This is a genomic window from Vibrio harveyi NBRC 15634 = ATCC 14126 = KCTC 12724 (assembly GCF_001591145.1).
In the GTDB taxonomy this organism is placed as follows: Bacteria; Pseudomonadota; Gammaproteobacteria; order Enterobacterales; family Vibrionaceae; genus Vibrio; species Vibrio harveyi.
On record NZ_BCUF01000008.1, the window covers coordinates 57,672 to 115,342 of the forward strand.

Here is a 57,671-nt window from a genome sequence, read left to right on the forward strand (position 1 = left end):
CGTTCTCTTACACTATCAATAAATTCTGCTTCTTGTTGATTATCGAGCTGCATACTTAACGAGAAGAGATCTGGAGCGGCTTTCGAAACAAGACGTTGATAATGTTCACGCATTTGGTCTCGATTCGCTTGCAATGCTTCCAACGTAATGCTGTCTTTATTCAGTGCCTCCAATTGTTTTAAGTGATCGATATATAAAGGTAATTCTTCTTTCTTGTGCCAATCGGCTAATAATAAGATTCGCTCCTCTACCAGAGCTTCTTGTTCACCATCTAAAGACACATAGTCATCTAAATATTCGATCACTACCCAATCAATATTGCTGTATAAAAACTTCTTTGCACAACCAGCAAGCGCCAAAATAGATAACAAGATACATCCATATCGAACCGCTTTATTAGATAAACTTTTTAATTTCATCACCGATCCATATTCCCTTTTCCATTGATTAAGTTCTATACTCAATCTAAATCACTTATTATTGCGGCAAACTTACGTCAGTCTGGCAAAGTGACATTGCCACCCTAGTAGTATATAGAGTTTGAAATTAACTTTTTTATCACAACTATCCGCAAAAAAGTGAGTTAGTGCGCAATTATTAGCCAAAACTCGAACGATATAGCGTTCCTTAAAGTGGCATATAAATTGCTTCAATAACATCAGGATAGTTTATGGAGGCGTAGCATGGCTGCTGCTGAGCAACTTGATACGAGTGTAGAATACGAAATTCGCTACTTTGAACAGGGGAAAATGCACAGTATGAGAGTCGTCGCGGAAGATAAGAAAGCGGCGCATCGTTACTATTTGGAGTGTGGCAAACACAATAGTGATTTGTACTCCATTCGCCCAGACCAATAAAAAACCGCCCTTGTTTGGGCGGTTTTTTCTATTTGGCGTTTCTAGAATGGGCGTCTAAAGTGTTACTTAATTTCGCCGAATCGCTCTAGATAAAGCACTGTTGCTGCAGTACGTGAAGGTACTTTCAACTTTTTCAGCAAACTCTTCATGTGCACTTTAACGGTCGATTCAGAGATAAACAGGCGATCGGCAATCTGCTTGTTGCGAAAACCGCGCGCCACCTCTTGGAGGATTTGCGTTTCACGGTCAGTCAATGAGTCAAATACGTCTTCTTGACCTTCACGCTCATTTAGGTATTTCGCTACCGCTTGGCTGTAGGCTTTGTCCCCTTCGTGTGCTTGTTTTAGCAGTTCAACCAATTCATCTGGCTCTGTGTCTTTTAACAAGTAACCATCTGCGCCGCTACGCACGATAGCTTCGATGTCTGCCGGACTGTCCGATACGGTGAGAATAACAATGCGAGCTTCACAACCGTCAGCACGCAAAGCTTTTAGCGTATCTAGACCAGACATGCCTTTCATATTCAGATCAAGAAGTACCAAATCCAGCTCAAGTTCATGAGCTTTCGCAACCGCATCCGCACCGCTACTTGCCTCTGCGACGACTTCAAATTCTGGCTCAAAACTGAGTAACTGATGAATACCACGTCTCATGAGTGGGTGATCATCCACCAGCATTACTTTACACACTGTCAATGTTTACTTCCTTACTATGTTGGAATTCTAGTCTTACGATACAGCCGCTATTAGCTGCGGCTTCAATTTGCAACTCAGCGTGCAATCTGGCTGCTCGCTCTTGCATGATACTCATACCGTAATGATTTAATTTTTCGTCTTGCTGCTCAAAGCCTATACCATCATCGGTAACAGTCACTGTGACTTTCCCATCAGAATCAAGACATTGAATCTTAATATTGTTCGCTTGAGCATGTTTGATCGCATTTATTGTCGCTTCTCTGATCAACTGTAGTAGATGGACCTGCTGGTGTGCATCTAATTCAGTTGAAGAAAGCTCATTATCAAGCGAGATTTTCGCCGCAGTTTGATCATCAAGCGTCGAAACCATTTCTTGAAGCGCTTGACCAAAGCTACCCTCTTTTATTGTTAGGCGGAATGTAGTCAAAAGCTCACGAAGTTGGGTATATGCTGCTGACAGCCCAGTATCGAGTTCAGCAATGACTTGATTTGTCTGCTCTATCGCTTTGTCATCAGGAATATTCTTCACACTTCGTTTGAGTAGCGATACTTGGATCTTCAAATAAGACAATGCTTGGGCTAGTGAATCGTGTAACTCACGAGCGATAGTGGCACGTTCTTCCATCAAAAGCAGCTGCTCAGCTTGTCTCTGCGCTCGGTTGTAATATACCGCACGAGATAAAATTTGAACAAAGTTATCAATAAGAGACTCATTAGGACACGGCAAACCCGCTTTCCAATGCAAATACCCAAGGTGAACACCGTCCAGCGTTAATATCTTCGTGTGACATTCGCTATCACATTCGTGACGGCACTCTTCCCCCTCTGAGAGTATCCAATTTGGTTCCCCAATTTGATCAATTTCGAGCTTAACTGCACGAATTCCTTCCAAACTTGCAATATGTTGTAAAATCGCTTGGAAATTCTCCTGATGGATACGTGAAGCCGTCAGCTCTTTCGACGAATCATACAACACTCTCAGCGATTGGGTAGCATGTTGTAGCTTACGTGTTTTCTCGTCGACAGCTTGCTCCAACCCTCGATATAGCTTACCAAGATCGTTCGCCATCCTATTGAAAGTTCGGGTCAAAATACCCATTTCGTTGTCACTCGATACATTGAGTGACACATTAAACGAACGATTCTGAATTTGTTCACTTGCAAACACAAGAGCGCGTAAAGGTCTGACAACTTCTAGTCTCACAAAGTGCACGACAAACATGCTGACACACAGTATGCCGCCAAGCCCTAAGCCACCAATCCACGCTAAGTTGATCAGTTTTTGTTCTGAGTAGTTCTGCAGTTTAAATACAAAAGCATCAATTTGTTGAACAAAACCAGCCACTAAGATCAGATATTTGTCTCTATCTTGGCTCTTTAGTACCGATTTCAGCTCGTGCCAGCGCAGAATCAACCGATAGTAGTCTTTTGTAATATCTTCTGGTACTGACCAATGCTGTAGTGCCAGCATTGAATGGGAGTAAATTGACTGCTCAAATAAGTCAATATGTGAAGAATAGTCAACAGATTCACTTTGAATATCATGGGCTAAACGATAACTTTGCATTCGCATCGAACCCGCTACGTTGACCGCCTCCGCATCATTAAGGCTTGATGCAAGAGTGAATATAGCAAAGCCAGTCGTCGCCACCGATAGGAGTAAAATCAACATCATGGCAGACGCAATAGTGCGTGTTACTGACTTTTTCACATTTTTAAACAACTCTGAACTCCGCTCGTTTGATAACCACGTTTGTCTTTATACAACGCGCATTATCTTTCAACTTTATCAATATGTGATCACCTGCGCCGGAATTTATTGATCCAAAACAATATTGCATCCTAATTACCTCCTAAGAGGTATTTATACATATATGTCAAAAACTACAATTTCGTGTACTTAAATGACAGTTTATTAATGAAATTGTGGACTATGCTTAGTTTGGGTTTCAATTTTTGAGGTGACTAAGTGGTAGACCTTTCTAGACGAAGACTTTTTGCACGCAAAGCGCAACCGGATAATTCGGTACGTCTTCCTTGGTTAGCAAAGCCAACTCAATTCACAGATGACTGCACTCGCTGTGGCAAATGCATCGAGGCATGTGAAACCAAGATTATAACCAAAAGCGACGGCGGTTTTCCTGCAGTCGATTTTTCTATTGATGAATGCACATTTTGTTACCAATGCGCCGAGGCTTGCCCAGAGCCACTATTTTTAGCAGAAGCGGAGCAACCTTGGCAGGCAAAAGCGAGCATCACCGATAGCTGTTTAGCAAAACAAAATGTCGAATGCCGAAGCTGTGGGGACATGTGCGACCCGATGGCGATTAAGTTCAAGTTAGAACTTGGCAAAGTAGCACAACCAAATTTAGACCTTGATGAGTGTAACGGCTGCGGCGCCTGTGTTTCAGTGTGCCCTACTTCATCCATCAATGTGAGCAATATAACAGCCTAGCCGTTAGTGGTCGGCGCGATAGGCGATAAAACGAGAGAGATGTATGTCACTAAACGAAGTGCACATTTCGAGTCTGGTAGTCCATGTTCTGCCTGAACATTTGGCTGAAGTTAAAACCCAGATTGAAGCGTACGAAAACGCAGAAATCTACGGTGACAGCCCAGAAGGCAAAATCGTGGTGGTGCTAGAAACTGAGAATCAAGGTTTCATCACCGACACTATCGATGCGATTAATAATTTACCGAATGTCTTGAGCACAGTATTGGTTTATCACCAAATCGAAACTGGGCTTGAAGAAACGGAAGAAAAAGACACTGGAACACAACATTCCCAAATCGAGGGTGAAGTATGAAAATGACAAGACGTGCGTTTGTGAAAGCAAACGCGGCTGCATCAGCTGCTGCTGTCGCAGGTATCACACTACCAGCTTCTGCAACCAATCTGATTGCAAGCTCTGACCAAACTAAGATCACATGGGACAAAGCACCTTGTCGTTTCTGTGGTACAGGCTGTTCTGTTCTTGTTGGTACTCAAAACGGCAAAGTCGTGGCGACTCAAGGTGACCCTGAAGCGCCGGTAAACAAAGGTCTGAACTGTATCAAAGGCTACTTCCTTTCCAAGATCATGTACGGTCAAGACCGTCTGACTCAGCCTCTTCTACGTATGAAAGATGGCAAATACAGCAAAGACGGTGACTTCGCTCCTGTATCTTGGGACACCGCTTTCGATATCATGGCTGAGAAATGGAAAGCTTCTCTAGAGAAGAAAGGTCCAACAAGCATCGGTATGTTCGGTTCTGGTCAATGGACAGTAATGGAAGGTTATGCCGCAGCCAAAATGATGAAAGCAGGCTTCCGTTCAAACAATATCGATCCGAACGCGCGTCACTGTATGGCATCTGCAGTAGTAGGCTTCATGCGTGCATTTGGTATCGATGAACCAATGGGTTGTTACGACGACTTCGAGAACGCTGACTCATTCGTTCTTTGGGGTTCAAACATGGCAGAAATGCACCCAGTTCTGTGGACACGTATTACTGACCGCCGCCTAAGCCACCCTCATGTAAAAGTGAACGTGCTTTCTACTTACTACCACCGTTCATTTGAGTTGGCAGACCACGGCTACATTTTTAATCCTCAGTCTGACCTTGCAATTGCTAACTTTATCGCAAACTACATCATTCAAAACGATGCAGTGAACTGGGACTTCGTGAACAAGCACACGAACTTTACCAAAACAGACACTGACATCGGTTACGGCCTCCGTGACGATGACCCGCTACAAAAAGCCGCTAAGAACCCGAACTCTGGCAAGCTGACGTCTATCTCTTTCGAAGAGTACAAGAAGACTGTTGCGCCTTACACCGTAGAGAAAGCATCTGAAATCTCAGGCGTAGAAAAAGAGAAACTAATCGAGCTTGCTAAGCAGTACGCGGATCCAAACACGAAAGTGATGTCGCTATGGACAATGGGTATGAACCAACATACTCGTGGCGTATGGATGAACAACTTGGTTTACAACATCCACCTACTAACCGGTAAGATTGCTACTCCGGGCAACAGTCCATTCTCACTAACGGGTCAACCATCAGCATGTGGTACCGCTCGTGAAGTTGGTACGTTTGCTCACCGTCTACCTGCAGACATGGTGGTTGCTAACCCTAAACACCGTAAAATCGCTGAAGAGATCTGGAAACTGCCAGAAGGCACCATCCCACCGAAACCAGGTTTCCACGCGGTACTGCAAGACCGCATGTTGCATGATGGCGTTCTGAACTGTTATTGGGTTCAATGTAACAACAACATGCAAGCTGGTCCAAACATCAACACAGAGCGTCTTCCAGGTTACCGTAATCCAGAAAACTTCATTGTTGTGTCTGACCCATACCCAACAGCAACAGCGCAAGCCGCTGACCTTATCCTTCCTACTGCAATGTGGATCGAGAAAGAAGGCGCTTACGGTAACGCAGAGCGTCGTACACAGGCTTGGTACCAACAAGTAGAGACCATCGGTGATGCAAAATCTGACCTTTGGCAGGTAATGGAATTCTCTAAACGCTTTAAGATGGAAGAAGTGTGGCCAGAAGAGCTTCTTGCAAAAGCACCAGAGTACCGTGGTAAAACCATGTACGACATGCTGTTCAAGAACGGTCAAGTTGACCAGTTCCCTATCGAAGAAGCTCGTGAACTAAACGATGATTCGCACCACTTCGGCTACTACGTTCAGAAAGGTCTGTTCGAAGAGTACGCAACATTTGGTCGCGGTCACGGTCACGACTTAGCACCTTACGATGTCTACCACACTGTACGTGGTCTACGTTGGCCGGTTGTTGATGGCAAAGAAACACAATGGCGCTTTAAAGAAGGTTCTGACCCATACGCTAAAGCAGGTTCAGGTTGGGACTTCTACGGTAATGCTGATGGTAAAGCGAAGATCATTTCCGCGCCTTACGAAGCGCCACCAGAAGTACCAAATGAAGAGTTCGACCTATGGCTATGTACAGGTCGTGTTCTTGAGCACTGGCACACAGGTACTATGACTCGTCGTGTACCAGAGCTTTACAAAGCTGTACCAGACGCTGTGGTTTACATGCACCCTGCGGATGCGAAAAAACGTAATGTACGTCGCGGTGAAGAAGTTCTAATTGCAAACAAACGTGGCGAAGTACGCGTTCGTGTTGAAACCCGTGGTCGTAACCGTCCACCTGAAGGCTTGGTATTCGTACCGTTCTTTGATGCCCGTATTTTGATTAACAAGCTGATTCTTGATGCGACTGACCCTCTGTCAAAACAGACAGACTTTAAGAAGTGTCCAGTCAAAATCACGAAAATTGCTTAACCGTCAAATAACGAATGCAAAGGCCGTCGACTCGGCGGCCTAAAAAGAATTTAAGCCATAAGGCGGAGATGAAATGATGAAAAAATACCTTATCGCACTTTTATCTGTAGGTGCTTTATTGACAGGCGTTGCACAAGCGGAACTGGACAATCCAGGTGGCACAGGCGGTCTAGACTCGCTACGCGGTACTGCGCAACTTGAAGACACTCGCCCTGCAGATGATTTTAAAGACTTTCCCAAAGACCAGATCGTTGCAGACAGCTTTGTATATCAGCCGCCACTGATCCCTCATAGCATCCGTAACTACGAAGTGTCTTTGAACGCAAACAAATGTCTAGCATGTCACAGCTGGAAAAATGCTAAAGACGCAGGCGCTACCAAGATCAGTGTAACGCACTACGTTAACCGTGAAGACGCGGTACTAGCAGACATGTCACCACGTCGTTACTTCTGTTTGCAATGTCACGTTCCACAAACGGATGCTAAACCATTAGTGGAAAACGAGTTTAAGGCAGTCGATTCGCTTCAGTAATTGAAACGCGAGTACTAAGAGGTTACTTATGAAAATACTTAAAGCGTTTTGGAAGAGACTGTCGAGCCCGAGTAAAGCTGCCGCTGGTGTGGTTTTATTCCTTGGCTTCGCTGGTGGTCTTCTGTTTTGGGGCGCATTCAACACAGGTATGGAAGCGACCAACACAGAAGAATTCTGTTCTGGCTGTCACGCTCCTATCGTCGCTGAAATTCAAGAAACGATTCACTACTCGAACCGTTCTGGTGTTCGTGCAATCTGTTCTGATTGTCACGTACCACACGAATGGACCGATAAGATCGTTCGTAAAGTTCAAGCGTCTAAAGAGTTGTTTGCTCACTTCGTAACGAAGACGATCGATACGCCGGAGAAATTCCAAGCTCGTCGTGAACACTTAGCAGAACGTGAGTGGGCGCGTATGAAGAAGAATGATTCTCTTGAATGTCGTAACTGTCACCAGTTTGATTACATGGACTACTCGCAGCAGGGTAAACGAGCGGCAGCTCAACACTCTACCGCTCTGGCTTCAGGCGATAAAACTTGTGTAGACTGTCATAAAGGTATCGCACACAAACTGCCTGACATGCACGGTGTTGAAGGCTGGCAATAAGGAGAAACATAGACAATGAGTAATCTTGAATCCTTTATCTGGCACTTCCTTGGATACAGCGCAATGCCAGTCATTATTCTTTCCGGCTTTGTCGGAGTAGCAGCAATCTCTCTATGGCTACTCTCACTAGGTAAGGATAAAGAGGTGTAATTCACCTCGAACCAGTCAACTTTTTTGCCTATTTTGTTGACGGAAAACGCCGAGCATTTGCTTGGCGTTTTTTCTTTCTACGTTTCCAACCAAAGCACCAAACCCAATACTCTCTGACGGCTTATGGTGGTTCTCACACTTGCTTGTTGTGATGATTCTTTGCTCCTTGCGAAGCAAAGCTTCAGACAGAAAAAAGGCGACCATTCAGATCGCCAAATAATACTGCTTGCGAGGAGCAGTCTAGGACTCGTTGATAGGCAAAACTTGTCGAACATACTGACCAGGAGCATCTTCAATAACCGGATTTTGCTCAGAACCAACTGGGAAAGGCTCAACTTGCTCTTTCGGGTTAAACTGCATCAACCATTGGTGCCAATGCGTCCACCAAGAACCTTCTTGATGATTCGCGTTGTTGAACCATTCGTCCGCCGAGTCATCAAGATTGTCGTTCAACCAATATCCATATTTGTTTTTCGCTGGGTGATTCACGATACCAGCAATATGCCCTGACTCACCTAAAACAAAGGTCTTATTACCACCTGTATTCAGAGCACCACGATACGTTCCTTGCCACAGTGCAATATGGTCTTCTTTGGTCGATACAAAATAACTTGGGATCTTAATCTTGTTGAGATCAATCCAAACACCGCCAATTTTTACACCCTTGTCTTGTACCAGCTTATTCTCCAAATAGAGTTCTCGCAGTAAGAAATTATGGCAAGCGGCGCTCACATTAGTGCTGTCACTGTTCCAATACAGTAGGTCAAAATCAACAGGGCTATTACCTTTGAGGTAATTATCGACGTAATAGTTCCAGTACAAACTGTTTTCACGCAGCAGACTGAATGTCACGCTTAACGAGCGACCATCCATGTAACCCTTGGCGTTGTTTTGCGTTTCTATAGCACTGATGATTGTGTCATTGATGTATGCCCCAACCTCCCCCGGCTGAGAGAAGTCCAACAAGGTCGTAAAGAAGGTCGCAGACTTAATACGCTTCTTCATACGTTTCGCTGCATAGTAAGCTACGGTGCTGGCGAGAACCGTACCACCGATACAGTAGCCAGCTGCGTTGATTTGCTCTTGACCAGTAATATCCTCAATCGCAGTAACCGCTTTCGCTACGCCTTCGGTTACGTAGTCCCCAAACTCAACCTGCGCTTGTTCTTTACCCGGATTGCGCCAAGACATCATAAATACGCTATGACCTTGCTCTAATAACCAACGAACCATTGAGTTTTTCGCCGTTAGGTCAAGGATGTAGTACTTATTGATGAACGGTGGAACGATTAATAGCGGTGTCGCATTCACTTTTTCCGTCAAGGGACGGTACTGAATCAGCTCAAACAATTCGTTTTGGAACACAACATCGCCCGCAGTCGTCGCTACATCATCCCCAACGCGAAACGCATTGTTGTTGGTCATGCGTACTTTGAGAATGTCGGCACTCGACTCAACATCTTCTTTTAACTTCTCTAAACCCGTCAGTAGGTTTTCACCATTTTGCTCAAGAGTGAGTTTAAGCAGTTCTGGGTTGGTCGCGATGAAATTAGATGGAGAAAGTGCGTTGATAGCCTGACGAGAGAAGAAGGTAATACGCTCTTTCGTCTTCTCATCAAGACCTTCGATGGAATCGAGCGTGTCTAGATAGGTTTTACTAAACAACAAATATGATTGCTTGATGAAGCTGTACATGGCCTCTTGCTGCCAAGCATCATTTGAGAAACGCTTGTCGCCCTTCTCTGCTTCGATAAGTTGCGTTTGATTACCTGCTAGAGCCACATTCTGCCAAATTTGAAGCTGCTGCTCCCACCACTCTGCTTGCAACTTCAAAATTGCAGCGGGTTGGTTTGCCGCTTGTTCGAACAGTTTAGCAGTATCTTCAAAGTTCACTTCTTGCATGGCCTTGTTCAAAGGAGAATTCACGACTGCCTTGTTCACTTCGAAATCATGCCACCACTGTTGATTGGTTTCCTGAAGCTTTACAAGATAGTCCGAAAAGAAGTGTTGAAACATAGTCTTACTCCTATATTCGGAAAAAACAACGCCGCCCAAAAAGCGGGCGGCGCAAGCGGACGTATTACGCTGGAGTAACAGTCTTTAGGTTTTCCGAAGTCATTTTCTCAACGTCTTCTTTGAACTCTTTTGCGATAGATTGCAGCTTGTTGCTGTCGTCCATCATTTGCTGAGAAAGTTTAGTAAGAACGGTAAGTTGTTGGCTGTTGAAAGCCGTTAGAGAAGTCACGTCTTTGATTTCTGACGCTGCTTTCATTTGGTTTAGACCCACTTCGCTGTAAGTACGGATCGCGTTCAGTTGAAGCTCAGTAAGCACTTCTACGTTCTTTGTTACTAGCTTGTTGAACTTCAAGTATGGTTCTAGATTCTTTTCAGTTTGATCGCTAAAAGTTTTGAAGAAATCAGTGTACATGGTTTATCTCCTAGAGAAAGAATTAAAAATGTCCGTTTAAATAACTACTTAACTGCTTTTACAATCACAGCCGTGCCCATACCGCCGCCCACACAAAGTGAAGCAACCCCGTACTGACCGTCTTGTTTGTGAAGTTCATGAACCAACGTAACCAAAATTCGGTTACCTGATGCACCAAGTGGGTGACCCAATGCGATAGCACCACCATTAAAATTGGCTTTATCTTGAATCGAGCTTACTGGTACTTGGTTGGTTTCAGCCAGTTTATGAATCACGCCTAATGCCTGAGCAGCAAAGGCTTCGTTTAATTCATAAACATCGATATCGCTGGTTTTCAGCTCGGCTTTTTGTAGTGCCTTGTTCACTGACTCAACAGGACCAAGCCCCATAATTTGAGGGTCTAAACCAGATTGTGCGTAGCTCACTACCTCGGCAATTGGTGTTAAACCATGCGCTTGAACTGCAGTTTCTGAGGCCAAAATGATGGCACTTGCACCGTCATTAATGCCCGATGCATTACCTGCTGTCACTGTACCTTCTCGGTCGAACGCAGGGCGCAGCTTGCTCAAACCTTCAAGTGTGGCATTGGCTTTCGGGTATTCATCGGTGTCAAACACGACCGTTTCTCGACGCTGCTTAACTTCAACAGGAACAATTTCATCTTTGAATTTACCTGCCTCGATAGCCGCGACAGCTTTTTGCTGACTCGAAAGTGCGTATTCGTCTTGCTGTTGGCGAGACAACCCTACCTCTTTTGCAACGTTTTCAGCCGTCACTCCCATGTGGTACTGGTTGTAAACATCCGTTAAGCCATCTGAGATAAGGAGATCTTTCAGCTCCATGTGACCCATTTTGTTGCCATCTCGCACGCTGCTAGGCACGATGAATGGGATTTGTGACATGACCTCAACGCCGGCAGCCATCACGACTTCTGCATCACCGCTGCGAATATGCGAAACGCCATCCATGACGGTTTTCATACCACTGCCGCATACCATGTTTACGCCGTATGCAGGGACTGACTCCGGGATACCTGCAAACAGTGCAGCTTGGCGTCCAACACCCATACCTTGACCGGCTGCAACAACGTTACCAACAATAACTTCATCGACCTTATTCGCTGCCAAAGAAGCTGCCTCAAGCGCACCTTTTATTGCTACTGCAGCTAGATTTCCTGCTGAGGTGTTTTTTAAGCTTCCACCAAACGCACCAATTGGCGTACGCTTTGCTGCAACGATAAATACTTTTTCCATCACTCTACTCCTTAGCTCATGTATAGGCCGCCGTTCACCGACAATGTTTCACCGGTGATGTATGCGCCGGCATCACTCACTAGGAAGCTTACTGATGCTGCAATTTCTTCTGGCGTTGCTAAACGCTTCATTGGGATTTGGTTGGTGATAGATTCAAGCACTTCCGGTTTCATCTGCTCTACCATTGGGGTGCCGGTGTATCCCGGAGCGATAACATTCACAGTCACGCCAGAACGAGCACCTTCATATGCCAGAGCTTTTGAAAAACCAATCATGCCAGCCTTAGCCGCTGAGTAGTTTGCTTGTCCAAACTGTCCTTTCAAACCATTAACGGAAGAGATGTTAATGATGCGACCACCACCTTTTTCACACATAGTCGCGAACAAAGGTTGAGTCACATTGAACAAGCTATTTAGATTGGTGTTAATGACGTCATTCCAAGCTTGTGCAGTCATCTTTTTAAACACGCCATCACGTGTGATACCTGCATTGTTGATGACAACATCTATAGTCCCTTCTTCCTCAAGCAAAAGTGCCAGTTTTTCAGCACACTGCGTGGTGTTTGTCACATCTAATTCAAATAAGCGTACCTGATCTTTGGTAAACCCTTTTTCATTAAACCATTCCAAAGCACACTCATAATTACCTGTAAAATAAGTAGCAATTACTCGATAACCATCATTTACTAATTGAGAGGAAATAGCAGAACCAATTCCGCCTTTTGATCCAGTGATCAAAGCGACTTTCTTCATTGAAGACTCCATTCTTAACGGCATTAAAAAAGCGAATTAAGACACTGGCGAAATGTTTCGCCAACTGACGTGTTAATTTATTCTTTTGGCAACAATTCCTCTGCTGCCTTTTATTTTAAGTTAACCTAGAAATATGACATTTCAAATAAAAAACTCATTCATTTGCATAAGATTGATTTAGATCTCATTCGGAATGAAATGTTATAAAAAAGTTAAGCACACATAAACTGCTGTTTTAAAAGAAGAAATACTAAAGACAATTTGATTATTAATTTTGTAAATCACTTTGCATTCAGTAAGTTATACGAATTTCTATCTATGTTGCATTTGCAAATGGTTTAAGATCATCTTTCATTTAGAAACTAATAGATCGCAATTAAATTATCGAGTCAATAGTTAACAAAGCTCAACTAATAATTATGAAATATATCATTAGCTTACATCCTACTTTGAGTATTTAATCTAAGTAAAACATGGTCAAAATGACATAAATACCAATTAAAAAATAATATAACTGGTAATTAAACCAACTAATTTCTACAACTAAGTTATCTCATATTAACTTATAAATGATTTTATTTGGTGCAACAGCGCACTAATATGTCGCACACATTTAATTGTTATTTAAATTTTATTAAACAGTTGAATGTTAACCCTATACCTCCAACCTCTACTGTTTTTAGATGTGGCATTGAATGCCAGTTTGCACTATCTTTGATACCTCTTTATTTACTTACACACTCATCAATATTCATGAATACCGCCTTGTTAACCATGTTCATCCCTACCTTCTTCTTTGTGTCCATTACACCTGGGATGTGTATGACGCTTGCCTTAACGTTAGGTATGAGTATCGGATATCGTCGCACCCTTTGGATGATGATTGGCGAACTGTTTGGTGTTGCTTTAGTCTCAGTCTCTGCGGTGCTCGGCATCGCAGCCATCATGCTCACTTACCCTTGGCTCTTTACCGTACTAAAATTGATTGGCGGCGGTTATCTGCTTTATTTAGGGGTTGAGATGTGGCGCTCACGAGGCAAACTTGCCATTAATGTTGATAGCATTGATGTTCCTACTAGCGGTAACTGGGATTTGGTTTTGCAAGGCTTTGTCACCGCAATTGCAAACCCGAAAGGCTGGGCGTTCATGATTTCACTTTTGCCGCCTTTTATTGATCAAACTGCGGCTCTTGCTCCTCAGCTCATCGTGCTTGTTTCTATTATTTTGATGTTCGAGTTCATTTGTATGTCTCTTTACGCAACGGGTGGTAAAGGATTGAAGCGATTGCTAGGTCAATCCAAAAATGTACGCTTAATGAACCGAATCGCTGGCACTTTGATGATGGGAGTGGGTATTTGGCTCTTAATGAGTTAGAAAAAGCAGTATTGATGAAACAGGTCTAGTGACGAAAAACAAGTTATGAAGAACATTTTAAGCAGGCTCAAACAATCCTTTGGTGAGGTGTTGGATTTTCAAGCCCGAGTATGGGTAGTGAACGTCTATGCTGGCGAACATAAAGGTGAGTCTTACGTGGTCAATGAGGACAGCTTTTCTGAACCGTTACAATGGATGAAAAAGAAGGGCTATAAAGGACCAATGCTCACCAAAGTCGAGTCAATGAAGCGATCTCAGATCATCGAATTTGATTTAGGTTCAGTCAAGCATCGACTAATGCGCGTGAAGTAGCGTCCGATTCTATTTCTTTTCCCTTTTCCCTTTTCCCTTTTCCCTTTTCCCTTTTCCACAGATAAAAAAGCGCCACTCAGAAGAGTGGCGCAAGCACTTTTACCTTAAACACCAAGTATTATGGTGCAGTGTCGATCTCTACTGGTAGGTAGTGTTTTGGTTCTAGCTTCAACCATTCAGGAAGCACCGTACCAATCGAGATTGATGACCACGTACCAGACAGTACGCCAATGAACATTGCGGTAGAGAAACCTGCCAATGCAGAACCGCCCATAATCCACAACGCACCAACAGTGATTAAAGTAGTACCTGATGTCACCATAGTACGTGAGAATGTCGCCAATACCGCTTCATCGTTGATCTGTTCTGTTTTCCAATTTTGCTTCGCAACAAGCAGTTCACGAATACGGTCAGCGATGATGATCGAGTCATTAAGCGAGTAACCAAGAATCGCCAAAATCGCTGCAAACACCGTCAGGTTGAACTCCATTTGTGTAATCGCAAAGAAGCCCAATACTAAGATAACATCGTGCGCCAACGCGAATAGAGAGCCACTTGCCAGACGCCATTCAAAGCGGAAACACAAGTAACCAAGAATCGTCAGTACCGATACTAATAATGCTAAGCCACCTTGGTCGAACAGGTCCTGACCCACTTGAGCACCCACGATGCTGTTACTTACTACATCTACTTGATGTGAAATAGGCTTAAGTACATCTGCAACATTAGGTAATGTATGACCTTCTGCCGGTGCTGAGTAACGAATAACCCAACGACCATCTTCGCCTGAACGGGTTACAGATGTTGATTCACCAAGCTTTGGTTGCAGCGCATTAAGCAAATCATGGTTAGTCAATTGTTTATCGACTTTCACTTCAGTAACCATACCACCAGTGAAATCGAGACCTAGGTTTAGCCCTTTCATACCCAGAGCAACCAGAGCAATAATCGTCAACACAACCGATACAGCTGTCGTGAAGTAACGAATCTTACGGATATTTTGTTTTAGCATTTCGACCATGATTAAACCCTCACATCACGACGGGCATCGCGGCCCCAAATTAAATTGATCATTGCACGAGAAGCAAATACGCCTGTAAACATACTGGTCATCAGACCCAGACCTAGCGTCAGCGCAAAGCCTTGGATTGGACCGTTACCAATCGCGTATAGAATCACGGCAGTGATCATGGTTGTGATGTTGGCATCAAGGATAGTAGCGAACGCGCTGTCGAAGCCTAAGTCGATAGCTTGTGCAAAACTACGACCTTCACGCATCTTGTCCTTAATACGTTCGAAAATAATTACGTTGGTATCCACCGCCATACCGACAGTCAATACCAAGCCTGCGATACCAGGAAGTGTTAGCACGGCGCCAGGAAGTAGTGCGATTAGACCAAGTAAGCAAAGCATGTTTGCACACAAAGCCACGTTCGCAACCCAACCAAGACGACGGTACCAAAGTGCCATAAATGTCAGTGTTAGACCCATACCAAGAGCAAGAGCAGCGAAACCGTTTTGGATGTTTTCTGCACCTAGAGAAGCACCGATTGTGCGTTCTTCAACAATCGTTACCGGAGCGGTCAATGAACCCGCACGTAGAAGCAAGGCAAGTTGCTGTGCTTCATCCATGCTACCCGCACCAGTAATACGGAATTGGCTACCCAATTGAGACTGGATAGTTGCAACACTAATAACGCGCTCGCTACGCTCTGTCATACCACGTTCGTTAGTTTTGTACTCACGGTAGACTGTCGCCATTGGCTTGCCGATATGCGTTGCAGAGAAGTCACTCATCTTCTTACCACCAGCGTGGTCTAGAGAGATGTTTACTTCTGACATGCCCATTTTATCAACGCCCGCGCGCGCATTTACAATATGTTCACCCGTTAGTACTGGACGCTTAGCAAGAATCACTGTACGACCATCGTTGTCTTTCAGGACAAGGTCTTGGCTGCTACGTGCTTGACCTGCGTCTTTCACTTCGTAGAACGCAAGACTTGCTGTTGCGCCAATGACGTTTTTCGCTTGTGCAGGGTCTTGAACACCTGGTAGCTCGATACGAATGCTCTCTTTACCTTGGCGTTGTACCAACGCTTCAGTAATACCAAGCTCTTCGATACGACCACGCATGATCTTCAAGTTTTGTTGCAGTGTCGTTGTTTGGAATTCTTGGATGTTTTGTTCGCTTGGTTGAAGTTCAAAGCCACGATCTGCGCTTGTCATTGTCCAACCAGGGTAGTTTTGACGAATGAATTGGCTCGCCGCTTTTAAGCCCGCTTCGTTTTCACTATTTACTGCGATGTGGTTATGCGCTTCAGCACGAACTTGAACGCCACGTACACGTTGCTCACGCAGGCTCGCTTTGATCTCATCAACCAATGCGTCGCGCTGTTCTTCAAACGCTTTATTAACATCTACATTCAATAGGAATTGAACGCCGCCACGAAGGTCAAGACCAAGCTTGATTGGGCTGAAACCCATCTCGTTTAACCATTCTGGGGCAACAGACACGTATGAGAACGTGATGCTGTCATCTTTGCCTAGCTGATCGTTAAGCAATACACGAGCCTTACTTTGCGCATCTTCACCATCAAAAACAATGGTGGTCTTACCGTCTTTTTCAATGATTTTAGAGGCTGGAATATGGTGCGTTTTTAACAGCTGGTCGAGCTGAACCACTGACATCGCACTGTTGTTTTGGTCAGCAAACGTCACCTGAATAGAAGGCTGCTCACCAAACCAAGTTGGGATGGCGCTAAGGGTTAAGATAATAACCGTCGTAATTAAAACGACGTATTTCCATGCCGAATAGTGATTCAGCACTTTTCTGTTCTTTTGTGGTTTTGGTGTTTTCTTCATGTAAACATCATCCCTTCACTGCTCAGTGAAGTTTTATTTAGTTAGATTCAAGACACGACAAAACGCTCACCTGAACAACATACAGGTATGGAATGCCCAGAGCTTCACTTACTCTGTTGAAGAATTGCCGTGTTAAGAATGCACAAAATGTGCAGAGTGATGGTGTTTAAGCAGAAAACTGACTATTGAGGGCGACGTACATCGCATTGGTTTCTTTCCAACCAGAAAGGCGGTGGTCGCTAACAAAGTGATTAAATGTCGATTGGCTTTGACGCCAGCTGATATCCATAAGGCTATAGGCATAGCCAGCATCAGCATAAAACGGGGCATTTAAATCGCCGATGAAATCAATGTGTTCATCGTCAATGTTCTCACGAAGGTGCGTTGTCCAACGTTGAGAATTAAAGATGGCAAACGAATCTTGGAAAGCATGACCTTCAGATACTGGAGATTGGGTGCTTTCCTCAGAGAGTTCTGAGAAATCAACTGGAGAGTTCGATGCAGAGTTGCTCGCCGTAAATGGCTGCAACTTAGAAAAGTGAGGTAAGTAGGATTTCTGTTCTGCTTGTGCAGCCGACGCCTGCATTGGCGATAAAGCCATTGCAAGAAGCAGCAAAAACAGTTTTCTAACGTAAATCCAAGGCATGGTAGCTCACTTAAAACAAAACGAGCCGAGTTCTTCAACTCAGCTCGGTGATAGTATTCCTATTGCTTATACTTAACAACTAAAAAGTTATAAATCTCTGTTTCCAACCGTGGAACGCAGTTGCCAGCAAGCCTTAAGCGGTATTCATCGATAAAATATTTCACCTTTATCGACATCCAAATAGATTTTGTTTTCTTGTTCCAAGCCACCACAGTAGATGAAGTAAACATTGCGGGTTTTGTAAGTGACAGAACGCACCCACCCACCTAATTCTTCAAAATCACTTGGGTCGCAAGTCTCATCATCGAGCAGTTGCTGCGTTTTGTTACGAAACATATCGAGATGCGTTTTTAAATCGTCTGATTTTTGCAAATACCCATCAAGGATCTCGAAGCGCTCTTGCTCTTTGATGACAGGTTCTGAGTCTGATAATCCTTTTGAGTCTACCCACTCAGCGGTCTCTTCCCCACCCTCTTCATACACAATGTAATCCGTCAAGCGGAACCAGCCATTAGATTTCTCCAAAACCGATACCTTCTCACCTTTATACAGCGCATCAATAATCAACGCCTGATGATCTGGCTTATTGTAAACATCGATCCGGCGCTCAATCACATAGTACTCGGTGACCTCAGGTGCGGGCGCCTCAAGATCCATAATCGGTTTGGGTTTTTCTGCAGGTTCGGCTGGTTTCTCTGGCTCTTTTTCCTGTTCAGCGACAGGGTCGTCTTGCTGCATAAAGAAGAAGTAATACCCTGCGCCCGCTCCCCCTAACAAGAGCAAGACAACTATTAAGATCAAGGCTTTCTTCATATTCCGTTCCTTTTTCATTCCTTACGCAGTAAGCACCGTCACACTAACTATACTGATAGAGAGTGCATAACGGACGCAAAAACTAATCAACGAGAAAGCTAATTAGTGTGAAAACAATGATGAATAAGTTCAAATGGATATTGCTACTGCTACCACTTCCTGCTTACGCAAGCATTCAGTGTGACCACGCATCATGGAATGACAATCTTACCCAATTCAACCGTTTAGAGTCCAATTACAATAGATACGTTGAGACATTCAATACGCTTCTCACTGAACACAAACAAAGACAACTGCTCTCTCAGACCTTCTCCCTACGTGAACTAACCTTGTTGTGGCAGGCACAAACTAACCAACGAGCTTTTCAAAGTCAGCTTAGGGCGTCGATTCAATATCGCGAAGAGCTCACCACTAAAGCGCGAGAGTTAGAGAAACTCAGCATTGAGTCAAATTGGATGGCAAACGGATGGCAAAAACTCGCAAGTAAATGTGAAATTTCTGATGCCACAGCCAACCAAATTAGCGCCGAATGGTATCAAACAAACGCTTCCCAACTCGCTAAAGATTATACGCAACTGGCAACACAATACCTTGGTTTAGCGCAGCTGTACGATAAAGAAGCCAATGCATTAAAATACGTGCAAAATGAATCTGACTAAGTCTGTTCATATTGGGATTGTTCCCTTTATTGAAATTGAGCAATTAATAGGCAAACAGGTCAATTTATAGAGAGGTACGTCACAATAACGCTTTACTTACGAGCAGATTTTGGGTAATTTACCCATTAACAAAATTTAATATAAAGTCACATTTGGCTGGAGATGATGCTAAACCAATGGTTATCAATCGATTAAGTAACAGGGATTGTCCTAATGCTACCAAAGCCAAGTTTTTGTCAGTAGTTAGGCATGTTAAAGAGTTCGGTTCAATCAGTGATTTGGACCTATGTAAAATCTTCGGAGAAACAATTTGGAGTGATGGGAGGGAATACCATTCAGCTGCTTTCTCTTTTAGGGTTGATAGACACACAGGTAACTGTGAGATCTCAAAATACAAATACCAATAAGGCTTAAAAGACTATTCGAACGGAGACAGGAAACTGTCTCCGTTTTTTATTGTCGGTTATTTTGGCATCACGATAGTAAAATCATGATCGGAATAACCTTCAATTAAGTAACTTCTCTCACTCAGCAACTTGCAATAACGCAGTACACCATCTTTGTTGTGAGACTCTAACATCCGCATGCTGGGTAACTTAGCCTCATCCAACAGATTAAACACACAAGCAATACTCGCAGTCTGATACATTTTCTCAATCATCTCGATTGTATGATTTGGGTTGGCAGATTGGTAATTGAGCGAGCCAGATGCAAATACATAGTGCGCTTTCGGCAAAATCAAGTTAGAGAAATCGCCCCGGATAAACTGCGTATCAGTAATGAAATGACGCTTGCGAGATTCCGCGATAAACCGCTTTTGTTGATCAATGCCGATATAATGACTGGGGCGATTGCCTTTTTGTTCTATATACGCCAATAAATCCCCATATCCACAACCAATATCAAGAATACTTTTGCCATTAAGGTCTAAATCCCGACATAAGGCTTCAAAGCGTGTGACTTGGCTGAAAGAGTCTTGCCACCCCAGCGTCCTGGCTCTGTCTTCGCCAAATTGTTTGTGTCTTTTTCGGTGATAATGTGCGATGCGTAATCTGTCGAGCCACTTCATGATTGCTTTGTTTGTTGGGTTTGTGAATAACCGTATTTATGAGTATACCCAGTAACTTCAAGATGCAGAATTCTGAGCATTGTCATTGATTCGAGGTCAAGGAAAACAACGCCGCGTCTACAAGACAAATCGTTCTCGAAGAACCTAGCATCTCGAGGTTACTTAGGTATAAATCGGTAAGTTACCATTTCCTTTCACTTGGCGAATCGCTAAGTGCGTATGAATATCTTTGACGTTTTCAAGGATCTGGAGTTTTCGCGTAAAAGCTTCATAGCCAGTGAGATCTCTACTCACCACTTCTAATAGATAATCGTACGCCCCAGAAACAACATGGCAGGAGATCACTTCTTCCATTTCGCTTACCGCTTGCTCAAATTCATCTATTGAACTGGCTTGGTGATTATTAAGGCTTACTTCAACGAATACCGTCATTGCAATTCCCGCTTGTTCGCGAGAAACCATTGCGCGGTAACCACTGATCACGCCTTCTTGTTCCAAGCGTTTAATTCTTCGCGCACAAGGGGAAGCGGAAAGCCCCACTCTATCTGCCAGTTCGCTTGTTGTCATTGTGGCGTCTTGCTGGATCAAATCCAATAACTGTCGGTCAATTTTATCCATCTTGCCTTCCTTGCCAGATTTCGCCATGATTTTTTAATTCCATGCCGAAATTCACTAAGTTCTAACTGTATTAAGTCATATTTTGCCACCATTGAGCGTCACTTTCATTCGATAATTAACACATTATTTACAAATAAACGGAACCTCCCATGGCATTAGGATACGCCGCAATCATCACAACGCTCTTTCTTTGGTCTGGTTTCTTTCTATCGCTACGTGGAGGCGCAATTTCAGCCCTTCAACCTGCCGATATTGCCTTAACTCGCTTTTTCATTCCGGCGTTGGTGTTACTTCCTTTCGTCCTCAAATCCATGGATAAAGTACGCGCAGTACCGAACAAATATCTTATCGGTATCGTCATCGGAAGCGGACTCCCATACTTGCTCGTTGCTGGCACCGCTATGCACTTTGCCCCAGTCGCCCATGGCAGTGCTCTGATACCTGGCACTTTGCCTCTGTTTGTCTCTGCGATTGCGGTCATTTGTTACCAGCAACCTCTTAGCCAACATCGTATGGTCGGTTTGTCTGCTGTCTTACTTGGGATTATGGTGTTCCTGCTGTCCAATCTCGGTGAAGAATACAACTGGGCACAATTAAAAGGGCACTTACTGTTTCTAGTCGGCAGCTTAATGTGGGCGGTATTTACCATCAGTGCTCGCGTTGCAAATTTAAGTGCTTATGTTTGCGCTGGGTTTGTTTCAGTCATTTCGTTTGCATTGCTGATTGTCGCTGTAGGTTTCGGTTGGTTGGATAGTTATTTAGCCATCACACCTATCACTGATTGGCCATGGAAAGAGCTTGTTGGTCATCTCGTATTACAAGGTATCGGAGCAGGTCTATTAGCATCTTTCACTTTTCTTTACGCAATCAGAACCATTGGAGCGGAAGCCAGCGCCGCATTCGGATCTCTCACACCAGTATTGGCAACCTTACTCGCAATGCCAGTGTTTAATGAGCAGCCTGATACCCTTACATGGTGTGCTTTAATATTGGTGACTTGCGGTAGTATCGTGGCGAGTAATATCCTGATGAAACAAGACCCTAGTCAGAAATATCAGCCACCTGTTCACAGATAACAATAAAATTGCATAACTTTTTACAGGCACCTATTGAAAGCCAAAATAGCGTTTTGATAACCTGTTGCGATAATAAATTAAACGTCAGATGTTATGCCTTCAACTCATACAAAAGATGAACTGCATAAATTCCTAAAAACAGGGATGCGAATCTCGGTAAATTTCGAGTTCGGTCAGGAAGAAAAGTGCATTTACGCTGCTACTTATTTAGGGCTTAAAGAAAACGCTTATATCATTCTCGACATACCCGCTCGGTTATTAGAAGAGCAAGCGCTAAGAAAACTCACCAATGTGGACGTTGTTATCCGTGGTGTGTCAGATACAGATCTGGGGCATGTGATTGCTTTTAAGACCAGTGTGCTGATGAACTTGGTCCGACCGTCTCCGTTATTGTTTGTACGGATTCCTGCCACCTTCGCGACGAAGCCTGTACGTGAGCATGAGCGTTATAAATTGCAATTAGACTGTGCAATAGACCACACTGGCAATAAATATGATGGCAGTTTGGTCGACTTCTCTCTTTCTGGCTGTGGAATTTCGACGTTGGTTGAACCCGAGTTTGAAATCGGTGAACGAATTACGATTGAATCCCCTTTAAGTGGCTATATCGACGAAGAAAACCACTGCTCAGTTGCCAATATTAAGAAGCTACCAAAAGGTTGGATTATAGGCGTGAAATTTGAGGTACCGCTTGATATGTCCGAAGAATTGAAGAATGAGTTACTAGAGCATTCTTTTTCAGCCAGCACGATTTAGGCTGCATAAGGTTCTCAACCGTAAAGAACTAAAAAGGGAGCATCATGCTCCCTTTGCTATTTCTGCATTACGTCCGTTCTAGCAAAAATCTTTGCTTAAAATCGACAAACGCTTCATGTAATGCGTTTTCTTTGATTGGCTTGAGCAAGACATAATTCGCCCCTGCCGCCATAAATGCATCACTAGTTTCTTTAGCTGTATCAGCCGTACAGGCATAAATAGGCGTACCAAGTCGCAAGTTCTGACGAATCTCATGAGTTGTTTCAATACCACCAAGATGCGGTAATTGATTGTCCATCAAGATAAGGTCATAAGTATTGTCCGCGAGAAACTCCATCGCCTCTAATCCATCTTTTGCCCAATCAACCTGCATTTTGTACTTCTTGCAGAACGCCTGGAGAATAAAGGCATTGGTGTGATTGTCCTCCACCAGCAACACTTTCAAACTCTCATCAAACAAAGCTTCAGGCTTAACGCGTTGGCTGACTTCTAACGGTCGGAATACACGCTCACGGTCTTTTACCGGCAATGTCACAACGAAAGTTGTGCCCATCCCTTTACTACTACGAACCTGAACATCGCCTTCCAACATATCGACAAGATTCTTAACGATGGTTAAGCCTAAACCACTACCACCGTATTCTCGTGTTGTTGTTGCTTCTTCTTGTACAAACGGTTCGAACATTTGGTCTAACTTGTCCGACTCAATCCCGATCCCCGTATCAGTAATTTCAACAACCAATACACTGTTCTCTGCACCATAAAATTGCTCAAGCTCGGCATGGATCCGGATAGAACCCGACGGAGTAAACTTGGCGGAGTTACTAACAAGGTTAAACAGAATTTGGTTGAGTCGAACTTGATCCGTAAAGATTTCGACATTCGGATCCAGTTTGTTTTCGATAACCAGCTCAACCCCTTTATTTGTACAGATTGGACGATAGATATTTTCCAATGTGCGAATCGTATCGGAGAATGAGAACGGGTGCTTCTGGATATTAAACTTACCTTGCTCTATCTTGGAGAAATCCAAAATATCATTCAGTACGGCAAGTAAGTGCTCACCACTGTGGCACAGAACATCAATTTGGTTCTTCTGCTCTTGAGTTTCTACCGTGTCTTTAAGTAATTGCGCAACACCTAAGATACCGTTAATTGGAGTACGGATCTCATGACTCATCTTCGCAAGGAAATCAGCTCTAGCTTGTGCAGACTTCTCTGCTTCTCTACGTGCGATATTACTTTGCTTTTCCGCTTCAATCAGAGTTGTAATGTCTTGCCCTTGCACAATGATGCCACTGATATCACCGTCGACACGAATTGGTGATAGGTTCCAACGGTAAATCTTATTCCCAATTGGAACGTTGACGCCTGTTAACGTCGCACCTTGCGCTGCCATCTTCAGGTGAGGTGTCAATTTATCTTTGAAGCCTTGGAAGACAGGATGCATGGTTTCATTGTCATCTTCGATAACGAGCTCTTTGCGTGCTGCAGGGTTCATTTGGATAAGAACACTTTCCTCAGACCACACCATAATCGGTGATAACGCGAAGTTAAACAGGTCTCGGAATGACTTCTTCTGCGCCTCTAGTTCCTCAAAAGTACTTTCAAGAGTAGAGCCAATATGATCGAACTCTTCGATATCCGAACCATCAAAGCGCTCAAAGCCCTTTTCCTCACGCGCGGAACGAGTGTAGGACATCAGAGACTCCAACTGCGCCGCTACCTTACTCTCGATCCATTCTTTAGTGAGCAACGCAATCATGATCATACCGATGATAGAAGCCAACATTGCTAGGATATGTTGGATCTGCAACGTAACAACGCTTTGGTTATCCTGCACAGTAAGCAAGCATAACTCTGTCGTCACGGCATTCACTTCTATTGGAGTTTGAATCACTAGAAGTTTGTCGAGCCTTCTTTCTGAACCTTTGCGCTGCAAAATATCCGCAACATTGTATGGCTCGTCACCAATTAAGGGGTTAGCTAAAGGGACGTTATTCGCCACAAGGACCACATTGTCGACATTACTTTCGCTTTTTAGCTTCTCCATCAAAGCGAAGTTGTTATCAAGCACTACAACATTAAAAGAGAAGCCAAGCACTTCACCTGTCGCAGGATCCAACACTGGCACGCGACGCGTCAGCATATGTCTAGAACCAATAGAGGTCATCACATTAATGTAATACCAGTTATTACTAAAGGTGACGCGGTTCGCCAAACTGTCGAGGATAAGATCATTCACACCATAGAAATGTGCATTACCATCATCCCAAATGATGCCCTTATGATCGGTCAGAAAGCGAAACTCTGGCGTGTGCGATGGGTCACTTTGATCGATACTGAGAAAGAAAAAGTTAAGTGCATCAGTGTCGCGATTGGTGTAAAAGTCACGAATCACTTCACTTTTTGAGTTGCTGTCATGATGTATTTGAATCGCCGCAAAGTGACTATCAAATATATTGTGGATCAATGCAGAGGTTTGTTGCTTCGTTCTGTCGACTTCTTGCCAAATGATCTGTTTCGAGAAGTAATAGCTCTGAATAAAAATCCCTAGAATGATCGGAGCAAGAACAAGAATGATGATCTTTGTTATGAGCGTCGCCAGTGAGCGACGCTTCTTTATGTTTGATCGAGTTATTGTCATCAATTATCTGAATATCTAAATGCACGCTTCTTCAGCGTTTCGATTCTTTCCGGTGAATCGGCTTTGGTAACAATTTCAAAATCACCGGAATATACGGTTGGGACAGGTTTTCCTTCCAAATCCCACTTAATGGCTTCTGCCATGGCAATACCAGTATCATCATTCATACGCATGACAGTGATATCTAAGTCGCCTTTCTGAATAGCGTCAAGCTCTGCTGAACCACCGCCCCAACCGTTGATCATAACGTCACTTCGCCCTAAATCAGCTAACGCCTCAACAGCGCCTAACGCAACATCAGTCGAGCACGCATAAATAAAATCAACATCTGGGTGCTTTTCTAAACTTGCTTTTGCAGCATCATATCCCGACTGCTTTGTTGCTTTAGTGTAGTACGCTGATTGTAGTTCAAAGTTATTATCACGGTTAACCTGATGAATAAACGTGTCACCTCTCACATCACTAATGTACCCTTCCGAGAAATAGAGCACGCTGTAATAGGTGTGCTTCGGAAAGTACTTTCCGAATTCTGTCGCTAATTCACGACTGCCTTCCGCGTGATCAAATCCGACATATAAAAACGGTTGATGTTTATCCCATTCACGCACTGGTGTCGTGATATTTTGTAAGATCAATTTGGTGTTTGTTGAATCAAGAACGTGTTCAACAAATTTGCGGTGTCTGGTTGTATCTAACGTAAAAATCAAATAATCGGATTTGCTCTTCAGCGCTTCCATTAACGACAAGCTTTGCTGCTTAATATCCGCATTAGGGCGTGTGAAAACTTGGTTGATCTGATAGTTGATATTTAGCTTGTCCAAGCGCTTTTCAAATGCCGCAATGTTTCTTACCCAGTAATCAGATACTTGCTGCCCCGGATAAACCACGGATATTTTAAGCGGACGCTTTTTGTTTTTAGAGAATGGTACAGGACGTTCACGAACGGCTTCTGCTAAAGCATTAGTGAGTTTTCGCTGCTGCGGGAATTCATCCAAGAACTCTTGATAACCCCAGTAGCCATTAAGCACTTGCGTTGCATGTGAAACAGGAGAGAAACCGACCATAGAAATCAGGGAAAATAGTAACGCTTTTTTCATCTGTTGCTCTTTTAGTTTTTTATGGAGCATGGAACTGCTCTATTTTATTACCTAGCCGAGTCATCCTTTACCCTATAATTCTGATATCCATAAATTGCCCGCTTCTATATAAATTTTTTTGATATTAAGCCTAGCAGGGCATCAATGTATTATGTGTTACTGTCGCCTGAAATGATACCCATAATAGACAAAAATAAACCGCCATTTGAAGGCGGTTTGCTCTCTAATACGCATAGTGTTAATTCAAATTGCCCAACATTGAACTAGCAGCACATATTTGTACTTTTTAATTGATTAGAAGTTGTACAGCTCAATATTGGTCGAAAATGTCACTTGCGAAAATCATTGATTAATTGGAACACTTCACTCGTGTTTGAAATGCAAGGACATGTTTTTCATCGATACAAATTTCAGCATCTTCGCTGACTAAGAGCTCTTTCTTAGCTTTAGTCAGTTGCTTGATAAAGTATTCCGCTTTCATCGCGACGCTTTTGCTTTCAAAAGAAGAGAACCATTCCAAGGTTAATGGTCCCTTCCCTTTCAGTGCTTTTGCACCTTTCCCGCTCTGATGCTGTTTGAAGCGTCGATCCACATCATTCGTTACACCACAATACAGCGCATTGCGGTTATTACGGATTAGATAGACGCTCCAATTTTGCTCGGCAGTCTCACTCATGAAAGCAGAGATTCAACCTGTTCTTTTAATGCGGTCAGCTCTGCACGAAGTTCTGCCACTTCTTGTTCTAACTGGCTAATGCGCTCAGAACTGGCTGATGATGGCGCCGCACTTGCCACAGCCAACTCACTGATGTCTACCTCACCACAAAATAGATGCATGTAACGTGATTCACGCTTGCCCGCCTCGCGAGGCAGTTTAACCACAAGAGGTCCTTTCTCTTCGCTTGCAAGGTGCTCAAGAACGTTTTCAACTTCCTTTACATCATTAAATGTTGCTAGACGATTAGTGCGCGTGCGAATTTCGCCAGGGGTTTGAGCACCACGAAGCAGCATGCAACATACGATGCCTTTCTCTTGCTCGGTAAGTTGTAGGTCGCCAAACTCGGTATTACAGAATCGGTGTTGGTATTTGCTGACACGGCTATTGAAACCACTTTCATCACTGACAAGACGACGCTCGATGAGTGCATCAACCGCGTCTAGTACGTCTGCTTCAGACAATGACATGACAGGTTCGCGGTTGCTTTTTTGATTACATGCGTTCGTCAGCGCGTTAAGGCTTAGGGGGTATTGGTCGGGGGTGGTGACTTCTTTTTCGATTAAGCAGCCAATTACTCGTGCTTCAATTGCCGTTAGCTCAACTTTCATAATGCATTTCCTTATTATTGTTGCATTTGAATTTGGGTATCAGGCTAAAGCATAGCGCATGGACCTGACACCCTTTGCGAATCGGGTTAGGTCTTAATGCTCTGATAGAATCGACACTTTGGTCATTTTTCCATTCTCGTCAATCATCATTATCTTCGAACGATTGAGTTCGACTTCAGTGATTTCGAGTTGCGTTCTAGCAGCCACATACGCTGCTTTGAGTTTGGTAGCCAAAGAATCGTCTTGGTTATCGACCTCTTGGCTTTCGACTTGCTCCGCAATAGTCCCAGAGTTCATTTCGAGCTTCATATTTTTGTATTGAATGAAGTTGATGATATAGCGAAGGCTCCACCATGACAACGAGTCCCTTCACTCAAGTGAGCAACATTCACGCTTTTAGCACTCGATTGTTAATGCCACATCAGAATTGATGGATAAATGTCCAACCCAGCATGACGTTTGATCTAAAGACTGTTATGCCACGAGATGTTGTGCTTTAATCGAATTAGATATTCACAAATTAGGAAAGGGAACCATGAGTAGCGTATTTGAAATCGTGAACCAAGCTCGTCGTAAAAACAAACTAAAACGTGAGCTGCTTGATAACGAGAAAAAAGTTCGTGACAACCGTAAACGTGTAGACCTACTAGAAAACCTTCTAGACTACATCAAACCAGAAATGTCTCACGACGAAATCGTTGCAATCATCAAGAACATGAAAGCAGACTACGAAGACCGCGTTGACGATCACATCATCAAGAGTGCAGAAATTTCTAAAGCACGTCGTGACATCAGCCGTCGTATTCGCGAACTGACTGAAGAAGACAAACAAACTAGCGGCAAAAAATAAGCCCAAATAGTTGTAGAATTTAACCCCGAGCAGGGATAACTTGCTCGGGGTTTCTTTTTGTAACTTACAAAACCAGTGTGTACAATAACACCAATTCTTGTTCCCAAAACACCCAATTTCTCTATGTCTTCTACTTCTTCTAGCGTGCAACCAACGTTAGCAAAACAACTTTTCACTATGACCTGGCCAATGCTGTTTGGCGTATTGTCATTGATGAGCTTCCAACTTGTCGACAGTGCCTTCATTGGGCAACTGGGCGTTTTACCACTTGCGGCACAAGGCTTCACTTTACCATTACAAATGGTGGTTATTGGCATTCAAGTTGGTTTGGGTATTGCCACTACCGCAGTGATATCGAAAGCACTAGGAGCAAACGACACCCACTACGCAAAACAATTAGGTGGGTTAGTCCTCATGATTGGCTCTGTCGGCGTAGCTGTACTTGGTTTGATCATTTGGTTATTGCGTTACCCTATTCTCTCTTTATTAAGCGCACCAGAAACCGTCATGCCAATTATCGACAGCTACTGGCCATGGTGGTTGCTAAGCTCATGGACGGGTGCTGTGCTGTACTTCTATTACAGTATTTGTCGTTCTAATGGTAATACCATGCTGCCAGGCACTATGATGATGGTCACCAGTGTAGTGAACTTAGTGCTCGATCCACTATTCATTTTCACCTTTGATTTAGGCATCAACGGTGCCGCTATCGCTACGATAATCGCGTTCGGGTTTGGCATTTTGGTTGTGGCGCCTCGCGTACAAAAAAATCACTGGGCGACGTTCCAATGGCAAGAGCTGGATGTTGTGAAAAGCGTTCGCTCCATCGGTCACATTATGGGACCGGCAATGATCAGCCAATTATTACCACCACTCTCTTCTATGCTGGCGACGAAGCTATTGGCAGGCTTTGGTACCGCAGCAGTAGCATCATGGGCGTTAGGCTCTCGTTATGAGTTTTTTGCTATTGTTTCTGTACTTGCACTGACGATGTCAATGCCGCCGATGGTTGGTCGTCTACTAGGAGCGAAAAACTACACCGACATTCAGTCTCTCATCTCGATTGCGGTTAAGTTCATACTTGGTTTCCAATTGCTGATTGCTGTGATTACGTTTATCGCTGCAGACCCACTGGCATTATTGATGACCAGCGACGCGCAAGTCACCCATGTACTTGAAATGCACTTGATGATTGTACCTATCAGTTTGGGCTCGCTTGGTGTATGTATGTTGATGGTTTCGATCTGTAACGCCCTTGGTAAGTCCTACACGGCTCTGACCATTTCGGCACTGCGCCTATTTTTGTTCTTCCTTCCGTGTTTGTGGGTCGGTGCGCAATTGGGTGGGATTCAAGGGCTACTTATTGGCGCGTGTTTGGGTAATATCTTAGCTGGTATCGCGGCTTACTTAACCTATAGAAAAACGATTCGTAAGCTCACAGAAGCGCATGCTGCCGCTTAAATAAGCAAGAAAAACGAAAGCCCTCGCATTGAGGGCTTTATGGTTTTTATACACTGGGGTCTGTTGATCTTTCGCGGTTAAATTTTACTCAGATGGGAACACCTAGCCGAACCCTTTAGGCAGCGTTTGTAAAGAAAGGCGTTAGCCTAGCGCCACTTTATCCGCTGGGAACACAACACCAGTCTGTCTTCTCACCTCAGTGAGCACTTTAGCAACGACAAGTGAGCGCTGCTTCATTTGAGGATCAATCGAGCCAACTTTGAGTTGCTTTGTAAATGCGTGCGCTTCGTAGAACATGTGGTTCTCTTCTTGAGGCAATGTTAGTACTTGTTTACTCTCACCTCGCAAAATGCGCTCAACACCACGTCCTGTGGCAATCATATCTACCAGCACACTGCCCTGTTCACCTTGGAATTCACTTGGGATTAGCGAATCGCTTACCTTGGAATGTAATAGGTTCACGTTAAAGCCGTCATACGCCAACGTCACACTGCCACAACCATCGACGCCAGAAGGCAGAATGTGAGCACTTGCTTCTATGCTGTTAGGCTCGCCAAACAACTCAATCGCGGAGCCAACACAGTAGTAACCGATGTCCATAATCGAACCGTTAGAAAATTCTGGATTGAATGTATTTGGATTCTCACCATTTAAATATTTCTGATATCGGGAAGAATACTGACAATAACTGATCGTGGCATGACGAAGAGGGGCGATCGCTGGTAGGCTGTCTTTTAGCACTTGAAAATTCGGCGTATATGGTGACATGAAAGCTTCGAACAACACGACGTTATTTTCTTCAGCGGTCTTAAACATCGCCTGAGCAAGAGGATAGTTTGAAGCCATCGGCTTTTCGCAAATCACGTGCTTACCCGCTTTAAGCATTTGCATTGCCTGAGGAGCATGCAGTGAATTTGGACTCGCTATGTAAACGGCATCGATATCGTTATCAGCCCCTAATGCTTCTAAGCTATCGTAATAAGATTGCGCATTATAAGGCTTGCCAAATTCGCACGCTTTCTCAACATCACGTGAATACACAGCTTGAAGACAAAATTCTTTGGTCTGGAGCGCAGCTTCAACAAATTGTTGAGAGATCCAGTTCGTCCCGATCACAGCAAGTTTGAACATGTTACTTCCTTTTCTTTATCGTTCTAGAAGCCGTAAGGAGTTCGGCTCGCAGACACGATTTAAGCAAGCTTTAGTTCATTAAACAACTCAAACAGTTGATTCGACTTGTAAGGTTTCGGTAAGTAAGCATCCATTCCCGCAGCAAAGCAGTTTTGAATATCTTCTTCGAGCACACTCGCTGTCAAAGCAATAATGGTGATCTTCCCACTTCCTACTTCTTTCTCCCAGCGGCGAATTTCTTTTGTTGCGGTCAAACCATCCATAACTGGCATCATGCAATCCATAAGAATTGCATCAAACTTCTCCCCCTTAGTGATGGCTTCTAATGCCTCTTGCCCATTGCTGGCAATCAGATAATCGTATCCCGCCTTATCTAAGAAAAAGCTGGCTATCTTTTGGTTCATCAAGTTATCTTCAGCAATCAAAATGCGACGATGTGTACGTGACTGGTTGATATTATGAACCACTGCCGAATGTGTGACATGGTAACTTTGAGTATTTTGTTCAATGTGCGCGAGTTCATCAATGGCATGCCTAAAGCGGTTACCTAAAAAAGGTAAAGTCAGCACAGAATGAATACGCTCAGAATTGGTGTAGGTAGAGATCAAATGATGTTGGCAAACAATGATTCGGCTAATATCAACCGTACGCGCTAACTCGTCTATTACAGAATCCAACGCCACTCTGCCATCATGACAATAAAAGATCACTTCCAGCCCCTTTGTAGAAGTCGGTAAATCCTTAATGCTGCTTACCTCTGAAAGCTGAATACCAGCTAAACGACACTCTTTCATAATTTGATCGGCATACGCGTAGTTATCTCCAATGAGAATACCGTTACGAATGGTTTCTGAGCGCCAACCTACGGTCGGCAACACTTCCACTTCAATTGAGAACTCAATACTGGTTCCCACTCCTTTTGAAGACGTCGCGGTTAACTTGCCGCCCATCATAACCACCAGTTGACGACAAATGGCCAAGCCTAGTCCTGTCCCTCCAAACTGACGTGATATACCTTCGTCTTCTTGAGTGAAAGGCTCGAAGATGGAATCAAGCTTGTCCTTTTCTATACCTACACCGGTGTCGGATACTCGAAAAGTCAAAAATACGCTCTTTTGTGTGGTGGATTCTTGGTAGTCAACATCCACATTGATGCAGCCCTTCTCTGTGAACTTCACCGCGTTCGATACTAAGTTCATGACGATTTGCTTGATTCGATGGTCATCAACCTTGATGCGCGCAGGAATACGCTCATCTAAATTGATATTCAGTTCTAATTGCTTGGACGTGGCTTTGGACTGGAACAAAATCATCGATTGGTACACGACTTCACGAATATCTGTTTCGATAAGAGAAAGCTGTAAATGACCTGATTCAATCTTAGATAGATCAAGGATGTCATTAAGTAACGTGAGCAAGGTATGCGACGAGGTATCAATATCGGTTAAGACTTCTTTTTGATGATCTGAAAGTTCACTTTGTGACAGGATCTCTGTCATCCCGATAATTCCGTTCAAAGGGGTTCGAATTTCATGAGACATGCTTGCAAGAAAGACCGACTTTGCGCGGTTTGCCGAAATAGCAGATTCTTTGGTTTGCAAAATCTCTTCTGTTTGTCGGTTTTGCTCCTCCATCATTCGATTAACTTGTTGTGCAAAGATCGTGAACTCATCATTGCCATCAACCACCACCTTCTCCCCCTTTACATGTTCATGGATTAAGGTGTTAAGCGAATGAATAATCGAGTCCAATTTACTATGCACACGATACCAAGTACCAAAGCCTAACCAACATAACAGGATGATGATGACCATCACGCCCGAGGTCATGAGCGTTATGCTCTGCTTTTGCGAACTGACTTGGACCAATAATGCGCTTTCAACCTGTTGCGTGAAACCCGCGGTCATGACTTGCAAACGTTGAACACGGTGGTCAAGATCTCGTAAATAAGTCACATAGTCAGATTGGGACATCTCTCCTGCCAATAAACGTCCTCGGGCTTCGATACTCGACAAATAACGAGGAGACGTATACAAACTAAGGAGCTTTTCTACCTGCTCATTTGATGCACCTAACTTTAAGAATCCTTCCAGACTCTGCTGTTGGCGCTCAATGGCTTGAAAGAACATATTTTGATTCGGTTGGCTATCAGGCTGTAGCACCAACCGATACGTCAACCAAGCTTCTTTTTGCGTCCAGTAAGAAAGTTGAGCAAGATAAGCGATGAAATCTTGCATCCAATGTGCTTCATCACTATCAAACAAGTGATTATGTTGAACCAGTGATTGAGACATTTCTTGCAACAGGCGAAACGACCAATCTCCGGCATCCACACTGTCTCTCAAGTCACCAGAGATCAAATCTAACATCGCTCGCTTAAGGTCATCAGAATACTCGGCAGTATAACTGTTCTGTATAAACTTCTCGTAGATAGAAAGCGCTCTATCACGTTGTACTTTCACTTCAATTGGTAAAGGCTGCTCTTCTCGATATCGATGACGCTCCTTCTCCATGTCATAGACAAAATGAGACGCTTCGGAAATCAGTTTCAATCCTTGAATATTACTGACCGTTTGATTGAGTTGATCGACTCTTTGAGAGTTAACGACAAATTGGTGAACGGCAAACACAGAAATAACCACCGCGGGTAACAGTGCGAGTAGAGCTAAACGTAATTTTATAGAAAGTTTTATCATCCGTTTGCCCGTGTTAGGAAAAGGCTCTCGAATTAATACTAGACCACTTTCATAGATTGAATATGAACTTGTATGAAGTGTTTTATCGGCAACTTAATCGGTCTGAACTGCCCAAACGGCTAAAAACAACACTCATTACCCTTCTATACATTGAGATCATAAGAAGGAAAAATGTGATTGCTTGCAAAATTTTGCTGCATCATTTTTAAACAGATTTAGTTAAACCAACTCATACCATGGGCGAACTTAAAGATACCGCCTAAAATGGCGAAAAACGTTTACCATTTAAGTGTTAAAGATTATCCATATCACATTATTTAAAAGGAAGTTCACCTTGTTACATATACTCACTTTGAGATGAACCTTTATTGTCGCGAAATAAGTTTTATAGATAGGAAAAGTCAATCCCTATAAAACACCGCTTTAGTCACATTAATAAGCCAAAAAATGAATCATACCCCACACTTTTAACTGGATTTATTTTTCCTAGCAGAATAAGACCTCCACCCGTACAATCCGCACACATAATTATTACAACCCAATTACAAAACACCCTCACTTCACGCTCTACCGTTGAGGTAACAGCAGAAAGTAAGGTCAGCCCCCAAAACGTGAAAGGTCCAAAACAACAATGAGTCCAGAGAAATATCTCCAAGACTGGCAAACTAGCCAAACGATTGCTGAATCTATTTCCCCTCTTATTGGTAAGTTATATCGTCAAAAAGGAATCGAAGTGGTTCTGTTTGGTAAAACACTTATCAACGCAACAACCATCGACATTCTCAAAACTCACCGTATTGCAAGACGTTACACCGGAAGCCCTCTTTCTCTTGAACAAACCATGCCAATCATCCAAACGCTGTGCGAAATGAGCATCTCGTCTTGTCGTGTTGATGTTGGTCAGCTTGCTGGTATGTACTGGAAAGATCACGAAGATACTGCCGCACTTAGCGACTTTTTACACACAGCACTTCAAGGTGCTCGTGATGCCGACTCTTCTCTAGCAGCTCGTGACGTGGTTCTTTATGGCTTCGGTCGTATCGGTCGCCTATTGACTCGCCTGCTGATTGAAAAGAGTGGTCCGGGTTACCCGCTTCGTCTGCGTGCAATTGTTGTGCGTGGCGGAAAGAAAGGCGATCTAGAAAAACGTGCTAGCTTGCTACGTCGTGACTCTGTTCATGGACAATTCAACGGTAGTATCGTGATTGACGAAGAGCGTAAAGCGCTGATCGTGAACGGTAACTACATTCAAATCATTTACGCTAACAGCCCAAGTGATGTGGACTACTCGGTTTATGGTATCAACAACGCACTTGTTGTTGATAACACAGGAGTTTGGCGTGATGCCGAAGGTCTAAGCCAACACGTAGCATGTAACGGTGCAGAAAAAGTACTGCTTACTGCACCAGGTAAAGGCGACATCAAGAACGTCGTATTTGGTGTGAATGAATCTGTGATTCAAGAAGATGACACTATCATCTCCGCAGCGAGCTGTACGACTAACGCTATCACTCCGGTTCTTAAAGCCCTGAACGACAAGTACGGTGTGCTTTCTGGACACATTGAGACCGTTCACTCTTACACCAACGATCAAAACCTAATCGACAACTTCCACTCAGGCGATCGCCGTGGTCGTAGTGCTTCATTGAACATGGTTCTTACGTCAACAGGCGCAGCGAAAGCGGTAGCAAAAGCACTTCCAGAACTTGCAGGTAAGCTTACAGGCAACGCAATTCGTGTACCGACTCCGAACGTATCAATGGCTGTTGCAAACCTTAACTTGGGTGAAGATGTAGACCGTGATTCGCTGAACGAATACCTACGTGAAATGGCATTAAACTCTGAGCTTTCTGCGCAAATCGATTACACAGATTCGACAGAAATCGTATCAAGCGATCTAGTTGGCTCTCGCCACGCAGGTGTGGTCGACGGTCAAGCAACCATCGCTCAAGACAAGCGCTGTGTACTGTACATCTGGTACGACAACGAATTTGGTTACAGCTGCCAAGTTGTACACTGTATGGAACAAATGATGGGTGTTCGTTACCAAACATTCCCTCGATAAGGTGAACCTTGCTCCACAACGTTAACCACAATGTGTATCGAGCAACACCCCAGCATTTGTTTTAAATAATAAGCGCCTTGCGCATTACTAATATACTTCCCCGCTTATACGCCTGATGACCCTCAGGCGTTTTTTCGTTTTAAGACTCTTTGACATTCCTCAGACAAATCGATGCGAAATTGAACGTTAGATACCCAAATGACTTCAATATTCAGAATTCAGAGCGTTGTTACTAGCGCTAGTTCAAAGATAAATCGCTTGCGTAATAGTTCACTATTGCCGAGGGATTTATCAAAGAAATGGCGTTAGTAACACGCTCCCTAGGGCAAGTTGTCTTGCTGAAACTAGAATTTTGAGGTTATTTGGGTATGTTCATGTTTCGTTCATATTCAAAATCGTAGTATGAACCCATAGATTGAAAGAGAGGTCATGATTATGAATCGAATTATCGTTACTGCACTAGCACTGATTACTGGCTTTTTTACTTTGGTATTTAGCCTAATCATGGCGATTCCATTGACCATCGCAGCCCTGATTACTGGTAAACGTATTGAAAAGCGCGTGAAGCAAATGCAACAAGAAATGCATGAAGAGTATGAATTCAATACGGGTAAGTCCGAAGCAATTGAAGGCGAGTTTGAAGAAGTTCGTCGCTAACGCTTCTGAAGGTTCCACACTCCCCCTATGTTCCTGAGCAACCTTCTTTGCTGACATCCTATCTCGTTAAGAGTTAGGATGTTTTTTATTGGTCATCGACGAAAAAGGCTACCATTACGGTAGCCTTTTAACTTCATGAGCAGTGCATTCTACTTGGTTAAATCGTCACAACCACACGCACTGCCAGCAACATTAAAACGATGCCAGACAGTCGGTCAATCAATACTGCCTTTGAGCGAATACGGTCAACAACTCGTGAGTTAGACAATACCAATGTGATGAACGTATACCACAAACCATCAACAACAAATGGGGTCGCGACGATAATCATTTGGTTACTTAGGTCATTACCTAACGCAACAAATTGACTGAACAGTGCAATAAAGAACAGTGCAATTTTCGGACTTAGAATCGAAATCAGAAAACCCTCTCGCGCCGATTGCAAAACCGTCGTCTCTTCACCGGATTCTAACTTCGCCGCTACGCCCCCCTTTGAACGCAATGCATTGAAACCAAGATACGCCAAGTAAGCTGCACCAGCTAAACTAATAGTCTTAAATAACAATGGGCTTTGTTGAAGTACCACGGCCAAACCGATCAAGGTAATGAAAGCATAAATACCGATACCAAACGCGTGTGCCCATGCGGTAGCCAAACCATTCACACGACCACCAGCCAACGAGTGCTTAGCAACAATCGCTAAACTCGGTCCTGGCGACATCGCCCCTAGTAAACACACGGTAAAAAGTGATAGCCAAACTGTTAGTGTCATAAGAATCTCCCCTCTTTGACGCTAATCTATCAATGGAATAGGTATAATTAGAAATCAAAGTTTTTCATACTAGCCATGATTTGAAATCATAAGACAACAATGCATTTATTATCGAATGGAATACTCTGAAATCTGCATGACCGAACGAATCTCTTCGCGCACCCATTTATGTGCAGGATCCGTATCGTATTTTGGATGCCACATTAACCAATACTGATGAATAGGCGTTTCGAGAGGTAGTGCTTTATGGGCTAAGTCCCAATGCTTTGCGAGATTGACCGCAATATGCTCTGGAACCACCATCAGATGTTCACTAGAAACTAGGCGATTGATAGCAGCAGAGAAGAAAGGCACTTTGAACGTGACATGACGTGTATGCCCTAGCTCTCTTAACGCTAAATCGGTGTAAGAATCTTTATCTCCACCGCCTGTTACTTTGATATGAGAGTAAGAAATTAAATCTTCAACGCTGATGCTATCTTGCTTTGCTAAAGGGTGAGAGGCTTTCATCAAACAGACTGATGAGTCTTCACCAATCTTCACACTAGACACACCTTGAGGCTTCTCTGGATACATGGAAGACGCGATATGAATACCAGTCTCATGAAGCTTATCTAGAAAGTCTGGTTGCCACAATCGATACGCCATATCCAACCGAGGAGCAAAGCCACTCAAGTGCGAGGCAATGTCAGGGAGTACGTATTGTGCGACGTAGTCACTCGATGCCAGTACTAGCTCCCCTTTCCAATCCGCGGGTTCAAAAGGCTTGTCATCGAGAAGATGATCGAACTCAGCCAATAAGTCGTCCAACTTCTCTTTTAGAAGTAGTGCTCTTGGCGTTGGAATCAGTTGGTTCCCCTGCCGAACCAATAAGGGATCGCCGCACAACTCACGTAACTGCGCTAACTGACGGCTTACCGCCGATTGGGTGATATGCAAACGCTCGGCAGTTTTGCTCACATGGCACTCTTCAAGCAATACATGCAAAGAACGCAGCAGATTCAGATTGATGTTATTCAGCACGTTCTACCCATTTCGCGCGCCAATCTGCGGCGGCATACTCTTCTGGCCAGTATTCAACTTGTTTGCGAATCAACCCATCTCGCACGGTGTGAAAAGTAATCGCCCGATCGGAGCGGACGCCATCGCTTACTATAACGTCAGTGACCACTTGCTCACCGTCACTTACGATACGCTCTATAGTAAAGGTCCACTCACCTTCTGCTGGATAAGCAGAGTTCAATTGGGCAAAATTCTTTCTGCCACGAATCACTTCTTTCGTCAGTGGCCAAACTACTTCACAATCAGGCGCAAGGAGTTCCGCTGCTGCATAGAAGTCATTGCTTGCCATTACTTTCCAGAAGTTGAGGACGATGTCTTTCTCGGTCATTTTACGAACTTGCTCCCTGTCGTATTGAAAAACTCCGTTAACACGGTATGTGTCATCACGTTACGAAGCTCTGGATAGCTTTGGATATAGTCTCGAATCTCGTTGAGGCGAGCGATATTCGGAACTTCGACAAACAGCATCATATCGGTTTCACCACTGATTGCATGGCACCATTTCACACCATCAATTTTGTACAGATCATTCGCGTAGTTATCACAGTGATGACTAGAGGCTGATGTATCAAACTTCAGCGCCATATACGCACAAATCGTCGACTCTTTGGATGTCGCAATATCGGCATGATAGCCAAGGATCACTTGGTCATTTTCAAGCTTTTTGATTCGAGCTGTCACAGCAGAACGTGACAAGCTAACTTGCTCTGAGATTTCAGTAATAGAGAGACGGGCATTCTGCCGTAATAGATCTATGATCTGATGATCAAATTTGTCCATAACATCACCAAGCTTTCCTTAATTTTTTCATTCTACTCAATTACAACTTATTGAAAACCGACAATTTGCTGTTTATCGGCAAAACAACCGTCATTTTGACGGTCGACTACATCATTTTGATATGCAGAATTTAGATATGCTTGTGGCTTGCATTACCTAGATGTTCGAGGTCGTTATGGAACAACTCAAAAAAGACATTACGCTGATATCAGGAATTGGTCAGCTATCGACAACCTTAATGGGCACGGGTCTATTTATGATTCCAGCGATTGCCGCTGGTATTGCAGGGCACTTCTCACTTTGGGCTTGGATTATTTTATTCATTGCTATTTGTCCCATCGCTTTGACTTTCGCTCAGTTGGGCAAGCGCTATCCAAGTGCTGGCGGCACGGCGTATTTTGTTCGTAAAGCATTTAATAGCAAACTAGAGAGCAGCGTCGCGTGGTTATTTGTTAGTGTTATTCCTGTTGGTGTCCCTGCTGCTGTCGCACTTGCCGCTGGCTTTTTACAACAACTGTTACCAGAGTCCATTAGTAACCACCTTTTCGCTCAAATTCTCACAGTGGCTCTGTTAGTGGTCGTTAATCTACTTGGCACTAAATCATCGGGGCGGCTACAGACGGTCATCGCATTGAGCATTTTTGCTTTAGTCGGTGCATTTTTATGGAAAGGCGATGTGGGACCTGTTGATTTAAGCATGCCTAAGATAACGACGGATTCGACATGGTCAGTTGCTGCAGCGCTTGGTGTCATGTTCTGGTGTTTTGTCGGAATAGAAGCCTTTGCACACATGGGAGAAGAGTTTAAGAACCCACAACGAAACTTCCCGATCGCGATCATCGTTGGCTGCTTTGTCGCGGGAGCAACCTATTGGGCATGTTCTGTCGTGATATTGAAGTTTGGTGCTTACGGCAGTGCTGAGTTCGACAGCGCATCAATTCCTTGGTTGAGCGCACATCTATTTGGTGATCATGCGAAATGGCTTATCAGTATTATTGGTTTCTCAGCATGTTTCGCTAGTGTAAACCTCTACACTCAAAGTCTGGCTCGAATGGTGTGGGCGCAAGCAAGAGAACACAAGCCAACCAGTGCTATCGCGAGAGTGTCCGTTCGGGGCGTTCCTGCCAATGCAACGCTAGTCGTTGGCGCAATTTTGCTTGCTTCTTGTGTTATTGGTTCGCTATCGGGACTGGATTTGGAGTTCTTCCTTAAGCTCGCGAATGGCATTTTTGTTCTGGTCTACCTGCTCGCTATGCTTGCCGCTTATAAGTTGTTACAAGGCTGGGGAAAGACGCTCGCGGGAATTTCTTTGGTATTGTGCACCGCAGTGTTCATTTGTTTGGGTTGGTCTATGCTCTACGCCATCACTATTTTTGCCGTGCTGTCTTTACCGTGGAAGCAATGGCGAAAAAAGAACCCTAAACGGGTGATTGAGCAAGACTGATACTCTTATTCAAACAGCTCAGAAATCTGTTCAACCAGAGCATCAATCTCACCAAGCGCGACATTGCCATAACCAAGAACCACTCCTTGCCAATCTCGCACTTTATACTCTGGGTGCTCATAAAAACTCATCGGGCGCAGCACGATACCTCGAATCTTCGCTTGCTGTGTCCATTCGTTCTCATCAATACCTTGTTGCCACTTCAACGTAATATGAAGACCGGCAGCTTGACTGATCACCTTAACTTTATCACCAAAGTGTTTTTCTATCGCCATACACAATTGCTCATGTTTGGTTTTGTACAGTCGACGCATTTTACGAATATGGCGGAGTAACCCTCCTTCAGTGATGAAATCAGCCAAAGCCTCTTGAGTATGAGAGGGAGAATCCCCGCTTAGTGCATCTTTAATCACTAAGCATTCTTCAACTAAAGCATCCGGTACAACAAGATACCCAAGCCGCAACCCGTTAAACATGACTTTACTAAAAGAGCCTACATAAAGAACGCGATCATCACGTCCCATTTGGGCTGCAAGCCCTTGCAAGCTGGTATATGGGCGATGGGCAAACTGAAACTCACTGTCGTAATCATCTTCGATAATCCAACGTGACTGTTGCACCGCCCAGTTAATGATCTTTCCTCTTTGTTCGGTATTAAGCGTTGTGCCCATCGGATATTGGTTACTTGGCGTGACATATAAAGCATCTGCATTGCTGGCCGTTACCGCTTCCACATCGAAACCCAATTGCTCTCGAATATAGAGTGGCTCAAATTGATATTGCTGGAATTGAATCAACTTACGCATTTGCGCGTAGCCCGGTTGTTCCATCAAGACTTTGCTACCCGGCTTAAGAGTAACCATAGTGGCAATCGACAACGCTTGCTGAGCCCCGGAGGTAATAATTATCCGCTCAGGGGAACAGCTCACAGAGCGGCTTGATGCAAGGTAGTTAGCTAAAGCGCAACGCAATGCCCAGCTTCCTTGAATATCTTGATTGCCCAACAAGCACGTGCGAGACATATGGCGTGCGAGTAACTTTTGCCATTGAGCCATCGGAAATGCGTCCAAATCAGGCACACCCGGTGCAAATGCACGGTTGATATCAAAGTTACTTTTCGGTGATAAGCCCTTCTTTTCTGAATTAGGCTCAGGCAGATACTGCTCTGGTAATTCCACTGCGACATAAAATCCCGAGCCTTTTTGGCTGATTAAATAACCTTCCGCCACCAACTGCTCATAGGCTGCGATCACCGTATTCCGGCTGATATTAAGCCCTTGTGAGAGTTTTCGTGTTGAAGGTAACTTGCCGTTTTTTGCCCACAATCCTTGAACAATTTTCTCGCGAATTGCGAAAAATAGCGCCTGTTGACGCGTCCCATCACTGTGCTTTAAGTACAAGTCACCAATATCAATCAAAGACAAACTGGATCCATCTATAAGTTAAAACTGGCTCTCTTTAAGCTACCAGTTAAGCGCTACATTGCAATCAAAGATTGAGGAGCAAGTGCTTACCCATATGAGTAAATAAGGAGAAAAAATGTTATCCAGCACCAATAGAACCGAGATAAAGAAAGGCGCACATAAGGCGGTGACGGATGTCGATAAGCTACACGCCATAATAGACGAAAGCTTGATCGCTCATATTGCAATAACCAATGATACGGGTCCGGTGGTTATCCCTATGTTGGCTTGGCGTGTCGACAATTATGTCTATATCCATGGCGCGAACAACAGCCGGCTATTACGCTCGCTCAAACAAGGAGTACAAACGTGCCTAACCTTTACTTTATTTGATGGTTGGGTGTTAGCTCGAAGTGCTTTTCATCATAGCGCACATTATCGCAGTGCCGTCGTCTTTGGGCAGTTTGAAGTCGTAGAAGATAATAATGAGAAAGACAGACTTCTGAATCATTTTATTGAGCAAATTGCGCCAGGTCGAACCGAAGAAGTGCGTTTGAGTAACGAAAAAGAGCTCAAAGCGACCATGTTACTGCGCATCTCCTTGGTGGAAGCATCGGTCAAAGTCAGTAACTTTGGCGTCAACGACGATGCAGAAGACATGGATCTTCCCGTTTGGGCGGGAGTCTTGCCGTACCGAACTGTGGTAGGTCCGCTTCAAGCTTGTGACGATTTATATGAAGGTATATTAGAACCAGATTATCGTAGTGCTTACCCTAATCGTTGGCAGGAATAAGCACCGTAAAGCGCGCCCCACCTAAATGGCTTTCGCCGACAGAAAGCTCCCAACCCAGTTGCCTTGCTGCACTGGTTGCAATGGCTAACCCCAAGCCAAACCCTTTCACGTCGGCGTTACGGCTCCCATCTAAACGTGAGAACGGGATAAACACTTCTTCACGTTTCTCTTCCGGAATGCCAGGACCATCGTCTTCAATATCAACAATCCAAAAGTGCTCTACAGAACGAATCGTGACCTCTACGCTGAATTCCCCATAACGTTTTGCGTTTTGCAGTAAGTTATCCAGAACCAAGTTCCCTAACGTTGGCTGTAGATGGATAGACTGGTAATCGAGATCATTTTCAACGGTCAGCTTTGCTTGTTCTAACCCACGATAATTCATGCGACTCTTGCACCACAAAGGCAACTCAATCGTTTCGATAGAGTCTTGTAACGAATGGTTCTTAAGGCTAAGTCGAGAAAGCATCACGATGTCGGATGTCAGATCCGTAACGACGTCTACGTAACGCTCAATGTCATCATGCAGTTCAGCTTGCATCTCACCCTCAGTACGCCTTGCTAAATCAGTGGCTAATTGGATTCGACTAAGTGGCGTTCGAACTTCATGAGGGATGGCTTGAGTAAAAATGTGTGTTTGACGCACTCTTCTTTCGATTTCTGCAGACATACCATTAAAGCCGCTCGCCAGCTCTTTAACCGGTGAAGAGTATTGTTCCAACTTAACACGAGTATTCAGCTCACCTGAGCCAAATAATCCTTGTGCCTTGGTCAGTTGTCGAATCTGACGATCCAACCTTCGTACAGGGATGTATACCATAACTCCGAGGCTACAAATCACCGTGAGCAGTAGCGTCAAAATAAAGATGATTTCGGAGTCCTCATCCCAATCAATATCCGGGCTGAAAAAATCACTCTTTTCTTTAAACACTAAGCTCTGAGTAGTATTGGGCAAAGGAAACACTGCGGCGTATATGCTTCCATCAATCAAATAAACCGGAATACCTTGCATTCGATAAAGTAACTCGCAGTCCAAGCAAGGTGGTGTGCCATCCCAATTGTCGACAAGCGTTAAATCAAAGATGAAGAAATCTTGCTTTCCGTTTGCCGTTAACTTTTTGTAGAGAGAGTCCGGCGTACCTCGTTGTTCAATGTATTGATCAACAAAGTAAGCACCATCGTTGAGAAAAACACTGACTTCTGTTTTGCGCATATACTCGCCCCCCATAAAAAGGAACAAGCCAATCGTTAACGCAAGACCTGTCACCAGCCCTACATAGAGACGGGAAAACACAGAGAACATCGATTATTTGCCCGTCAGCATGTAACCGCGATTACGCACTGTTTTAATCGTTGCGGTGTGGATGTGCGCTTTGGCGAATTTTTTACGTAACGATGAAATTCGCATATCAATTGATCGATCGGTAATGCAGTACTCAATACCTCTCGCTAAGCGGCAGCATGACTCTCGGGAGACAGGTTTGTCGACATTGAGCATCAAAAGTTCCAAGATTTCGAACTCAGAATCCGTCAGGTCAATATCTTGTTCTAGATAGTACGCTTTAGAGCGACGCGTACACAGTTCAATACCGTATCTGCTCAATTCTGTCTCTTCAACCGTATCGACCTGACGGCAATAGCGACGCAAGGCGGCTTCAATCCGTGCTAAGAGAATATTACCTTTGATGGGCTTGGTTAGGTAATCATCAGCACCAAACTTAAACAAGCTTACTTCACTCATTTCATCGTCTGTTGCAGTCAGAACAATAATGATCCCGTGAAAAAACTCGCGTGCTTCCTGACATATCTCTGCGCCATTTTTACCCGGGAGCATCAGATCCAGCAACACCAAATCAGGCTTCAAATCTTTGATTGCATCTAGTGCATTTAGACCATTGTCGACCACTGTCACTAGGTAGCCCTCAGCCTCTAGGTACATTTTGGTTAATCGAGCAATCTCAGAGTCATCCTCTACGAGCAAGATTTTATTGCCAACCATGATCTATTCACTCCATCTATAAAACAGGAGAAGTATATCGTTCGTTTTGTAGGGTGCAACCCACACTGCCGACACTTTTCCTACACAGAACGGCTTACAAAGCCTTACAAACCATACATTTACAATCGGCCGTATCATTGTAGGAGTCAGAAAACAGAACAACCCTCTATTTTATAAATGAATATCAAAACTTTAATTCAGAAATAAAACCAATAATCACATATAAACCCGTTATTATTTTAGTTTTATCGAATTAATAACCTTACAACTAACCATTTTTAGTGGTTATGACTATATTTGCGCATATAGACAGAAATTTCCTATCCCCCTACATTCCTCGGCGAACCTTCAGTTTGTGAGTACAAAAAGATGAAATTCGCTCAATTAACACCTTTAGCAATGCTGTGTGTGGTCAGCCTATCTTCGTTCGGTAGCAATGAATTCAGTTCGGATACGTCAACACCTCAACCAAATCCAATCACAAGCACCGTATCTATCCCAGCAGCCGTCTCTTCACAGTTTCCACCGAAGTTAAAAGTCGCTTCTGATGCGGGGTTTACCCACTACTTGAAAGTTTCTGTTCCAGCAACCCACGATGACCAATCATTTCATATCATTGCGGTCGATGATGGAGCAAATAATGAGAAAATTTTTCGCGCAGCCAAAATCATCCAGCACTTACTCACAAACCAACCGGGGTCTAAATTCGGTGCCGACAAATCTGAGATCGCTAAGACACTAGCTGAGCACGATGCCACTTTAATGCTGACGAGAGACGATGATCAAAGCAATGAGCTATTAACTAAAGTTTTTGTTGGGGAACTGATTCGCCAAAACAAATTGAGTAATGCGGTTTTAGATTCTGGTTTAACACACAGTTTTGATACCGATTCTTTAGAAAAGTTTGTTGCTAGCATGACGGTATTGAGTGAGGACGATATGGATGTTCTCATCGATTCCATCACGTCCACATTAATGAGCAGCCAAGACACGCCAAATTGGCTGATAAACAGTCAATCTTTGATGTATCGAGAGCTGACAGTCGAAGGTGACTGTCATTACATGAGCAACTTTTCGGATTACTGCGCCTATCTCGGAGAACACGCCGATCGAGATGCCGCTTTTGAAGAAATTTTACACTTGGTCCAAGCGCAAGGTATTGCACCTAACCCGTCGACTTCGTCATTGCAAAATGAAATCCAAGCACACGCGCTAAACATCTACAACGACGCTCAAGCAGGTAAGCAAACTGTCTGGCAACCGACTCAGCGTGATTGGCAAGATTGGGAGTCTGACGACTTTGATCCTGAACGTGTAAAACAAACGGGAACATCTTATTCTCACGAATACTTTGCTGCCGCTTTTGAAGCCTACATGGGCGTAGCAAAAGCAAATGGGCATGGCTTAGATGGCTATCAAGCACTGACTCGTTCAGCGATGCACACGCAAGATCCACCAGCCGTTGAGTGGATTAGTGAACTCTTCCACAGCCACTTACAATACATTGCACACATCGATTCTGAAGGCGTCAAAGTCTACACAGATAACACGCGACCAGGTACGGTTCCTACCTTCCGTATGTCACCAAATGAAAACGGTGTAGTTGAAGCATACACCTATAAATCCCAATGGTTAATAAACGTGAAGATCATTGGCGACCAAGCGATGGATGTCATCGGGAATGATCAAAATAATACATTTGAAGGCAACGGGCAAAACAACCGTATTTACGGCGAAGGTGGCGTTAACACTTATATCGTTTCGCACGCATTCGCAGACTGTACCCTTGTAACTGCGAAGAACGTATCAGTGACCTGCCCTAGCACTGGTACCGATGAATTATTCGATATACACAACATTCAATTTACCGATCAAATCCTAGATGTAACCAAGCGATAAATGATGAAAAACATGAAGAAACTTACTTTGCTCGCCCCTTTGTTCCTTGTTGGTTGTGGTGGTCTCGCCGTAATGGATCGATCCGATGCGGTGAAAGCACAACCAGAAATGTTGGTCAAAACCGATGGCGATTTCTGGGGATTTGGCGCTGATGGCTATTTCGACTTTGCTGGTAAGTACAAAGGAAAATACTCACGCAGCGCCTCAAAGTCGAGCTGGTTTAATCGCGTATCGTTTAAAGACGGGGCGATGGGTGCAGAAGTCACGCGTATCGACAATGGTAAAACTTGGCTATTGAGTTGCACGGGCGGCGGCATGTCAGTTAACTATATGGGCGTCGATTTCGGTGGAAACGATCCTTACACATGCCAAATCACCCAAGACGGTGTAAAAGTCGGTGAGTTTGCGATGGAGCCTAAATCGGCACTGATTGATATCAGCTTAGAAAAGAAAGAAACAGGCACCGTTCGCGTTGGCGACACTCATTTCAATGTGGAAACCGTACACACTAGCCCTGATTCCATGATGGCGGTAGACATTCCATTGGGTTACAGCTTTAAACAAGGCACACAAGAAATTGCGGCAGTGCAAACCAACGGCACAATCGCAGTACAGATGTTGCCAGAACTTAGCGAGCAACAAAAAGATGTTGTTGCTATCGGTGCGGTTGCAAGTGCACTGAGCTGGCGTCCCAAGCAGTAAACGTCTCATACCCTAAAAACCAAAGCCGCTAAAACGAGCGGCTTTTGTTTACTAACAACACTTGTTCTTACAAAGGCTATTTTTCCAATCGAGCCACATATTGCTTAGGCGTTAAACCACGATGTTTTTTGAACATACGATTAAAGCTGGCCACATTGGTGTAACCGAGGCGCGCCGCTATATCTTCAATGCTGACGTGCTTACTCAACAAACCCGCAGCAACATTGCTCAATACGTAACCCGATACCGTGGAGAAATTGAGACCTAGTTTATGAAGCCGGCGCTGAAACTGCTGGTCAGATAATCCTAACAACGCAGAGACACGCTCTAGCGTTGGTAATCCGTAATGACTGCTGTAGTGCACCACTTCATATATCACTTTCAGCTCATCTTCTGGATCTGGCATATTGAGTAAATCATCCAAATCGGAAAAACTCATTGCTAAACGGTTGTCCTCGCGATGAATTACCTGTCGAGAAGCAAGACGGTCATCGCCGTTAATCCATATTTCGGTCTTGGGTTGGCTCCATTCTACTTCACAGCCAAAGTACTCTTTATAGAGCTCACCGTTTTTCCTAGAGCCAGAAATCATCACGCGCAATGGTTTGTAATCTTGTCCCAGAAATTCACGTAAAATCTTAATCATGAAAATCGCACAGCGAATGCTGTCATGTACTTTCACTGAGGTTTCAACGAAGGGGTTATGGTAAGTCCACTTGATGATCTTCCCTGACTGCTCGCCAGCAAAAAAAGCCCCCGATTGCAGGTTACTCACTCCGTAATTCACACGTCGAATCGTACTGGCTAAATCGTTACCAGAAAATAACCATCGACCGACAGGACCGAGTTTCTGCAATTCGATGCCACGACTCAAATTAAGCACCACATCAGGATCATTACTGAGTTGCTCAACACGTCGATACCATTCCGCGACCGCCTTTAAAGGCACCAATGTCATTGGGTTATGAAACACCGACGACGGGATCCCAAGCTCTTCAGAGCTCAAATTATACTTAGATAACGCGAGGTTATGCATATTTAAAATACCCATCGCGCGAATAAATCGAACCGTTTTCATAACCAATTACATCAAATTTAATCTTCTAGTGATTGAATTTGTCACAAACCCTCACCTATTTCAATTCCAGATCACAATACGCCAACAGTTTGATAGAGGAGTGTTTAATGAGTTTACTGAGTGTCCCATTTGTCGGAACAGGCGCAGATACAGCGTTACATGTTGTCGCTGCCGTCGTTTTGATCGCGAGTGTCGCTGGCGCATGTTACGGCTTTTGGAAAATCCATGAGTTGCCAATCAATAAGGCACACAGCAAAGACCATCACCAGATAGGGCTTATCACCGCCCTAACCTGGATAGGATTTGTCTGGCACTGGGTATGGGTGTTAGCCGTAATCTTTGCATTCGTTGATATGGAAAAAGCCATCATCAATCTGCGTGATACATGGAAAAGTAAACCGCAAACAGAAACACAGCCACAAGAGGAGGCATAATGTTAGAAGGTTTAGCGGTATGGGCACTCTTCATCTACCTGCTCCGTTTAGTCGGTATGCCTTGGAACAAAGCAACCAAATCGTTCGCTTATCTTGGCGGTTTAGGTTGGTTAATGTTCGTATGGGTAGGTCTCATTAACTTCACGCCTATGGACTTATCTGGCGGCTCTGTTGTGCAATCACCGCACATCCAATTGCGTCCAGATTCGACCAACGTGAAAGGCAAAGTTGACCATATTTACATCAAACCAAATCAACAGATTGAGAAAGGTCAGCTCATTTACGAACTCGATCCAACGCAGTATGAGATCGCATTGAACCAAGCAAACGTGTCAGCTGATTCGGCTCGAGTAGCACTGGCAACAGCACAAGGTGATATCGAGATTGAAGAAGCAAACCATCAAGCTCTGGTACAAGATCTAGAAACCTCCAAGAGCCAATTAGAAGCGGCGAAAGTTGACTACAAATTGCAGAAAAAGATGCTCGATCGTTACGTTGAACAAAACCGTGTGGTCCAAAACACCATCACGGAAAGCGACATCGACAAACAATCGAGTGCCGTTGATATGGCACGCCACAACGTGTTAACTCTTGAATCTCAAATTAAGAAGAAACAAGTTGATATCTCACGAGCAAAACTGGCAATTCATAAAGCAGAATTAGCAGTTGAAACCAAACAGGCTGAATTGCGCCAAGCTGAGGAGCAAATTGCAAAAGCGCAATGGGATTTGAACAGTACAAAAGTTCACGCACCAGCAGATGGCTTTGTGACCAACTTTATCTTGCGTGAAGGTCAACGTGTTTCAATGATGCCGCGTATCAATATGTACACCAACGAGAAGTACGTTCTGATGCGCGTCAATCACCAAGCGATTCGTAACATCAAACCAGGTCAACCTGCGGAATTCTCTTCTTCGGTTTATCCTGGCAAGATCTTCTCTGCAACCGTAGAGGGCATTGTTGAAGCGACTGGTGAGTCACAAGGCAACCTACTTGGTTTGGATGATTCCGTTCGCGCGACAACTGGCAAGAACTTACAGAATAAGCATCACTTTGTCCGCCTTAAGATTGACGAGCCAGAAGGCTACGATATCCCTGTCGGTTCGGTTGGCTTAGCATGGGTCAGCGGCGAGAAGCCGATCGGTTTCCTAGCGTTCTTGGATGTGATTCGTGGCATCATCATCCGAATGAAGTCTCAACTGTACTTCTTCTACTCTATCTAAACTCATAAACCGCCAGTTCTGCTGGCGGTTTTCTTTTCATTTGTATCCAAGCACGTACTTTTCCCGTATAACAAATAGTTAGTCATAAGCGGAGAAGATTCATGTCGGCAAAGGAAAGAAGCCTACCTACCCATCGTATCTCAAGATTCAGCAAGTTTGCTTCCCTTGCAACCCGTGTCGCAGGCAACGTAATTGCAGAAGGCACTAAACAAATCGCCAAAGGTAATAAACCTAAAGCGAAAGACCTGTTGCTGACGCCACAAAACATCGCGCGTTTAACAGACCAACTTGCTCACTTGCGTGGCGCTGCAATGAAGCTTGGTCAAATGCTCTCAATGGATGCTGGTGATGTTTTAGAACCTGAACTCGCCGATATTCTCTCCCGCCTTCGCTCCAATGCAGACCCGATGCCAGCCAAACAGCTAAATGGAGTAATGGAAAGTTCATTAGGGACGAATTGGAAAGCCGAGTTCCTGTCCTTTAACTTCAAGCCAATTGCCAGTGCCTCAATCGGACAAGTACACCAAGCCTACAGCGACGGAGGTGATAACCTAGCAGTCAAAGTGCAATATCCTGGCATAAAAAAGAGCATCGACAGCGACGTAGACAACGTGGGTACTTTGCTCAAAGTCGTTGGGTTGATTCCCGAGTCTGTTGATTACAAAGGGTTGCTGGAAGAAGCCAAAAAGCAACTGCATGATGAAGCCGATTACGCACGAGAAGCGCAATTTGCCATTCGTTATCATGACGCTTTGAAGGATCACCCTCATTTTGTCGTGCCAAAGATTCACACTGAAAGTTGTTCAGAATCCGTTCTCGCTATGGAATTCATTGATGGCAGCCCGATTGAGCAAATTGAACACTATGACCAAAATACGCGTGACTTCGTTATGCACAGCCTGCTCGAATTGCTATTCCGAGAGCTGTTCGAATTCAAGATGGTGCAAACCGATCCCAACTTTGCCAACTATTTATACATAGAGAACACCCGTCAAATCGGCTTGTTAGATTTCGGTGCGACTCGCGAGTACAGCGAACGATTCAGCACTGGTTATCGCCAAGCTTTTGCATCGGTTGTTAACGACGACGAACAAGGCTTGAGCGATGCACTGGAACAGATTGGTTTCTTCAGCACAACCATCATGCCTACGCAGCGCCAAGCGATTCTTGATTTGGTAAAAATGGCATGTGAGCCAATGTTAGTGGATGAGCCTTATGACTTCAAAGCCAGTGGTTTAGCCCAGAAACTTAGAGAAGCTGGCACCATTCTAAGCATGGAGCAAGACTACTGGCACACGCCACCAGCAGATGCCCTATTCCTACATAGAAAGATCGGCGGAATGTACTTGCTGGCAGCCCGTATTGGCGCAAAAGTGAACATTCGCCAATTGGTCTCACCTTACCTACAGATAAGTAACCAATAGGCTATTGTTTTTCTGCTATTTTCGAGTACCTTGATCAGCTGCCTATAAGAATAATCTGACTGTCGGGGTGCTCGGTGAGTAAGTTTCAAGACCTCTCCACTCTAATCGAACAAATTGTCCAAGCAGACGAAGCGGATCAAGTCACCGCTTTGAATGATTCTATCGAATGCGGTCTCGAGCCCGGTGCTGTTGCGCTGATCCTCGAAGCCTTTCCTATCGATGATCGTGTGCGCTTGTGGCGTGCATTACCACTAGAGCTACATATTGATGTACTAACGGAAATGCGTGCTGAAGTGCGCCTTTCTATCATCGAAGCATTATCGGAAATAGAGCTAAAGCTCACGCTAGCCAAGCTAGATAACTTATCTTTAATCGAATGGGCAGACTCTCTGCCAGAAGAGTTCATCAATGAAGCACTAGAGCTTATCGAGAAAGATGAACTTGAGCTTTATGATCAAGCGAACGAATACGAAGACGAACAACTCGGTCGTTGGGCAGAGCGTAAGATAATCACCCTCCCTTTTAATATCACCGTTGGTAAAGCAAGACGCTTGATGGAGCGCTATAGCTACGATACACCACAGCAAGTGTATCTCATCAACCGTAAGAAACAGTTTCGTGGTGCGGTAAACTACTATGAAATCTTGCGTAGTGAAGCTGACGTCCGCCTTAAAACTTTAGCGATTGAGACCGTCACCGTACTCGATAGTAAAATGGAACTTCCGGAAGCAGTGGAAGCACTTGAGCACAGTGCGCTTCCGGCACTTCCGGTTACCGATGCGGATCAAACCCTGATCGGTGAAGTGGATTGGCAATTTGCATTGAGTACTCAACGTGAAATCTACGAAGCACGTTTGATGGCGGGTACCGGTATGGACGAAGGCGATGACTTATTCGCCCCTGTTTTAAAGAGTTCGCAAAAGCGTGGAGTTTGGTTGGGTATAAATTTACTCACTGCAATTCTAGCCTCCGTCACCATTGGTCTATTTGAAGACGTGATTGCACAGGTGGTCGCCCTTGCTGTGCTGATGCCAATAGTAGCCTCAATGGGTGGTATCGCTGGTAGCCAAACACTGACCCTGATGGTTCGTGCTATGGCATTAAACCAGATCACTCCAGGTAACCGTTTTGCATTACTCAAAAACGAATTGGGAATCGGCTCTCTTAATGCATTGCTGTGGGCGCTGATCATCGGTGGTTTAGCAGGGCTTTGGTTCCAATCTCCCGTATTGGGCGGCACCATTGCTCTGGCGATCATCGTCAATATTGTTACTGCAGCCTTATTTGGTGTGCTTATCCCAATAGTTTTAGACAAGCTCAAACTCGATCCAGCATTGGCGGGCTCAGTGATTCTGACCACGGTAACGGATGTCGTTGGCTTCTTTGCCTTCTTAGGTACCGCAAGCCTAGTAATGTTATAAAAAGAATTACTCTAGTTAATTAATTCATCATTAGCATTATAATTACAAATTGCAATCCGCATTTGCAATTTGCAACAAACAGCTAAATTTAGGCAACTCATATCACAGAAACCGTGTTTTTTCGGTGGTTTTAAAGTTGGCACACTAACTGCATTGTTTAAAGTGACCCTTCTTAAGCCGAGGGTCACCTAGCCAACTGACGTTGTTAGTGAACTTGAATTTGTTCACAAGTATATAAGCCAATCGCACTCTTTGCGGTTGGCTATTTTTTTGTCTATTCCTTCTCCAACTTCTTCGATTTACCCTCCCGCGCTCAGCAATCAACCTTATTCAATAACTTTACAATCGATTACACACGTAAAAGTTACGATATTATCTGTTAGAAATACCCACTTAAGCCAAACTATCAAGTCAAACCCACAAAAGAATAAGCTTACAAATCGCCTTTCGATTAAATAACAAACAACGGTTACCAGCAAGCTCATAAAAACGTTTGCCAACCATCACTAAAATCAATCAAATCGCAATTTTATAAACAAACCACATAAATATGACATCATAACCACGAACTACCAATGACACCGATTTCATTACACATTACAGAAAACAAAACCCACTTGTAGCTAAACTTTTTTGATTTTTCAAAAAACCATAACACCATGTTTTAAAAAGTATTAATAAATAAAAACCTTAAAACAAACGCTTAAGTGATAAAAAACCCATTGACTATGAGATTTACATCACGATAATACGCGCCGTTTGCCCAGAAATTGGGATCTATAATTCGTTTTAATTTTCTTTGCGGAGGTAAAAATGGCTGCAGACAATAACTACAGTCTTGGACCGGTTCCTAACACTGCCAGAAAGGGTGTTGCATCATTAACCATGGTAATGTTGGGACTCACTTTCTTCTCCGCAAGTATGTGGACAGGCGGTTCGCTCGGTACCGGACTTTCTTTTGATGATTTCTTCCTCGCTGTTCTTATTGGTAACCTAATCCTCGGCATCTACACTTCTTTCCTCGGTTACATCGGCGCTTCTACTGGTCTCTCTACTCACCTCCTTGCTCGTTTCTCATTTGGCTCTAAAGGCTCTTGGCTCCCTTCCGCTCTTCTTGGCGGCACACAAGTTGGTTGGTTTGGTGTTGGCGTGGCTATGTTTGCAATTCCAGTAAACAAAGCAACAGGCATTGACACAAACACACTCATTATCATTTCTGGTCTACTCATGACTGCAACGGTTTACTTCGGTATCTCTGCACTAATGGTACTTTCAGCGATTGCAGTACCAGCGATTGCTCTGCTTGGTGGTTACTCAGTAGTCGAAGCGGTAAACAGCGTTGGTGGTGTAGCTGAGCTACAAAAAGTACAACCAGCGCAACCTATCGACTTTTCTGTAGCGCTAGCAATGGTCGTTGGCTCATTTGTCAGTGCAGGGACACTAACTGCAGACTTCGTACGTTTCGGCAAAAAGCCAAAAGGTGCCGTGATGGTCACAATGGTGGCATTCTTCATCGGTAACTCATTGATGTTCATCTTCGGTGCCGCAGGTGCCGCAGTAACCGGTCAATCAGACATTTCAGAAGTGATGATTGCGCAAGGTCTTCTTATCCCAGCTATCATCGTGCTTGGCTTAAACATCTGGACAACCAATGACAATGCGCTTTACGCATCAGGTCTAGGATTCTCCAACATCACAGGCTTGCCAAGTAAATACATCTCTATGGCAAACGGTTTAATAGGTACATTGTGCGCACTATGGCTGTACAATAACTTTGTAGGCTGGTTAACCTTCCTATCGCTTGCAATTCCACCAATTGGTGGCGTCATTATTGCGGACTTCTTCATGAACCGTAAACGTTACACAAATTTCGCAGCAGCAGAGTTCCAAACGGTCAACTGGGCTGGCATTATCGCGGTAGCGATTGGCGTTGCAGCAGGTCACTTCCTTCCGGGCGTAGTACCTGTGAACGCGGTACTAGGCGGCACAATCAGCTACCTGATTCTAAATCCTATTCTTAATAAAAAGACACTGGCACAGCAGCCAGCGTAAGGAACCATCATGACAACACTATTGATCAAGAACGCAACGCTTAAGGGACAGGAAGGTCTCCAGCAAATTTTGATTGAGGATGGTCAATTCAAGCGTATTGAAGACAATAATGTAGAACTAGATTACACAGGTGACACTCTTGATGCGGAGGGCGGCATGGCTGTCGCGCCATTCTGTGAGCCGCACATTCACCTAGACACCACGCAAACCGCTGGTGAGCCGAGCTGGAACATCTCTGGTACACTTTTCGAAGGTATCGAGCGTTGGGCTGAGCGCAAAGAAATGCTGTCGATTGAAGACGTAAAATCACGTGCGAAACAAACACTTAAGTGGCAAATTGCAAACGGTGTACAGCACGTTCGTACTCACGTTGACGTTTCTGACCCTACTCTAATTGCTCTAAAAGCAATGGTAGAAGTACGCGAAGAAATGAAAGAGTGGGTAGACATCCAAATCGTTGCGTTTCCACAAGAAGGCATTCTGTCTTATCCGAACGGCAAAGAATTGCTAGAAGAGGCAGTTCAGTTGGGTGCTGACGTTATTGGTGCTATTCCTCACTTTGAATTCACTCGTGAGTACGGCATCGAGTCTCTACACTACGTTTTCGAACTGGCACAGAAATACGACCGTTTGATCGACGTACACTGTGATGAGATCGATGACGAACAATCACGCTTTGTTGAAACGCTTGCAGCGCTAGCGCACAAGTTCAACATGGGTCACAAGGTAACCGCAAGCCATACAACGGCGATGGGCTCTTACAACGGTGCTTACGCATCTCGCCTGTTCCGCCTGCTACGCATGTCTGGCATCAACTTTGTTGCAAACCCATTGGTGAACATCCACCTTCAAGGTCGCTTCGATGATTACCCGAAACGCCGTGGTGTGACTCGTGTAAAAGAAATGCTGAACGCCAACATCAACGTATGTTTTGGTCACGATGACGTCTTTGATCCTTGGTACCCACTAGGCACTGCAAACATGCTGCAAGTTCTGCACATGGGTCTGCACGTATGTCAGGTAATGGGTTACGACCAAATCAACAACTCACTTGATCTGATCAGCACCAATTCAGCACGCACACTGAACATTCAAGACAAACACGGCATTGAAGCAGGTAAGCCAGGTAGCTTGCTTATCCTTCCTGCAGAAAATGGTTTTGATGCAGTGCGCCGCCAAGTACCTGTTCGCTACTCTGTTCGCCACGGTAAAGTCATTGCTGAAACTCAACCGGCAACAACGCACATTCACCTTGGTCAACAAGAGCAAGTAACGTACAAGCGTTAATCTCTAATCTGCACATACAAAAAAGGGTCTGACTTGCATCAGACCCTTTTTTATTTCTTTACGCGTTGCGTTAGCTGTCTACGGCAACTAATGACATTTCTTAGCAACGAGGGTGTATTCCCTAAATAAACAACCTTGCCATCTTGATCAATGATTGCAGGAACAACCTTTAAGCCTTTCATGTCTGCGCCGTATTCCACCAACTTACGCTCTAGCTCATATAAATCCTGCATAGCTTAGGCTCAATTTATAATTCTCAATTTCGCGTGAATGCTATCCCTCTGAAGGAGGATTAATATTGATCCAGATCACAAAATGGCGATCCAGTTTATGCTTGGCTCAAACATGAGACAGCACAAGCGATCTTGCGCTATTTCCACCATTTTAGATTGTTATCTGTTGTGATATTACTTCAAATTATATTTCAGAATATAGATAGTTTACGTAATAAATATTTGCACTCGTGTTGAACAAGCACTAAAGTTAGCAAGTTAGTTGAGCTTTATATTAAAAAGCCAAAAATCGCCCAAAGTAGATTTACCACTAACAACGTCAAAATTAGTGCTTATAAAATAAAAGAATAAAACCATATAGGGTCAACAGCGATGTTGGCCCTTTTCTTTATCTCTTTTTTATCGAGCTATTCAGTTAAGATTTGAGCTTTTTAATAAAAATTATTTACATGTGATAACTGACGGTTATCAGCGAGATAAGTGGATTCACAATCAAACAGCGTTCAATAATAGCTCCGAACCAAACATCTCGGAGTGAACACATGAACATTTTCAACAAAACAACATTGGTCGCGGCGCTATCTCTTCCCCTACTTGCAGGATGCGTGACTCCGGGAGAAGACGATCCAAATGCATTAACAAAACAAGGAGCCGCTGGCGGTGCACTTCTCGGTCTTACTATGGGCGCATTAACTGGCGACGCAGAGCTTGCAATGAAAGGCGCTGTCGCAGGTGGTGTTGCTGGCGGAGTAGCAGGAGCTGGCGCAGATATTCACAACAATCGAGAAAACATTCGCCATGATAGCCGTAACGAAGCGATTGGTGGCATCAATGGCGGTCAGAATACAGCAACCACCAACGCACCTCAGCAATGGCAAGAAATCGATAACTTTGTTGGGGATTGGAACGTAAACATCCAAAACCACAATCGCGATTTTAAAGGCTTAGACGGCTTACAAGCGCACGGTTCTCTGGCGAAAACA

The 57,671-nt window shown here is 44.1% G+C and carries 57 protein-coding genes (2 of these 57 cut by a window edge); 28 read left to right on the forward strand and 29 right to left on the reverse strand.

The annotated features are described in order from the left end of the window. Positions 1-419, reverse strand: the 5' end (the start) of a protein-coding gene (locus tag VHA02S_RS06265) for a DUF6279 family lipoprotein (protein WP_017188740.1). 442 nt of this gene lie to the left of the window's left edge; 419 of the gene's 861 nt are visible here — the first part of the coding sequence; the start codon lies at positions 417-419; the stop codon falls past the left edge of the window. A 264-nt stretch (positions 420-683) separates the two neighbouring features. Here VHA02S_RS06265 and VHA02S_RS06270 point away from each other — a divergent pair, with 264 nt between their 5' ends. Next, a complete protein-coding gene (locus VHA02S_RS06270) occupies positions 684-857 on the forward strand; it encodes a hypothetical protein (RefSeq protein ID WP_005453640.1) in 174 nt (57 codons plus the stop codon). A gap of 62 nt (positions 858-919) precedes the next feature. Here the strand turns inward: VHA02S_RS06270 and VHA02S_RS06275 are convergent, their stop codons facing one another. Together VHA02S_RS06275 and narQ are read right to left on the reverse strand one after the other, a co-directional pair. Further along, entirely contained in the window at positions 920-1,552 is a 633-nt protein-coding gene (locus VHA02S_RS06275; protein WP_005453637.1) for a response regulator, read from the reverse strand. Then, complete coding sequence (gene narQ / locus VHA02S_RS06280) at positions 1,539-3,275, reverse strand: nitrate/nitrite two-component system sensor histidine kinase NarQ (RefSeq protein WP_038898989.1); 1,737 nt, start codon at positions 3,273-3,275, stop codon at positions 1,539-1,541. Before narQ ends, VHA02S_RS06275 begins: the two co-directional genes overlap by 14 nt. 246 nt (positions 3,276-3,521) lie before the next feature. On the opposite strand from narQ, the gene napF reads away from it, so the two are divergent. The 6 genes from napF (at position 3,522) to VHA02S_RS06310 (ending at position 8,134) form a co-directional block, all read left to right on the forward strand. Next, on the forward strand, positions 3,522-4,007 hold the full coding sequence (napF, locus tag VHA02S_RS06285) for a ferredoxin-type protein NapF (protein ID WP_009701993.1): 486 nt from the start codon (positions 3,522-3,524) through the stop codon (positions 4,005-4,007). A 43-nt stretch (positions 4,008-4,050) separates the two neighbouring features. Beyond that, positions 4,051-4,359 (forward strand): chaperone NapD, encoded by a 309-nt coding sequence (locus tag VHA02S_RS06290; protein WP_005433349.1) that lies wholly within the window; start codon positions 4,051-4,053, stop codon positions 4,357-4,359. Beyond that, complete coding sequence (gene napA / locus VHA02S_RS06295; RefSeq protein ID WP_005453626.1) at positions 4,356-6,845, forward strand: periplasmic nitrate reductase subunit alpha; 2,490 nt, start codon at positions 4,356-4,358, stop codon at positions 6,843-6,845. The genes VHA02S_RS06290 and napA overlap by 4 nt, the downstream gene beginning before the upstream one ends. Positions 6,846-6,921: 76 nt before the next feature. Next, positions 6,922-7,377, forward strand: a complete 456-nt coding sequence (locus VHA02S_RS06300) for a nitrate reductase cytochrome c-type subunit (RefSeq protein ID WP_005453623.1) — start codon at positions 6,922-6,924, stop codon at positions 7,375-7,377. A gap of 28 nt (positions 7,378-7,405) precedes the next feature. After that, the gene (locus VHA02S_RS06305; protein WP_005453621.1) at positions 7,406-7,984 is read left to right on the forward strand and encodes a NapC/NirT family cytochrome c; all 579 of its coding nucleotides are present in this window, start codon (positions 7,406-7,408) and stop codon (positions 7,982-7,984) included. Between the two features lie 15 nt (positions 7,985-7,999). Next, entirely contained in the window at positions 8,000-8,134 is a 135-nt protein-coding gene (locus VHA02S_RS06310; RefSeq protein WP_005433365.1) for a TIGR02808 family protein, read from the forward strand. Positions 8,135-8,374: 240 nt separating this feature from the next. On the opposite strand, the gene phaC is transcribed toward VHA02S_RS06310, so the two are convergent. The 4 genes from phaC to VHA02S_RS06335 all read right to left on the reverse strand — a co-directional run bounded on the left by phaC (position 8,375) and on the right by VHA02S_RS06335 (position 12,567). Next, positions 8,375-10,150, reverse strand: coding sequence for a class I poly(R)-hydroxyalkanoic acid synthase (phaC, locus tag VHA02S_RS06320; RefSeq protein ID WP_017819305.1), 1,776 nt, complete (start codon positions 10,148-10,150; stop codon positions 8,375-8,377). 64 nt (positions 10,151-10,214) lie between these two features. Then, positions 10,215-10,562: a phasin family protein gene (locus tag VHA02S_RS06325; RefSeq protein ID WP_005453608.1), complete on the reverse strand. Its 348-nt coding sequence runs from the start codon at positions 10,560-10,562 to the stop codon at positions 10,215-10,217. A gap of 44 nt (positions 10,563-10,606) precedes the next feature. Beyond that, the gene (locus VHA02S_RS06330) at positions 10,607-11,815 is read right to left on the reverse strand and encodes an acetyl-CoA C-acetyltransferase (protein WP_038898988.1); all 1,209 of its coding nucleotides are present in this window, start codon (positions 11,813-11,815) and stop codon (positions 10,607-10,609) included. 11 nt (positions 11,816-11,826) lie between these two features. Further along, a complete protein-coding gene (locus VHA02S_RS06335) occupies positions 11,827-12,567 on the reverse strand; it encodes an SDR family oxidoreductase (RefSeq protein ID WP_005453606.1) in 741 nt (246 codons plus the stop codon). Between the two features lie 753 nt (positions 12,568-13,320). Between VHA02S_RS06335 and VHA02S_RS06340 the strand changes: the two genes are divergently transcribed. Both VHA02S_RS06340 and VHA02S_RS06345 read left to right on the forward strand, forming a co-directional pair. Continuing rightward, entirely contained in the window at positions 13,321-13,941 is a 621-nt protein-coding gene (locus VHA02S_RS06340) for a LysE family translocator (protein ID WP_038898987.1), read from the forward strand. Between the two features lie 45 nt (positions 13,942-13,986). Further along, positions 13,987-14,253 (forward strand): hypothetical protein, encoded by a 267-nt coding sequence (locus VHA02S_RS06345; protein ID WP_009696224.1) that lies wholly within the window; start codon positions 13,987-13,989, stop codon positions 14,251-14,253. A 118-nt stretch (positions 14,254-14,371) separates the two neighbouring features. Here the strand turns inward: VHA02S_RS06345 and secF are convergent, their stop codons facing one another. The 4 genes from secF to VHA02S_RS06365 form a co-directional block, all read right to left on the reverse strand. After that, positions 14,372-15,274: a protein translocase subunit SecF gene (gene secF, locus VHA02S_RS06350; RefSeq protein WP_005453603.1), complete on the reverse strand. Its 903-nt coding sequence runs from the start codon at positions 15,272-15,274 to the stop codon at positions 14,372-14,374. Between the two features lie 2 nt (positions 15,275-15,276). Then, positions 15,277-17,115 (reverse strand): protein translocase subunit SecD, encoded by a 1,839-nt coding sequence (secD, locus tag VHA02S_RS06355; RefSeq protein WP_009701400.1) that lies wholly within the window; start codon positions 17,113-17,115, stop codon positions 15,277-15,279. 166 nt (positions 17,116-17,281) lie between these two features. Further along, positions 17,282-17,761 carry a hypothetical protein gene (locus tag VHA02S_RS06360; RefSeq protein ID WP_009696226.1) on the reverse strand — a complete coding sequence of 160 codons (480 nt, stop codon included), beginning with the start codon at positions 17,759-17,761 and terminating at the stop codon, positions 17,282-17,284. 144 nt (positions 17,762-17,905) lie between these two features. After that, a complete protein-coding gene (locus VHA02S_RS06365) occupies positions 17,906-18,574 on the reverse strand; it encodes an SH3 domain-containing protein (protein ID WP_038898985.1) in 669 nt (222 codons plus the stop codon). Between the two features lie 116 nt (positions 18,575-18,690). On the opposite strand from VHA02S_RS06365, the gene VHA02S_RS06370 reads away from it, so the two are divergent. Then, complete coding sequence (locus tag VHA02S_RS06370) at positions 18,691-19,233, forward strand: hypothetical protein (protein ID WP_038898984.1); 543 nt, start codon at positions 18,691-18,693, stop codon at positions 19,231-19,233. 176 nt (positions 19,234-19,409) lie between these two features. After that, positions 19,410-19,640: a hypothetical protein gene (locus VHA02S_RS26500; RefSeq protein WP_074051703.1), complete on the forward strand. Its 231-nt coding sequence runs from the start codon at positions 19,410-19,412 to the stop codon at positions 19,638-19,640. 56 nt (positions 19,641-19,696) lie between these two features. On the opposite strand, the gene VHA02S_RS06375 is transcribed toward VHA02S_RS26500, so the two are convergent. Together VHA02S_RS06375 and VHA02S_RS06380 are read right to left on the reverse strand one after the other, a co-directional pair. Beyond that, the gene (locus VHA02S_RS06375; RefSeq protein ID WP_038898983.1) at positions 19,697-20,302 is read right to left on the reverse strand and encodes a class I SAM-dependent methyltransferase; all 606 of its coding nucleotides are present in this window, start codon (positions 20,300-20,302) and stop codon (positions 19,697-19,699) included. 162 nt (positions 20,303-20,464) lie between these two features. Further along, on the reverse strand, positions 20,465-20,920 hold the full coding sequence (locus tag VHA02S_RS06380; RefSeq protein WP_005453588.1) for an Lrp/AsnC family transcriptional regulator: 456 nt from the start codon (positions 20,918-20,920) through the stop codon (positions 20,465-20,467). Positions 20,921-21,069: 149 nt separating this feature from the next. Here VHA02S_RS06380 and VHA02S_RS06385 point away from each other — a divergent pair, with 149 nt between their 5' ends. Together VHA02S_RS06385 and VHA02S_RS06390 are read left to right on the forward strand one after the other, a co-directional pair. Beyond that, positions 21,070-21,996, forward strand: a complete 927-nt coding sequence (locus tag VHA02S_RS06385; RefSeq protein WP_009696230.1) for a DMT family transporter — start codon at positions 21,070-21,072, stop codon at positions 21,994-21,996. 93 nt (positions 21,997-22,089) lie between these two features. Further along, positions 22,090-22,752 (forward strand): PilZ domain-containing protein, encoded by a 663-nt coding sequence (locus tag VHA02S_RS06390; protein ID WP_053051951.1) that lies wholly within the window; start codon positions 22,090-22,092, stop codon positions 22,750-22,752. 67 nt (positions 22,753-22,819) lie between these two features. On the opposite strand, the gene luxQ is transcribed toward VHA02S_RS06390, so the two are convergent. From luxQ to VHA02S_RS06415, 5 genes are all read right to left on the reverse strand, one after another. After that, on the reverse strand, positions 22,820-25,399 hold the full coding sequence (gene luxQ / locus VHA02S_RS06395; protein ID WP_038899270.1) for a quorum-sensing autoinducer 2 sensor kinase/phosphatase LuxQ: 2,580 nt from the start codon (positions 25,397-25,399) through the stop codon (positions 22,820-22,822). Beyond that, positions 25,399-26,496, reverse strand: coding sequence for an autoinducer 2-binding periplasmic protein LuxP (locus tag VHA02S_RS06400; protein WP_005453580.1), 1,098 nt, complete (start codon positions 26,494-26,496; stop codon positions 25,399-25,401). Before VHA02S_RS06400 ends, luxQ begins: the two co-directional genes overlap by 1 nt. Before the next feature lie 349 nt (positions 26,497-26,845). Continuing rightward, positions 26,846-27,172 carry a GIY-YIG nuclease family protein gene (locus VHA02S_RS06405; protein ID WP_017188723.1) on the reverse strand — a complete coding sequence of 109 codons (327 nt, stop codon included), beginning with the start codon at positions 27,170-27,172 and terminating at the stop codon, positions 26,846-26,848. Next, positions 27,169-27,822: a YceH family protein gene (locus tag VHA02S_RS06410; protein WP_038899269.1), complete on the reverse strand. Its 654-nt coding sequence runs from the start codon at positions 27,820-27,822 to the stop codon at positions 27,169-27,171. Before VHA02S_RS06410 ends, VHA02S_RS06405 begins: the two co-directional genes overlap by 4 nt. A gap of 93 nt (positions 27,823-27,915) precedes the next feature. Then, a complete protein-coding gene (locus tag VHA02S_RS06415; protein WP_009696233.1) occupies positions 27,916-28,119 on the reverse strand; it encodes a hypothetical protein in 204 nt (67 codons plus the stop codon). A 238-nt stretch (positions 28,120-28,357) separates the two neighbouring features. Here VHA02S_RS06415 and VHA02S_RS06420 point away from each other — a divergent pair, with 238 nt between their 5' ends. Both VHA02S_RS06420 and VHA02S_RS06425 read left to right on the forward strand, forming a co-directional pair. Next, positions 28,358-28,672 (forward strand): DUF496 family protein, encoded by a 315-nt coding sequence (locus tag VHA02S_RS06420; RefSeq protein WP_005453573.1) that lies wholly within the window; start codon positions 28,358-28,360, stop codon positions 28,670-28,672. Between the two features lie 123 nt (positions 28,673-28,795). Continuing rightward, positions 28,796-30,133 (forward strand): MATE family efflux transporter, encoded by a 1,338-nt coding sequence (locus VHA02S_RS06425; RefSeq protein WP_005453572.1) that lies wholly within the window; start codon positions 28,796-28,798, stop codon positions 30,131-30,133. 141 nt (positions 30,134-30,274) lie between these two features. Here VHA02S_RS06425 and VHA02S_RS06430 read toward each other — a convergent pair whose 3' ends face one another. Together VHA02S_RS06430 and VHA02S_RS06435 are read right to left on the reverse strand one after the other, a co-directional pair. Beyond that, on the reverse strand, positions 30,275-31,264 hold the full coding sequence (locus tag VHA02S_RS06430; RefSeq protein WP_038899268.1) for a Gfo/Idh/MocA family protein: 990 nt from the start codon (positions 31,262-31,264) through the stop codon (positions 30,275-30,277). A 59-nt stretch (positions 31,265-31,323) separates the two neighbouring features. Then, a complete protein-coding gene (locus VHA02S_RS06435) occupies positions 31,324-33,960 on the reverse strand; it encodes a hybrid sensor histidine kinase/response regulator (RefSeq protein ID WP_038899267.1) in 2,637 nt (878 codons plus the stop codon). Between the two features lie 631 nt (positions 33,961-34,591). Here VHA02S_RS06435 and VHA02S_RS06440 point away from each other — a divergent pair. Beyond that, positions 34,592-36,025: a glyceraldehyde-3-phosphate dehydrogenase gene (locus VHA02S_RS06440; RefSeq protein ID WP_038899266.1), complete on the forward strand. Its 1,434-nt coding sequence runs from the start codon at positions 34,592-34,594 to the stop codon at positions 36,023-36,025. 435 nt (positions 36,026-36,460) lie between these two features. Further along, complete coding sequence (locus tag VHA02S_RS06445) at positions 36,461-36,682, forward strand: hypothetical protein (protein ID WP_038899273.1); 222 nt, start codon at positions 36,461-36,463, stop codon at positions 36,680-36,682. Between the two features lie 157 nt (positions 36,683-36,839). Here the strand turns inward: VHA02S_RS06445 and VHA02S_RS06450 are convergent, their stop codons facing one another. The 4 genes from VHA02S_RS06450 to VHA02S_RS06465 all read right to left on the reverse strand — a co-directional run bounded on the left by VHA02S_RS06450 (position 36,840) and on the right by VHA02S_RS06465 (position 39,296). Continuing rightward, positions 36,840-37,454, reverse strand: a complete 615-nt coding sequence (locus VHA02S_RS06450; RefSeq protein ID WP_005433441.1) for a LysE family translocator — start codon at positions 37,452-37,454, stop codon at positions 36,840-36,842. Positions 37,455-37,562: 108 nt separating this feature from the next. Next, a complete protein-coding gene (locus VHA02S_RS06455; RefSeq protein ID WP_005453560.1) occupies positions 37,563-38,477 on the reverse strand; it encodes a LysR family transcriptional regulator in 915 nt (304 codons plus the stop codon). After that, complete coding sequence (locus VHA02S_RS06460) at positions 38,467-38,844, reverse strand: nuclear transport factor 2 family protein (RefSeq protein WP_038899265.1); 378 nt, start codon at positions 38,842-38,844, stop codon at positions 38,467-38,469. Before VHA02S_RS06460 ends, VHA02S_RS06455 begins: the two co-directional genes overlap by 11 nt. After that, complete coding sequence (locus VHA02S_RS06465; RefSeq protein WP_017188717.1) at positions 38,841-39,296, reverse strand: Lrp/AsnC family transcriptional regulator; 456 nt, start codon at positions 39,294-39,296, stop codon at positions 38,841-38,843. Before VHA02S_RS06465 ends, VHA02S_RS06460 begins: the two co-directional genes overlap by 4 nt. A 175-nt stretch (positions 39,297-39,471) precedes the next feature. On the opposite strand from VHA02S_RS06465, the gene yjeH reads away from it, so the two are divergent. Next, positions 39,472-40,740 (forward strand): L-methionine/branched-chain amino acid transporter, encoded by a 1,269-nt coding sequence (yjeH, locus tag VHA02S_RS06470; protein WP_038899264.1) that lies wholly within the window; start codon positions 39,472-39,474, stop codon positions 40,738-40,740. Between the two features lie 5 nt (positions 40,741-40,745). Here yjeH and pdxR read toward each other — a convergent pair whose 3' ends face one another. Next, the gene (gene pdxR, locus VHA02S_RS06475) at positions 40,746-42,179 is read right to left on the reverse strand and encodes a MocR-like pyridoxine biosynthesis transcription factor PdxR (protein WP_038899263.1); all 1,434 of its coding nucleotides are present in this window, start codon (positions 42,177-42,179) and stop codon (positions 40,746-40,748) included. A 100-nt stretch (positions 42,180-42,279) separates the two neighbouring features. On the opposite strand from pdxR, the gene VHA02S_RS06480 reads away from it, so the two are divergent. Beyond that, positions 42,280-42,936, forward strand: coding sequence for a pyridoxamine 5'-phosphate oxidase family protein (locus VHA02S_RS06480; protein ID WP_038899262.1), 657 nt, complete (start codon positions 42,280-42,282; stop codon positions 42,934-42,936). On the opposite strand, the gene VHA02S_RS06485 is transcribed toward VHA02S_RS06480, so the two are convergent. Together VHA02S_RS06485 and VHA02S_RS06490 are read right to left on the reverse strand one after the other, a co-directional pair. Beyond that, a complete protein-coding gene (locus VHA02S_RS06485) occupies positions 42,917-44,239 on the reverse strand; it encodes an ATP-binding protein (protein ID WP_038899261.1) in 1,323 nt (440 codons plus the stop codon). The two genes, VHA02S_RS06480 and VHA02S_RS06485, sit on opposite strands and share 20 nt — an antisense overlap. Positions 44,240-44,242: 3 nt before the next feature. After that, positions 44,243-44,935 carry a response regulator transcription factor gene (locus VHA02S_RS06490; protein ID WP_005453547.1) on the reverse strand — a complete coding sequence of 231 codons (693 nt, stop codon included), beginning with the start codon at positions 44,933-44,935 and terminating at the stop codon, positions 44,243-44,245. A 369-nt stretch (positions 44,936-45,304) separates the two neighbouring features. On the opposite strand from VHA02S_RS06490, the gene VHA02S_RS06495 reads away from it, so the two are divergent. Continuing rightward, positions 45,305-46,834 carry a hypothetical protein gene (locus tag VHA02S_RS06495; RefSeq protein ID WP_038899260.1) on the forward strand — a complete coding sequence of 510 codons (1,530 nt, stop codon included), beginning with the start codon at positions 45,305-45,307 and terminating at the stop codon, positions 46,832-46,834. A 12-nt stretch (positions 46,835-46,846) separates the two neighbouring features. Next, positions 46,847-47,536, forward strand: a complete 690-nt coding sequence (locus tag VHA02S_RS06500; RefSeq protein ID WP_050567836.1) for a VV20781 family protein — start codon at positions 46,847-46,849, stop codon at positions 47,534-47,536. Between the two features lie 76 nt (positions 47,537-47,612). On the opposite strand, the gene VHA02S_RS06505 is transcribed toward VHA02S_RS06500, so the two are convergent. Next, positions 47,613-48,614, reverse strand: a complete 1,002-nt coding sequence (locus tag VHA02S_RS06505) for an AraC family transcriptional regulator (protein WP_038899258.1) — start codon at positions 48,612-48,614, stop codon at positions 47,613-47,615. Between the two features lie 107 nt (positions 48,615-48,721). Here VHA02S_RS06505 and VHA02S_RS06510 point away from each other — a divergent pair, with 107 nt between their 5' ends. The 6 genes from VHA02S_RS06510 (at position 48,722) to VHA02S_RS06535 (ending at position 56,455) form a co-directional block, all read left to right on the forward strand. Further along, entirely contained in the window at positions 48,722-49,048 is a 327-nt protein-coding gene (locus tag VHA02S_RS06510; protein WP_005433326.1) for an MFS transporter, read from the forward strand. Further along, entirely contained in the window at positions 49,048-50,271 is a 1,224-nt protein-coding gene (locus VHA02S_RS06515; protein WP_005453541.1) for an HlyD family secretion protein, read from the forward strand. Before VHA02S_RS06510 ends, VHA02S_RS06515 begins: the two co-directional genes overlap by 1 nt. Positions 50,272-50,372: 101 nt before the next feature. Then, positions 50,373-51,695: an ABC1 kinase family protein gene (locus VHA02S_RS06520; RefSeq protein ID WP_038899257.1), complete on the forward strand. Its 1,323-nt coding sequence runs from the start codon at positions 50,373-50,375 to the stop codon at positions 51,693-51,695. A gap of 74 nt (positions 51,696-51,769) precedes the next feature. Further along, the gene (locus VHA02S_RS06525; RefSeq protein ID WP_009696247.1) at positions 51,770-53,116 is read left to right on the forward strand and encodes a magnesium transporter; all 1,347 of its coding nucleotides are present in this window, start codon (positions 51,770-51,772) and stop codon (positions 53,114-53,116) included. An 813-nt stretch (positions 53,117-53,929) separates the two neighbouring features. Further along, positions 53,930-55,168 carry a cytosine permease gene (gene codB, locus VHA02S_RS06530; protein WP_038899256.1) on the forward strand — a complete coding sequence of 413 codons (1,239 nt, stop codon included), beginning with the start codon at positions 53,930-53,932 and terminating at the stop codon, positions 55,166-55,168. 9 nt (positions 55,169-55,177) lie between these two features. After that, the gene (locus VHA02S_RS06535; protein ID WP_009696249.1) at positions 55,178-56,455 is read left to right on the forward strand and encodes a cytosine deaminase; all 1,278 of its coding nucleotides are present in this window, start codon (positions 55,178-55,180) and stop codon (positions 56,453-56,455) included. Positions 56,456-56,505: 50 nt separating this feature from the next. Here the strand turns inward: VHA02S_RS06535 and VHA02S_RS06540 are convergent, their stop codons facing one another. Further along, positions 56,506-56,688 (reverse strand): hypothetical protein, encoded by a 183-nt coding sequence (locus VHA02S_RS06540; protein WP_005453531.1) that lies wholly within the window; start codon positions 56,686-56,688, stop codon positions 56,506-56,508. Between the two features lie 542 nt (positions 56,689-57,230). On the opposite strand from VHA02S_RS06540, the gene VHA02S_RS06545 reads away from it, so the two are divergent. Then, a protein-coding gene (locus VHA02S_RS06545) for a YMGG-like glycine zipper-containing protein (RefSeq protein ID WP_009696250.1) crosses the window boundary here: on the forward strand, positions 57,231-57,671 show its 5' portion. It continues 330 nt past the right edge of the window; the window shows 441 of its 771 coding nt (coding positions 1-441); its start codon is at positions 57,231-57,233; its stop codon lies off the right edge, out of view.

Excerpts from the sequence above, each read along its gene's own strand:
- VHA02S_RS06520 (WP_038899257.1), top strand. The coding sequence starts at position 50,373 with ATGTCGGCAAAGGAAAGAAGCCTACCTACCCATCGTATCTCAAGATTC.
- VHA02S_RS06465 (WP_017188717.1), bottom strand. The coding sequence starts at position 39,296 with ATGGACAAATTTGATCATCAGATCATAGATCTATTACGGCAGAATGCC.
- VHA02S_RS06305 (WP_005453621.1), top strand. The coding sequence starts at position 7,406 with ATGAAAATACTTAAAGCGTTTTGGAAGAGACTGTCGAGCCCGAGTAAA.
- VHA02S_RS06535 (WP_009696249.1), top strand. The coding sequence starts at position 55,178 with ATGACAACACTATTGATCAAGAACGCAACGCTTAAGGGACAGGAAGGT.
- VHA02S_RS06430 (WP_038899268.1), bottom strand. The coding sequence starts at position 31,264 with ATGTTCAAACTTGCTGTGATCGGGACGAACTGGATCTCTCAACAATTT.
- VHA02S_RS06365 (WP_038898985.1), bottom strand. The coding sequence starts at position 18,574 with ATGAAGAAAGCCTTGATCTTAATAGTTGTCTTGCTCTTGTTAGGGGGA.
- VHA02S_RS06445 (WP_038899273.1), top strand. The coding sequence starts at position 36,461 with ATGAATCGAATTATCGTTACTGCACTAGCACTGATTACTGGCTTTTTT.
- VHA02S_RS06410 (WP_038899269.1), bottom strand. The coding sequence starts at position 27,822 with ATGAAAGTTGAGCTAACGGCAATTGAAGCACGAGTAATTGGCTGCTTA.
- VHA02S_RS06505 (WP_038899258.1), bottom strand. The coding sequence starts at position 48,614 with ATGAAAACGGTTCGATTTATTCGCGCGATGGGTATTTTAAATATGCAT.
- VHA02S_RS06485 (WP_038899261.1), bottom strand. The coding sequence starts at position 44,239 with ATGTTCTCTGTGTTTTCCCGTCTCTATGTAGGGCTGGTGACAGGTCTT.
- VHA02S_RS06515 (WP_005453541.1), top strand. The coding sequence starts at position 49,048 with ATGTTAGAAGGTTTAGCGGTATGGGCACTCTTCATCTACCTGCTCCGT.
- VHA02S_RS06345 (WP_009696224.1), top strand. The coding sequence starts at position 13,987 with ATGAAGAACATTTTAAGCAGGCTCAAACAATCCTTTGGTGAGGTGTTG.
- secD (WP_009701400.1), bottom strand. The coding sequence starts at position 17,115 with ATGAAGAAAACACCAAAACCACAAAAGAACAGAAAAGTGCTGAATCAC.
- VHA02S_RS06540 (WP_005453531.1), bottom strand. The coding sequence starts at position 56,688 with ATGCAGGATTTATATGAGCTAGAGCGTAAGTTGGTGGAATACGGCGCA.
- VHA02S_RS26500 (WP_074051703.1), top strand. The coding sequence starts at position 19,410 with ATGGTTATCAATCGATTAAGTAACAGGGATTGTCCTAATGCTACCAAA.
- VHA02S_RS06340 (WP_038898987.1), top strand. The coding sequence starts at position 13,321 with ATGAATACCGCCTTGTTAACCATGTTCATCCCTACCTTCTTCTTTGTG.
- VHA02S_RS06335 (WP_005453606.1), bottom strand. The coding sequence starts at position 12,567 with ATGAAGAAAGTCGCTTTGATCACTGGATCAAAAGGCGGAATTGGTTCT.
- VHA02S_RS06300 (WP_005453623.1), top strand. The coding sequence starts at position 6,922 with ATGAAAAAATACCTTATCGCACTTTTATCTGTAGGTGCTTTATTGACA.
- VHA02S_RS06480 (WP_038899262.1), top strand. The coding sequence starts at position 42,280 with ATGTTATCCAGCACCAATAGAACCGAGATAAAGAAAGGCGCACATAAG.
- secF (WP_005453603.1), bottom strand. The coding sequence starts at position 15,274 with ATGGTCGAAATGCTAAAACAAAATATCCGTAAGATTCGTTACTTCACG.
- VHA02S_RS06375 (WP_038898983.1), bottom strand. The coding sequence starts at position 20,302 with ATGAAGTGGCTCGACAGATTACGCATCGCACATTATCACCGAAAAAGA.
- codB (WP_038899256.1), top strand. The coding sequence starts at position 53,930 with ATGGCTGCAGACAATAACTACAGTCTTGGACCGGTTCCTAACACTGCC.
- VHA02S_RS06415 (WP_009696233.1), bottom strand. The coding sequence starts at position 28,119 with ATGAACTCTGGGACTATTGCGGAGCAAGTCGAAAGCCAAGAGGTCGAT.
- VHA02S_RS06360 (WP_009696226.1), bottom strand. The coding sequence starts at position 17,761 with ATGCCTTGGATTTACGTTAGAAAACTGTTTTTGCTGCTTCTTGCAATG.
- VHA02S_RS06510 (WP_005433326.1), top strand. The coding sequence starts at position 48,722 with ATGAGTTTACTGAGTGTCCCATTTGTCGGAACAGGCGCAGATACAGCG.
- VHA02S_RS06420 (WP_005453573.1), top strand. The coding sequence starts at position 28,358 with ATGAGTAGCGTATTTGAAATCGTGAACCAAGCTCGTCGTAAAAACAAA.
- VHA02S_RS06495 (WP_038899260.1), top strand. The coding sequence starts at position 45,305 with ATGAAATTCGCTCAATTAACACCTTTAGCAATGCTGTGTGTGGTCAGC.
- VHA02S_RS06440 (WP_038899266.1), top strand. The coding sequence starts at position 34,592 with ATGAGTCCAGAGAAATATCTCCAAGACTGGCAAACTAGCCAAACGATT.
- VHA02S_RS06460 (WP_038899265.1), bottom strand. The coding sequence starts at position 38,844 with ATGACCGAGAAAGACATCGTCCTCAACTTCTGGAAAGTAATGGCAAGC.
- VHA02S_RS06425 (WP_005453572.1), top strand. The coding sequence starts at position 28,796 with ATGTCTTCTACTTCTTCTAGCGTGCAACCAACGTTAGCAAAACAACTT.
- VHA02S_RS06270 (WP_005453640.1), top strand. The coding sequence starts at position 684 with ATGGCTGCTGCTGAGCAACTTGATACGAGTGTAGAATACGAAATTCGC.
- VHA02S_RS06290 (WP_005433349.1), top strand. The coding sequence starts at position 4,051 with ATGTCACTAAACGAAGTGCACATTTCGAGTCTGGTAGTCCATGTTCTG.
- VHA02S_RS06390 (WP_053051951.1), top strand. The coding sequence starts at position 22,090 with ATGCCTTCAACTCATACAAAAGATGAACTGCATAAATTCCTAAAAACA.
- VHA02S_RS06500 (WP_050567836.1), top strand. The coding sequence starts at position 46,847 with ATGAAGAAACTTACTTTGCTCGCCCCTTTGTTCCTTGTTGGTTGTGGT.
- VHA02S_RS06400 (WP_005453580.1), bottom strand. The coding sequence starts at position 26,496 with ATGAAAAAAGCGTTACTATTTTCCCTGATTTCTATGGTCGGTTTCTCT.
- VHA02S_RS06405 (WP_017188723.1), bottom strand. The coding sequence starts at position 27,172 with ATGAGTGAGACTGCCGAGCAAAATTGGAGCGTCTATCTAATCCGTAAT.
- yjeH (WP_038899264.1), top strand. The coding sequence starts at position 39,472 with ATGGAACAACTCAAAAAAGACATTACGCTGATATCAGGAATTGGTCAG.
- VHA02S_RS06385 (WP_009696230.1), top strand. The coding sequence starts at position 21,070 with ATGGCATTAGGATACGCCGCAATCATCACAACGCTCTTTCTTTGGTCT.
- napA (WP_005453626.1), top strand. The coding sequence starts at position 4,356 with ATGAAAATGACAAGACGTGCGTTTGTGAAAGCAAACGCGGCTGCATCA.
- VHA02S_RS06435 (WP_038899267.1), bottom strand. The coding sequence starts at position 33,960 with ATGATAAAACTTTCTATAAAATTACGTTTAGCTCTACTCGCACTGTTA.
- VHA02S_RS06310 (WP_005433365.1), top strand. The coding sequence starts at position 8,000 with ATGAGTAATCTTGAATCCTTTATCTGGCACTTCCTTGGATACAGCGCA.
- VHA02S_RS06490 (WP_005453547.1), bottom strand. The coding sequence starts at position 44,935 with ATGGTTGGCAATAAAATCTTGCTCGTAGAGGATGACTCTGAGATTGCT.
- luxQ (WP_038899270.1), bottom strand. The coding sequence starts at position 25,399 with ATGACAATAACTCGATCAAACATAAAGAAGCGTCGCTCACTGGCGACG.
- VHA02S_RS06450 (WP_005433441.1), bottom strand. The coding sequence starts at position 37,454 with ATGACACTAACAGTTTGGCTATCACTTTTTACCGTGTGTTTACTAGGG.
- phaC (WP_017819305.1), bottom strand. The coding sequence starts at position 10,150 with ATGTTTCAACACTTCTTTTCGGACTATCTTGTAAAGCTTCAGGAAACC.
- VHA02S_RS06370 (WP_038898984.1), top strand. The coding sequence starts at position 18,691 with ATGATGAATAAGTTCAAATGGATATTGCTACTGCTACCACTTCCTGCT.
- VHA02S_RS06330 (WP_038898988.1), bottom strand. The coding sequence starts at position 11,815 with ATGGAAAAAGTATTTATCGTTGCAGCAAAGCGTACGCCAATTGGTGCG.
- VHA02S_RS06380 (WP_005453588.1), bottom strand. The coding sequence starts at position 20,920 with ATGGATAAAATTGACCGACAGTTATTGGATTTGATCCAGCAAGACGCC.
- VHA02S_RS06325 (WP_005453608.1), bottom strand. The coding sequence starts at position 10,562 with ATGTACACTGATTTCTTCAAAACTTTTAGCGATCAAACTGAAAAGAAT.